A 57671-nucleotide genomic window follows, 5' to 3' on the forward strand; every position below is an offset into this window, starting at 1 on the left:
GGCTGTACTACCTGTTCCCCTCGATGACGAACGGCTTCCTGACCAGCCCCGATCTGGTCGAATGGACACGCCACCCGTTCCTGAGCACCATGCCGGCCTGCGACTACGCTCCCGACGTGCGCCGGATCGGCGACTGGATGTACTTCTGCGCCTCCAGAATGGGTGAGAACAGCGCGTTCTACCGTTCCAAGGACCCGCTGCGCGAGCCGTTCGAGAAAATCGAGGGCACCTTCCAATTCTGGGACCCGGACATGTTCCTGGACGACGACGGCCGCCTCTACTTCTACTGGGGCTGCTCGAACGTGACCCCCATCTACGGCGTGGAGCTCGACCCGGACACCATGGAGCGCAAAGGCGAGCCGGTGCCGCTGATCTTCGGCAACACCGCCGAGCACGGCTTTGAGCGCACCGGAGACGAGCACGTGCCGCCCAAGAGCCCCGAACAAGTGCAGGCCGAGGTCGAGGCGATGGTCTCGCGCATGATGCAGGCCCCGACCGAGCAGCGCGCCGCCATGGGATTCGACTCTGAGGAGAAGATCCGCGCCACCGCCCAGGCCTTCCTCGGCACCGACCCATACATCGAGGGCGCATGGATGACCAAGGTCGGCGACCGCTACCTGCTGCAATACGCCGAACCCGGCACCGAATTCAACATCTACGGCGACGGCGTCTACGAATCCTCCTCGCCGCTGGGCCCGTTCACCCTGGCCGCCAACAACCCGTATTCCTACAAGCCGGGCGGCTTCGCCACCGGTGCCGGCCACGGCTCCACGTTGCTCGACCGCGAGGGACGTTACTGGCATGCCTCCACGATGCGCATCAGCCGCACCAACAACATGGAACGCCGGTTGGGCCTGTGGAAGGCGGGCGTGGACGCGGACGGTGAGCTGTTCTGCGACCAGCGCTACGGCGACTGGCCCGTGAACCCCGAGACCCCCGCGTTCGCCAAACCCGACTGGATGCTGCTGTCCTACGGGGTGGCCGCCAAGGCGTCGTCCGAGGAAACGGGCAAAGAGGCGGCGCATGTCGCCGACGAGGACATCCGCTCCTGGTGGCGTGCCGCCTCGGCCGACCCCGGTGAATGGGTCGAGATCGATCTGGGTGACGTGCGCGACGTGCACGCCGTGCAGGTGAATTTCGCCGACGACGGCATCGCGGCAGAACCCCCGGCCGATGGCCCAACCAAGTCGGATATGAGCGGCCTGCGCGTGATTGACACCGCCGAACACTGCACCCGCTGGCTGCTGCAGGGCAGCGAGGACGGCACCCAGTGGTCGGCGTTGGCCGACCGCGGCGACGCCGACACCAACCTGCCGCACGACTTCATCGTCCTCGGGGAGGGCCGTGCGATCCGCTACCTACGGCTCACGGTCCTCGAAACGCCGTTCGATCAGCCGGCCGCGGTCAGTGGCCTGCGTGTGTTCGGTCTTGCCTCCGGACCGGCTCCGGCGGCGCCCGCCGACGTCACCGCCACGCGCGAGGGCGACCTTGACATGACCGTCTCCTGGGAGCCCGCCGACGACGCCACCGGTCACAACATCCTCTGGGGCCACGCGCCGGACAAGCTCTACCACAGCTACATGGTCTTCGGTCCCGAACGCGGCTCCCAGCGCATCGGTGCACTGATCGCCGGCCAGCCGGTGTACGTGCGCGTCGACGCATTCAACGCCGCAGGTATCACCGAAGGAAAGGTCGTCAAGGTATGTTGATTATTCCCATAATCCGTATGGGCTCATCAGGCTGGACCCATACGAAAGAGAAAGGCGATGGTTGATGGTGAACGATACTGTACATGGTGCAACACTCCGTCAGGTTTTTAATCCATATTTGCCCACAAACGTGTATATACCGGATGGTGAGCCTCATGTGTTCGGGGATCGGCTATATATTTTCGGATCCCATGATCAGGAAGACGGAAGCACCTACTGCATGCTGCCGTACGAGGCATGGAGTGCGCCGGTCGACGATTTGACGGATTGGCGATGCGACGGCGAAATCTATCGTGCCGAGCAGGATCCCACTTGTGCCGAGCATGACCGATATTTGTATGCACCCGATGTGGTGCAGGGCAACGATGGCCGCTACTACTTGTACTACGCCATGGCTGGTGGTGACCGTTTCACTGGTCCGATTCACGTTGCAGTATGCGATGAGCCGGCCGGCCGTTATGAATATTACGGTGAGGTACATAACCCGGATGGCACTACCTTCGAACGAGACATCACCTTCGATCCCGGCGTCATCAACGATGACGGGGTTATTCGTCTGTACTATGGCTGGTCGCTCGGCGTGGACCCGGGCACCCTGCCTCCGGACGTCGACGTATCCATGATGCTGTCTACGAAGCGGCTGAGACAATTGGAGATGCAGATGTTCGGTAAAACCGCCGATCAGCTCGATGCCTCACCGTACGACATCATGGGGGCGAATACGGTGAGACTGGCAGATGACATGCTCACCGTGGCCTCGGATCCCAAGCGCATTGTTCCCGGCATGTTGGCGGCCGCCAGTACCGGATTCGAGAACCATGCGTTTTTCGAGGCCAGCAGCATCCGCAAGATTGATGACATCTACTATTTCATATACTCCTCACAGGCGAACCACGAACTGTGCTACGCCACAAGCAGGTATCCAGACCATGGTTTCGTCTATCGCGGCGTCATCGTGTCCAATGGAGATGTTGGCTATCAAGGGCGTACCTCTGCCGATCGACTCGCCTGTACTGGCAACAACCACGGCAGCATCATCGAAGTGAACGGTCAATGGTATGTGTTCTATCATAGGCAGACCCACAAAAGCCTGTATTCACGACAAGGATGCGCCGAGCCGATTAGCATTGCGGAGGATGGTTCCATCGCTCAGGTTGAGATGTCTAGCTGTGGTCTGAACGGCGGCCCGTTATGCGCGGTAGGCGAATACCCGGCGACGATTTGCTGTAACCTGACCAACGGCCATATGCCTCATCTGACGGATAATCCGGTCGCCGAGCCTATGCCGCATGTCGGTAACGACGACACGGCCCGGTTTATTGGTGAGATATGTGATGGTACCGTCATCGCATACAAGTGGTTCAAGTTCGACGGACCAACCACGCTGACGCTCCGTCTGCGTGGTTCGGCTTCCGGAGCCCTAACCGTCTACGCCGAACCTCCTGATAGCGGCGCTTTCGTCGTGGCCGACGGTGATGTTGTTGACGACAATCCTAAGTTACTCGGGAAGCTGTCCGTCGAACCGTCGAATAACTGGACTCATTCACGTCTTTATTTTGAGCTGGCTGGCATTTGGACCCTGACTTTCCATTACTCGGGGAATGGGCTTCTCGACATTGCCGGCTTGGCTTTCTGACTATGCCGATAGACAATGATGTTCACCGATGAAGGACTGATATGAATATCGAACAATGCACAATCAATCATCTCACCAATCCGTTGGGCTATCAGCTGAGAGAGCCAACGTTCGCGTGGAAAGTGGTCGATTCACAAGGACAGCGGCAGATTTCTGCTCGAATCATTGTATCCCAGCACGACGATTTAAATGATCCGATAGTCGATACCGACTGGTCGAATGAGCTCGACAGCCTCGGGACTACATGCCTTTCCGAGGCGGTACTGAAGCCACGAACCCGATACTACTGGACTGTAGGCGTGCGTACGGATGCCGGCGAAGAGACAACCAGTGGACTCAACTGGTTCGAGACCGGGAAACTCGGCGAGCCTTGGTCCGCTCAATGGATTACCGCCGATTGCGGAGAACGGCTCCCTGTCCTCTCGACGACGATTGACCTCAAGGACAATAAACGCGTCGAATCGGCCAGACTGTACATCAGCGGACTTGGTATGTATGAGGCTTGCATTGATGACATGAAAATCGGTGATGAACTGTTTGCTCCGGGCTATACAGATTACGATCAGTGGGTGCAATACCAGACCTACGATGTAACTGACATGGTTGTCTCAGGCTCCATACTCGGCGTAATGCTCGCCGACGGTTGGTATGCCAGCCGTATGGGTTTCGAATCACGAGCCGGAGATCCCGGGATATACGGGCAGGAGCGCAAGCTCATAGCCGAACTGCACGTCGTATACGAAGATGGCAGCGAAACGGTGATTGGCACCGATGACAAACACTGGACGGCCAAGGCCAGCACCATCACTTTCTCCGGCATCTACGATGGTGAACATCGTGATGATACTTTAATCGATGGCGCGGTAGTTTCTTGTTCCGTCACCGATGCGCCGTCCGGGCGTCTGGAAGCACGCCTCAGCCCACCAGTGACCGTCCATGAACGGTTCTCGGCGAGAATCGTTCACCAAATCGACGATGTAACTGTCCTAGACCTTGGACAGAACTTCTCCGGCATATTCCGTTTATCAGTCAATGAGCCGAAAGGACGAGAAGTCCATCTGCAATTTGGCGAAGTATTGCAGAACGGCGATTTCTACCGTGACAACCTGCGCACCGCGCTTGCCGAATACCGGTATATTTCCGAAGGCAGGCCAGCGGTCATCGAACCGAAGTTCACGTTTTACGGGTATCGGTACGTGCGAATCACCGGTGTGGAAAATCTGCAGGAAGAGGATTTCATGGGATACGCTGTCTACAGCCGTCTCGGCATTAGAGGACGTCTGACGACAGGCAGTGACTTGGTGAACCGACTTATCGCCAATGTACGTTGGGGATTCAAATCCAACGCCGTGGATACGCCGACCGACTGTCCGCAGAGAGATGAACGACTTGGCTGGACCGGCGACGCCCAAGTGTTCTGTCCCACCGCCTGCTATCTAGAGGACGGTTATGCTTTCTACGGCAAATATCTGCATGACATGGCTGCCGAACAATCAAACAACAATGGCATGGTGCCCGAATACATACCAGCGCTCCGGCATACCACAACAGCCGCGGTATGGGGCGACGCCGCAACATTCATTCCATGGACACTGTATCGGTTCTTCGGTGATACCAGCATTCTTGCCACGCAATATGAGTCCATGAAAGCTTGGGTGGAATGGGTGCGACGGACCGATGAATCTGGCAACGGCCGTATGTGGGGCAAGCGATTCCAATACGGGGACTGGCTCGCGCTGGATAAGCGGCACCGTACCGAGGAGGAGACCATGGGAGGTACGGATGCTGGATACGTCGCTTACGTGTATTACATGGCCAGTGCCGACATCCTGGCACGTACCGCGGAATTGCTCAAGCACGAGAAAGACGCTGTGGAATACCGTAACCTGTCCGACCGGGTCCGGGAATGGATCGAGTATGAGTACTTTACCCCATCTGGAAGATGTTGTTGCGAAACACAGTGCGCGTTGCTGCTTGCTCTAAAATATCATCTCAGCGCAGATGAAACTTGGACACGTGAGCGGTTGCGTACGTTGTTCCGCGACAATGACGACAAGCTCGAAACCGGGTTCGTGGGCACTTCGATTTTGAACCCCACATTATCAGATAGCGGGCTGTCAGGATTGGCGTACACATTACTGCTAAACGAGGAATATCCCGGATGGCTGAGGGAAATCAAACTCGGGGCTACCACGATTTGGGAAAGATGGAACAGCATCCGTGACGACGGCAGTATCTCCGGTACGCAAATGAACAGTCTCAACCATTACTCCTATGGCGCAATCGCCGAATGGATATTCGCCTATGCGGCAGGCATCCGGCAAGTAGAGTCAGCCGATGGAGCGGGGTTCCGGCATGCGCTTATCGCCCCGGAGGTCAATTGGAAAATTCGGCACATCGAAGCTTCCTATGATTCCGCCGCCGGAGAATACCGCGTCGCATGGCGGTGTCTAGACACGAATCACATTGAGATAGAGATTACTGTACCGTTTGGCTGCCAGGCGGATATCAGATTACCGCTGGCTGCATCCGATGCATTCACAGATGACAGGAACCCTTTGTTCGGTAATGTCGTTGACGGAATCTGCCACGTTGGACCGGGCGCATATCATGCGCGGTATCGAACATCGCAAGCCTTGGTCGCGACGTACAGCAGCGCAATGCCCATTGGACAGCTTCTGTCCTATGAGCCCACGCGGCGAGCGATTCAATCAGTCCTGCCTATGTCCGAAAGCACCAAGGTGCCTTCCATTGTGCAAGGTGTGCCACTCGCTGATATGCTCCGTGCCCATGGTGAAATGATGGGCCTAGGCAATCCTGACTCCGTGAATGCGGTCATCGACTCGCTTGATCAGGCGTTGGCGGGCGTAGCTGAATGATGAGTCCGCATGTGGCTTTCCTTCTATGGGAACTTCGGGCAGTTGCTGAGGGGTGAGGTAATAGGTTCGCGGTCGATGACATACAATGCGCTGTGCCCGTATCTCGTTGAAGTAGTCGCGGTTATATGGATGCAGGCCGCAAGGCCGGATAACTGAACCTTCTTCTTCTCTCTTCTCTCTGTGGAGCCCGGAAGCTGTTCCGGGCTCTTTTTACGTAGATGGCGGTCCGCGGTGCTACCTGTCATCGCCTAGAATTTCTCGTTCGAACGCGTCGAAATCGGCGTCCGATCGCAGCACGGTATCGGTCGGCAGAACGGAGGGTGATTTGTCACGCTGGGAGATTGGGACAACCGGTCCGGGATGTGCTGGTCCGGGAATGCCTCCGAACTCGCCGTTGTCGGCGTCCTCCGGCCAGCGGTCCAGCATGTCATCGGTGACCACGCGGCCGTTCTTGGCAATAAACGTCATGATGCCTCCTCTGGTTGGCAGCGTCCCCTACATGCATCACTGTGATGCATGGCACGGCATGCTTCACCGGTAACGACATTATCCCTGAGATGAGCAGGTACATGCCAATCCCGGATGATGGACGGGGCGAGTCCTCATGCCGTATATCAAGCGGTAGATATCTACTGGATAGTCTGTGGGCTGTTTACGTTGGAATCACGGATGATTGCCAGGCGAAGGAGCGCATATGGACGATTTGGGTGCGATGAGCAGGACCGGCCTGATCGAGGTCATGACGGAGCTGGACCGACAATACGCGCGGCTGCAGCGGGTGGAGGGCCTGCAACGGCAGGTCATGACCGAATTGGATAAGACCGACACGTATGGCGCGTACTGTCTGATTCTCGGGGTGCTTGGCGGCATCGCATGCGCGTTCGGCATTCTCATCGTGTTGGCGTCGAGCGGTGATTCGGATGCCGTCCCGTTCGGATGGTTGCTCCTGACCGTCGCCACTCTGCTGCTGGTCGCCTCGTTGGCGCAGTACCGGAAACGTATGGACCGCCTGTCCGGGCCGGATGCCGAGGTCCGGGGCCGTCTGGCTCGTCTTCAGGCCGAGCATGACAGGATAGAGGCGGCGATGAGGCCGTTGGCGTGGCGTTTCCCCGTTTCATGCCGTGGAGCGGAGGCGAACGCCTACATGCTGCAGATGCTGATATGCGGAAGAGCACAATGCTTCGCCGACGCGGCTTCCCAATGGGAGTCCTACGCTCATCGGCGCAGCATGGAGGAATCCGAACGACTGAGGGTCCAGGAGGCGCGCAGACAGACCATGATGATGTGCCTGATCGCAGCCGTCGAAATCAGCCGAGCGATCGGCCAGCAACGCCTGATTCGTGAGCAGAGTGAAATGTCAACGCTGACCGGCGGTCAGGACGACCGCTAAGTAGGCGGAGGGTCGTCACATGCGGTGGGTTCTGCTGATGCGCCGGGTTAGAATGGGCGGTAGTTTTCTACCGGTCTTGGCTTGGCGGTTGGTTGCCGTGATGCCGGGGATGGAGGGTGTGCGTATGGCTGTGGTGGCTCGTCCGGCTCCTCCCACGTCGCAGATCGTGGTCGGCATCCTCGAGCTGCTGGATGGCCATACGGATCGCGAGCACGGGGTGAGCGCCGCCTGGATCGCCGAACAGTTGGGTGTGACCGAGAAGACCGTGCGCGGGCATCTGCATACGTTGGAAGGGATCCAGCCGTTCGGGCGCAGGGTCGGTCGAATCATGCGCCGTGACCTGGAGCATGCGGAGAGCGCCGATCCGAGGCCGGGCTGGTATATCGAGCCCGTGTTCGATACCGCGCAGATGCGTCTGCTTGCGGATGGTGCGGTCATCTCCCGTTCGGATGGCGATTATCTGCGTGATCTGATCGCCAAGGTGTATTCGTTCGCCGGCCGTTCCGGGCAGGTCGACGACATGGGGGGGGAGCCGCGTACGCCGCGCAACTACAACCGTGAGTTCCTCAACAACATCGAACTGCTGAACGACGCCATCGACCACGGGCGGGCCATCGGCTTCCATTACTGCACGTACGATGTGGATGGTTCGCTCGTACCGCGTCGCGACGCGGAGGGCAACATAAGGGAGTACCGTGCGGATCCGTACCGGCTGATGTACCGGAACGGGAAATACTACCTGATCTGCCACATGCATCCATTTGAGGGCCTGTCCTACCTGCACGTGGAGCGGATCCGCGACCTGAAGGTCGACGGGGCCGACCATTCGCTCGAGCGTACGCTCGAGAGCCTCAACCCGCATCCGGGCGTCCCGTTCGATTTGGACCGGCATATGGAGGAGCGGCCCTATCCGATGAACGAGGCGGCCGTGCCCGTTCATTTGAGGATCCGCAAGACGCTGGAGCCCGTCTACGACTGGTTCGACGATGCCAGGGTCACGCGGCTTGACGGGGACGTGTACGACGTGTGGGTCACGGCCAACGAGCATGCCGTCCTGTGCTGGGTCCTGCAATACGCTTCGACCCGGCTCATCGAGGTGCTCTCCCCGCAGTCTTTGCGCGATTCCCTGCGTGAGACGGGCGCCTATCTTGCAGGGCTTTACGGTGGGGTCGTGTAGGGGAATCATCGGTTCACGGCCGACCACGTACTTTCGACATATATCATGGACTATTCGTACGGGCGAAACGCGACCTTGCCGCCCGTCGATCCGTACTTCCGCATCGTGGTACACACCTTCGAATTCGAGGATCATCGTGCGTCCGGCCAGATCCTTCCCCGGTGCGAGCTGGTGCACGTACTCGTAGTCTCGATCCTTCCGATCGTTGATCACACCAGCTTAGTTTCGTGGTTCGCCGACCGTTACCGCCCGTTCCAGCCGAGGTCGCGGGAGATTGTGTCGGCGGTGTCACGCACGAACGGGCCGAGCTGGCGCATACGGTCAGTGGGCATGAACGTTTTGAAGCTGGAGACGGAGATGGCGCATACGATTGCGCCGCCGGCGTCGCGCACGGGCGCGGCGATGCAGCGTACGCCGGGCTCGTTCTCTTCCAAGTCAAACGCGAATCCCTGACGCGCATAGCGGCCCATCGCGTGAGCGAATGCGGCTGCGCCGGAATAGTCATGTTCGGGCTGACGTTCCATGCGCGCACGGTCATCGAGATACTGTCGCTCCCAGCGGTCGGGACAGTCGAGCAGCAGCGCCTTGCCGATGCCGGTGTAGGTCAGCGGCATGCGGCAGCCCGGCCACGATCGGATTTCGATGTTGCGATTGCCGCGAACCTTGTCAAGATAGAGGGTTTCGCCATTGTCCTCCGCGGCGAGATGGACCGTGTCACGTGTTTCATCGGACAAATCTAGCAGGTATGGGCGCGCGATGGCAGGGACAGAAATGTCCTCGCGCGCCTGGAAGCCGAGTTCGATGAGCGCCGGGCCGAGGGCGAGCGTGCCCTCGACCGTGTCGCGCAGCATGCGTTCGGCGCGTAGCGCCTGCACGAGACGGTGCGTGGTGCTACGCGACAGGCCGGTTGCCGCGGTCAGGTCGGCGAGCGTGTGAGCCCCGGCGGCGACGGCTCTGAGCACGGCAATGCCGTTGATTAGGGTCTGTGCGCCGGGGACGGCGGGTTCATCGGTTCGGATCATACCGTTCATTCTCTTGACTCCCCTCGTCAGCGCAAGGACACATGGCGTGGCACAGGGAGTCAACTTCCTGACTACCCCTCAGTCGGCTTCGCCGCCAGCTCCCCCGACAAGGGGAGCCGAGAAGAGAAGATTAGTACTGGGCGAGTTCGGCGGTGAGACCTCGCACGTAGACATCGGTGTCGCCGCCGACGGCGACGAACGACGCACCCCACTCGAAGTACTTGCGCGCGGCGGCCGGGTCGAACGCGAGCGAGCCGATTGCCTTGCCATGGGAGGCAATCACGTCGAACGCGCGATGGATCTCGTCCTGAATCGCACCGGCATCGTCTGGGTGGCCGAGCGACGCAGACAGGTCGGCCGGTCCGATGAAGACGCCGTCAATGCCGTCTACGGACGCGATGTCATCGATGTTGTCGAGCGCCTCGCGCGATTCGACCTGCACGATCAGGCAGATTTCGTCGCGCGCGACGGTCATGTAGTCCGGAATCAGCCCCCAGCGGCCGGAACGCGCGATCACGCCGCCTACGCCGCGGATGCCGCTCGGCGCGTATTCGACCGCGCGGACCATTAGCTCAGCCTCTTCGCGCGTGTTCACCATCGGCACGAGCAGCGTCTGCGCGCCGAGATCGAGCACCTGCTTGATAAGCACCGGGTCGGCCGCCGGCGGACGCACGATCGGCGTGGTCGGATAGCCGTGGCAAGCGCGCAGCTGCGCGAGAATCGTGGTCAGGTCGTTCGGGCCGTGCTCGCCGTCGATGAGCAACCAATCGTAGCCGATTTCGGCGGCGATTTCAATGGACGTGGGAGAGCCCATCGCAATCCACAGACCCTTGAGTTGTGGACGACTGGCAGGATCGTTCGCGGTCGTGGCGACTTTGAGTGCCGCCTTGAACGAATTGTGCGGCAGGGATATGGAAGTCATGCAACGCTCCTTTGCGGAAAACCTAAGCTCGCCTCGGGCGAGGTAGCTGGCATGGAGAAGCCGTAACTGAGAGAGACCGAAAGCTAGGCCCACACCTTTCGACTACCCCTCAGTCAGCTTCGCTGACAAATCGTCCTGCAATACGGTCGGGGCTTGCGCCCTGCGCCGTTGATGGCTCACCGGCAGGCAATGTTCTGGCAAGGGGAGCTTGCCATTTGGTAAAAATCAATGCTGGAACGGACGTTCGAGCGGACAGTTGCGGTTGAGTTCGACGCCGAAACCGGGCTTGTCGAGCTGTTCGGCAGTCATGATGCCGCCTTCCGGCACGGGTTCGCCGACGAGGATCGGGTCGAACTGCGGACGCAGGCTGTCAGCATGTGACGAGGTCATCAGGAACTCGCTGAACGGCGTGTTCGTGAACGTGATCACCGCGTGATGCGAGTAGACAGATGAGCCGTGCGGCACGACCAGCTGGCCGCGCGACTTAGCGATTGCCGCGATCTCACACAGCGAAGTCACACCGCCGCACCAACCGACGTCAGGTTGCAGGATGTCGACGCCCGCGTCGGACAGTTCCTTGAACCCTTCGATCGTGCCGGTGTGCTCGCCGGTGGTCATGAGCATGCCCGTGGGCATGCTCTTCCTGAGCTGTCGGTACGACTCGATCTGGTTCGGCGGGAAGCATTCCTCGATCCACTTGAGCCTGTACGGAGCGGCCGCGTGCGCGAGCTTGATCGCATAGTTGACGGTCTGGCTCATCCAACAGTCGAACATGAGCCAAAAGTCGTCGCCGACGCGTTCGCGCATGTCGGCGAGCATGGCGATGTCCTTGGCGATGCCGGCGTCGCCGTCAGCCGGACCCCAGTGGGTCGGCATTTTGCCGCCGATGAATCCCATCTGTTGCGCGAGATCGGGGCGTGCGCCGGTCGCGTAGAAGTGGATTGTGTCGCGCACAGCGCCGCCGAGCAGCTTATAGACCGGCAGGTGCAGCACCTTGCCATAGAGGTCCCACAGCGCAAGGTCGACACAGGAGATGGTGTTGATGACCACGCCGCCGCCACCGGAGTAGAACAGCGTGGAGTTGAGCATCTGGTCATGGATGAGCTTGATTTGGTCGACGCGTTTGCCTTCGACGAAACGGGAAAGATGATGCTCGACGATGAAGCAGCCCGGATTGCCCGCGGTGGAAACCGCGAAGCCGGTGGTGCCGTCGGACGCCTCGACCTCGACGACGAGCGTGCCGAGCACGTTGATGCCAAACGACTGGCGAGACTGCTTGTACTCGTCGTACTTGCTCATCGGGGTGGCAATGTGGTCGTCGATCCAGTGGTCGTGACCTTGGTCGTGGTAGTCGCCGCCGCCTTGACCGTGGACCTTGGCCGCGGCCCCGCCCATCGAGTAGGCGCGGATGGCGGTGATCGTGGGCAGCTTCAATGATGGCGCCAGCGTCATAGTGGTTCCTCTCCGTCGCGGAATTGGTTGATACGTGCAACGCTACAACGTATGGAATGGCGTCCCTATATATGGGACAGTGTTCCACGTGTGGTGAACTGGTACCTATAGTGAGGTCGGCGCGCGTCGGCGCGCAAGCACCGCCGACCACGCCCCTATAGTCGTCTGCCGTCTGTGCCGAAGGAGCTTCATATGACCAGAAACACATATCATTTCGAAGGCAAAGTCGTCATCGTCACGGGCGGTGGTACCGGCATCGGCCGCGCGATCACGCGCGCGTTCCTCGACAACGGTGCAATCGTCGTCGCCGTCGGCCGCAAGCAGGCCCCGCTCGATGAAACCATCGCCGGCTACGAGCACGGCTACACGCACATCACCGACGTGTTCAGCCATGAGCAAGTTGCTGAACTCGTGCAATCCGTCGTCGACGAATTCGGCCATCTCGACGTCGTCGTCTCCAACGCCGGCATCTTCGAGGGCGGCGAAATCGAAAACGTGTCCGACGAAGTCTGGCACAAACTGTTTTCCGTCAATCTCGACGGTCTGTTCTACCTGACCAAGGAAGCGCTGCCGCACCTGATCAAGTCGCACGGCAACATCGTCGTCGACACGTCCGTCTCCGGACTGCGCGGCGACTGGGGACAGACCGCGTACAACTCGACCAAGCACGCGATGAACGGCTTCGTGCGCTGCGTAGCGCTCGATTACGGTGCCAAGGGCGTACGCGTGAACGCATTCGCGCCCGGATTCATCCAGACCGACATCAACAAGGAGGTGTGGACCGACCCGGAGCGTGTCAAGCCGTACACCGACCGCGTGGCGCTCGGCCGCACAGGACGCGCCGAAGACTGCGCCGGCATCGCGCTGTTCCTCGCCTCCGACGACGCCTCATACCTGACCGGCCTCGTGGTGCCAGTCGACGGCGGCACCACGGCTGCGACCGGCCAGGGCCGCAACTCGTACGAGAACGACACCCGTTCCGTGCTCTGATTCGCCGCCACAGCGGCACATTGTGTCAGATTTTAACTGCCGCATTCCTTAGTCTCGGCTCCCTTTGCTAGGACGTTGCCTGCAAGAAGCGGAGCTTGTTTGCAGGCAACGTACGAGCCCGACAGGCGAGCAAGCAACGGCGTGGAGCACAAGCCCCGACCGTAATTGCAGGACGAGCTGTCACGCAGTGACTGAGGGGTAGTCAGAACCTGTCACATTAAATCCGGCAAAGTGCTAGTTGGCGAGACTACGCACATGGTTGGTGCAGTTTCGCCCGCTGTCCATCAGCCATCGTTATCTTCATCACACCGTCATCACACACCACTGTCAAAGGAGACAGCATGAGCGAAATCGTCATCGACCGACTGACCACTATCATCCCGGAAACCGACGCGCAACGTAGCGAGCCAAGGCCGTTCATCGACACGCACGTTCACCTGATGCGCACCACGCTGTACCCGTGGTTCAACCGTTCGAAGGCGCTCACGTTCGAAGGCCCGTGGGATCCGCTGTTCGACGCGGGCGACTATCTGGCCGATGATCTGCGCGCGGAAACCGACGGCACGCCGATTGAACTCGTTGGTGCGGTGCATGTGCAGGCGAATGCAGCCGATCCGGTTGCTGAAGTCGATGCCGTGCAGCGTATGAGCGACGAATCCGACTGTCCGATCATGATTGTCGCCGGCGGCGATCTGAGCTCGCCTGACATCGAAGCGACGCTCGAGCGCGAGGCCGCGTATGCGAACGTGCGCGGTTTCCGTCAGAATCTCAACATGCACACGCATCCGCTGTATCACTACGTCGACAAACCGTACATGGACGACCCACAGTGGCTTGCCGGACTGGCTCTGCTCGGCAAGTACGGCATGAGCTTCGACATGCAGCTCTACCCGACGCAGTTTAGCCGCGCGTGCGAAGTGATTGACGCGCATTCGGACACGCTGTTCATTCTCAATCACGCGGGCATGTGGGCCGACCGCGACTTCGCCGGCTGGAAGTTGTGGCGCGACGGGCTGCGCGAGCTCGGCAAGCGCGGCAACTGCGTGGTCAAAATATCCGGACTTGTGTCGATGGACCATCGCTGGACGCTGGAAAGCATCAAGCCGGCCGTGTACACAGTCCTCGACTCGTTCGGTGTGAACCGCACGATGTTCGCGTCGAACTTCCCCGTCGACAAGTTGCACGGCACATACGCGGACATCATCCACGGCTTCGCACGCTGCGTCGAGACGCTGAGTGCGGTCGAACGCAACGCGATGTTTGTTGCGAACGCGCGGCGGTACTACCGGTTCTGACGTTACGCAAGGAACTCGCCGGTGACCGGATCGCGTCATCTCGTTCGATTGCGGCGAGCGTGCGGCTGTCATCGTCCTCGGCGCGCACGCGTGCGACCGCGGGCGGCACGAGCACGCGCAGGGCGCGATCCCGCTCGGCGACATGGACCGGCAGGTGACCGATGTGTTCGCTGTCGGCCATATAAGCCTCGGTGGTTTCGAGCCTTCTGCGGCACGCGTGATTTCGACGGCGCGCACGCGTTTCCAGTCGAAGATGCGCGAGGTGAGCAGACGACCGTTGTGGGCCTTCATGATTGCGTCACCGAGAGCACGTTCGGTATATGGCCGATTCAGATCAGATTATATCTATTCTCAGCGGATAGTTGACGCATGTCTCGGAGGCATGGTTGACGGGTCGTCGGTTGTTGTCCTTGTATGGATACACCAGTTAACAGGCGCCGACATGTAAACCATGCCCCCCCCGAGGCACTCGTCAACCATGTCTCAGGAGATACCGTCAACCATGCCTCCGAGACATGCGTCAACTATCCGCTGAGAATAGACAACATTGGAAAATCAGCTGTTATTGCGTTTAGGTGTTTTTGGTGGCGCACTAGTCCTTCTTATTATCAGAGACGGCGATTCAATCTGACATACAGGATCCGTTCTACCGTTCATTCGGCTGAGTAGCATTTGCGCCGCCTTTGTCCCCATTCCACTATCCGCCTCATTGATTGTGGTCAAATCGATGCCGTGCAGACCAGAAGCAAAAACGTTGTCATACCCCGTAACTGTAAGATCATACGGAATATCCAGATGACGATCATATGCGGCTCGCATTACGCCAAAAGCGGCTATATCGGAGCCGGCGAAAATCGCAGTGGGCGGATTGTCGGAATCAAGCAGCTGTGCTGCGGCGTCATAACCGCCTTGTTCGCTATACGTCGTAACAACTACTCTCGGTGTCAGGCCGTGCATGAGCATGGCGCTCTCATATCCCGACTGTCGGGTGGTGTGGGACAAGGTGAACGGAGGGGAAAACCCGCCGTCAGGCATGGATGTATAGGCGATATTGCGATGGCCGAGGGTAACAAGGTAGTCGACCATTGCCATGGCACCTTCGAACGAGTTGTCGGTAACCGTGTCGAAATGCTGGCCCACCCCATTCCTGGCCATAAGCACCATTGGGATTTGCTGGCCTAATTGTTCCAGCCAATCGGCGTCCAGCCACGGGGAGATGAGGATGATGCCATCGATTTGCCTGTCAATCAACGACTCGATTGAGCGGACCCCTTCGTCATTGTCGGTGCCACATATGGTTACGATGACTCTGTAAGGTGTCTGCTTAAAAAAGCGATCTATCTCGTCCGCAATCTGTGGAGGGAACGGGGAAGACAATTCCGGCATGGCTACGCCGACCGTATAGGATTTCCCTCTCATGGAGCGGGCTGCTGTCCTTGGTCGATAGTTGAGGCGTTCGACGGACGAATTCACTTTTTGGCGCATTTCTTCGCTGACTCCGTATGCATTCCTGAGGACTTTGGAGACTGCGGCTACGGAGACGCCGGCGTCTTTGGCGACATCTTTGATGGTTGCTTTTGTGTATATTGTTCTACATTCATCTTTGACTGTCATAATTTTATTATACACAATTCCAGTTATCTCATTACCTCTCCGAGATAAATGACCGAGAGTGACTTTGCATAAGACCTATATGCGAAAAGCTGGAAATCCAATGTTTCTCGAGTAAGAGACTTTTAATACCGGCAACATGCCGAAAAGGAATTGACAATACAGTCCCAAGGTCTTATCGTGTAGAACAATACACATAATCCAACAATGATTGTTGGTGGTACCGATTCGAAGTAAAACGACGAATCACATATTCAACGAAGAATAGGGAAACCGGCAGAAACGCCGGAAACAAGGAGCAAGTCATGGACGGTCCGACCATCCGCAGGATTTCAGCAGGCCTGGTCTGCGCATCACTGGTAATCTCATTGGGAGCATGCTCAAGTTCCACTGCTGGATCATCTGCAGCGGCAGGGGACAAAAACACGTTGGTGCTCGGAATGAACTCCGACATCCAAGGATGGGATCCCAGCATCCAGCCGGGCTTCCAAGGATGGGCCGGTGAAGCCATCTGGGACAAGCTTGTGTTCTGCAATGCGCAAGGGGAACCTGTAGAAGGCCTTGCGAAGACTTGGGAAATCAGCGAAGACAGGAAGAGCTTCACCGCTCATCTCCGTTCTGGAGTGAAATTCTCCGATGGATCCGAATTCACTTCCGAAGACGTCAAGTCGTCCTTTAAGTATTACGCCACGCACAGCAGTTCCACTGGCGATTATGAAGGTATGACCATTGATACCCCTGATGATCTGACAGTAAGAATCAATTGGCCGGATTCGCAGCCGGTCATCGAATCAAAAATCTGCAACGTCGCAATCAGCTCCACTGAGCTTCTTGATTCGGGACAGGTCAACGACACCCCGATTGGCACGGGGCCTTATGTGCTGGATTCCGGAAAGACCACTCGAGGTTCCGTATACACATTCACCAAGAATAAGGACTATTGGAACTCCGACCTTTATCCCTACGAGAATCTCGAAATCAAAGTCATCGAAGACTCGACCGCGGCGATTTCCGCACTGCAGGCGGGACAGATTGACGGCACCCTTATCAATATGAGCGATATCAAGCAGGTCGAGGGGTTTGGCGCGAAGGTAGAGCAATTCGAAGGAATCACCACCAGACTGTTGCTCACTGATCATTTGGGAGAGAAGATTCCCGCTCTAGGCGATGTACGAGTCCGTCAGGCCATCAACATGGTTTTCGATAAGGAAGCTATGGTCAAATCCTTGTTCGGCGGATATGGCGAGCCGACGGCACAGGTGTTCCGTAAAGGTACCGCCGCCTATATCGAGAATCTTAAGGACCCGTATCCGTTCAACGTGGAGAAGGCTCAGAAGCTCATGAAGGAAGCCGGATACGAGGACGGGTTCGAGATTGAACTTCCCACTATGACGGGCCAGGGTCTCGAGGAATTGATTCCATATGTCGTGCAGCAGTTGGCGAAGATTAACATTACCGTCAAGCAGGTTCCGTTGAGCGGAGCGAACGCTATTTCAGATCTGCTCAGTGGAACGTACCCCGTGGTCTTTTGGCGTCTTGGCAATCTTGGAAACGCGAAGCAGCAGGTCCAGGTTGAAATGGATTCCTCCGGCTATTGGAATCTCGAACATCAGAAGGATGATTACGTGGATTCTCGTTGGAAAGAACTTGCCACGGCCGATGATGCGACCGCCAAGAAGCTTCTCCAGGAAATCAACCAGTATGTCATCGACCAGGCGTGGTTCGCGCCCATGGCGTACACCGGTAACTTCTATGCCCATTCGAAGTCAGTTTCCATTCCCACACAATCCGATGTTGAGGCGCTGGCGCCGAAGCTGAGGGACTTCCAGAAGAACTAACCCATAGTGGAGGGGATGAACATGGTAGGTACACTAATACGAAAATTCGTCCGTTACTGCGCCGTGTCGCTGTGCGTCACATTCATCGTGTTCGCACTCATGTATGGCAATGGAGAAGCTATCGCGCATAGTGTCCTGGGTGTCAAGGCAACTCCCGAGGCTATCGCTACCAAGGTTTCCGAACTCGGCTTGGATCGGCCTCTGTTCGTCCAATACGGTGAATGGCTGACGAATGCGCTTCACGGTGATCTGGGAAGATCGTTCTATACGGGGCAGAAGGTAAATGAAGCCCTGATGCAGCGTGTCCCAGTAACCTTTTCCATCGTCATCCCCTCCTTGCTGTTGGCCGCTGTGATCAGCGTCCTGCTCGGCGTTCTTGCTTCGGTCAGAGGTGGCGTTGCTGATCGTGTTGTGCAGACGCTGTCGGTTCTGGGCAACGCTATCCCGTCCTTCATTGTGGCCATTGCGCTTGTATTCTTCTTCGCGATTTGGATGAAGATCCTGCCGCCAACCGGGTATGTTTCCCCGGCAGTGAGCATAAGCCAATGGGCTGCCACGATTACGCTGCCAGTGCTCACCCTGCTGGTCGGCGGTGTCGCATCTGCGGCACAGCAGTTCCGAACGGCCATGCTGGATACCCTCGGTCAGGATTACGTTCGTACCTTACGGGCGCGCGGATTGAGTGAGGCCAATGTGATATTTCGCCACGTGCTTCGTAATGCCGCAGCACCCGGCATGACGGTGGTGAGCCTGACCGTATTCAATCTGCTGGGAGGCGCGGTGTTCATCGAACAGGTGTTTGCCTTGCCTGGTTACGGTCAATTGGGCAATGTGTCAGCTCAAACAAGTGACGTGCCGATGGTCATGGGAACGGTGGCTGTGACCGTGGTCGTCGTCGTGGTGGTAAATTTCGTTGCGGATCTTCTAATCGCCGCATTGAACCCGAAAGCAAGGAAGAACCAATGAGCAAGGTCAATACCCGGCAGTATTCATCCTCCGCTGAGGATCCGCTTCCTATGCGACGATTCAGGGACACCACTTTCGGTAAACTTCTGAGGAACCCGCAATCAGTCTTGTGTCTCGCCTGGTTGGCTGTAGTGCTGGCAGTTGCGCTTCTTGCGCCTGTCATTTCCCCCTTGGATCCCAACGCCAGTGACCTGATGGCGACGAATGCGAAGCCGTTCTCTCCAGGACACTTTCTGGGAGCTGATCGTGGTGGCCGTGATATCCTCTCGCGTCTGATCTGGGGTTCGCGCCAAACGTTGATTGCGGTACTGGTCGTCAGCATCGTGTCGATTACACTTGGCGTGGTATCCGGTTTGATTGCCGGTTTTTATCGAGGCTGGTTCGAAACCGTCGCAGATTTTATTTCTGACAATCTCATGTCGATGCCCAGTATCGTTCTGCTGATTGCTCTCTATGCGCTCACTGGTCCGAACATCATAGCCATGATGGCGGTCTTTGGTGTCCTGACAGCCCCATCGTTCTACAGGCTTGTCAGATCGGTCGTCATCGGAGTCAGAAACGAGCTCTACGTGGATGCGGCACGAGTGGTTGGCCTATCCGACTGGCGTATCATCGGACGTCATGTCCTTTGGTCCGTCCGAGCCCCTGTGATTATCCAATGCTCGTTCGTCATGGCTTCAGGTATCGGAACCGAAGCTGGACTGTCGTTCCTTGGTCTTGGTGATCCTGCAAGCTCTTCCTGGGGTATTGTCCTTCAGGATTCGTTCAACTCCATCTACAACAATCCCGGCGTGATTTTCGCTCCGGCGATTCTTGTCAGTGTGACGATTCTGTGTTTCGTGCTGTTGGGCAATTCGCTCAGCGACATCTTGCAGTCAAGCGCGCGATCGAAGGTGCTTTCCCGCAGGGGTATACGCAAAGCGTTGCACAAAGTATGGAATACCGGCACCGCATCCAGCAAGCCAGTGGACATGTCGCAGCTTGAAGCGACTCCCGCTCTGCCGGTTGACGATGACGTGGTGATGTCCATCCAGGATCTGCATATGGGTTACCCGACCGCGAACGGTGATCTGAATGAGATTCTTCACGGTGTTTCCTTGAATATTCGCCGTGGTGAAATCCATGGTCTGGTCGGTGAATCCGGGTCCGGAAAATCCCAGGTCGTGTTCTCGGCCTTAGGAATCCTTCCTAAGGAAGCGATTCAACTCGGTGGCCATGTTATGGTGAACGGCAAGGATCTGCTGCATGATCAGAAGGCCTTGAGACGGATTCGTGGCAAACGCATCGGTTATGTTCCGCAGGAACCTATGAGCAATCTCGACCCGTCCTACACCATCGGTCATCAACTCATCGAAGGCATTCGTGCGGTCACAGACTTGACACACGAACAGGCGGACCGTAGGGCACGACAACTGCTCACAGACGTCGGCATCGACCGGGTGGATGATGTCATGAACTTGTATCCGTTCGAGATTTCAGGTGGCATGGCTCAACGAGTGCTGATCTGCGGCGCATTGGCTGGAGATCCTGACATTATCATCGCCGACGAGCCGACAACCGCCCTTGATGTGACCGTGCAGGCAGAGGTCTTGGACATCCTGCGGGCTCTCAGCCGTGAGCGTGGTCTTGCCATGATTCTGGTGACGCACAATCTCGGCGTGGTGGCGGACCTGTGCGATTACGTGAGTGTGATGAAAGACGGACGAATCGTCGAGCAGGGGCCGATAGATGATTTGTTTGACTCTCCCAAGAACGAATATACGAAGACATTGCTTTCGTCCGCGATGAGTGTGGAGCTGAAGGAGGCCGGAGATGAGTGAACCGATTCTGACGGTTGACGGTTTAGTGGTTCGTTTCCCTGGTAAACGAGGCAGACAGACCGAGATTATCCACGGAGTATCTTTTGATTTGTTCGCAGGGAAGACGCTGAGCCTGGTGGGCGAATCCGGATCCGGGAAAACCACGATCGCCCGAGCTATTCTAGGTCTGGCTCCAGTAAGCGAAGGGGAAGTCTGCTATCAAGGCAAACCGATCAGCAACCTTTCCCGCCGTGAACGTAGAGGCATAGCCCAGGACATACAAGTCGTATTCCAAAATCCCTATGGCTCGTTGAATCCGGCCATGAAAGTCGGAGACATCCTTTCGGAACCGTTATCCGTCGCAGGGGTTACGGAGAGTCGGGACCGGATTGCGGAATTGTTGACTTCGGTCGGGTTGCCCACCGATGCGATGGACAGGTATCCACGAGAGTTTTCCGGAGGACAACGACAACGTATAGCCATAGCTCGAGCATTGGCTTTGAACCCGTCGGTGATTATCTGCGATGAGCCGACCAGCGCATTGGATGTGACAACGCAGGCGAAAGTGCTGGGGTTGCTCAAGGAGATTCAACAGCGCACGAACGTCTCTTACCTATTCATCAGCCATGATCTGGGAGTTGTCAACGCCATCAGCGACAGGACGGCTGTCCTCTACAAAGGACGAATAGTGGAACTCGGCGCCGCGAAGCAGATAGCAGAACACCCGCGAGACCCCTATACGAAGAAACTGCAGATGGCCGCGCCTATAGCCAACCCGAAACTTCAGCGTCAACGACGCGAGGAACGGCTGCGCTACCTGGCCGAGTTAAAGCATGACATGAAAGAAGTCAACGATGACTATCAATAGTGTGCCGCCGATGGTTCGGGATGTTTCCCTCGAACATTGGGATCCCTCTCCCTGCGTGTTGGGTATCGGAGAGGAATGCCCTCGCCTGTCGTGGCGAATCGAATCCAATGATGGATTCAAACAGTCCTCCTACGAGGTGAAGACGAGCCGTGACGGGGTGACGTCGACGAAACGATATGATACTTCGAATCAGGTTCTGACTGAATGGCCATCTACTCCCCTGCAAAGCCGAGACAAGGTTACAGTGCAAGTCAGAGCGTTCGATGCCGCAGACAAGCAGTGGACGCTCTGGAGTGACCCAGTCACAGTGGAAGCAGGGCTTCTGAACCCTGAAGATTGGACATCCCGATTCATCGCCCCGGAGAAAGCCACAAACGTCGGTGCAATGGACTGCCCTGCGCCATTGTTCAGCAAAGAGTTCGAGTTGCCGGGCGAACCGGTTGCCGCTCGACTCTATATGACAGCTCATGGCGTTTTTGATGCCGCCGTAAATGGGAAAACCGTAGTCGAATCCGTGCTGGATCCAGGTTGGACCTCGTATCGGCATCGTCTACGTTACCGCACGTTCGATGTGACTGACGCCCTTTATGAGGGCTCGAACGATTTAACGGTTCTTCTTGGTGACGGATGGTGGAGAGGACATCTGAAATGGGAGAAACGACGCGCGTTCTACGGGGATCGACTGGCCTTGTGCGCGCAGTTGGAAGTTGAGTTCTCCGATGGATCCGGATTGGTCATCAACTCCGATGAATCCTGGTCGGTCCGGAATAGCGCCCTGAAAACCAATTCGCTGTACCACGGGTCGACGATTGACCTGCGGGACTGCCCGCCATCGGCATCGGGTCTGACCATTCGCGAAAAGCTGCTGCGGGTGAACGAGAATCCCGCATGCGGTGTGGAAATCGTAGACAAAGCAACAGGGGAACTGGTTGCCCCGGATGGTCCTCCGATTATCCCAACCGGCAGTCTGTCCGCTCAGAAAATCTGGCGATCCCCATCGGGGAAACTGCTGGTTGATTTCGGACAGAATGCGGTGGGATGGGTGCGATTGGCCGTTCGAGAGATTCCCGAAGGATCAAGGGTCACGGTCCATCATGCGGAAGTCTTGGAACATGGCGAACTAGGCGTACGACCGTTACGCTCGGCCAAAGCCGTGGATGAGTACGTGATTGACGGGAAGAACGAACAGACATTGGAGCCGGAATTCACCTTGCACGGGTTCAGGTACGCCCAAGTCGACGGCGTGAAAGATCTTCATCCGAAAGACATCTGCATGGTCTTGGCCGGGACAGGAATGCGTCGCATCGGTGGTTTTTCCTGTTCTGATGAACGGTTGAACAGGCTGTTCGAAAACGTGGTCTGGGGCACCCGATCCAATTTCGTGGACATTCCGACGGACTGCCCACAGCGTGATGAACGTCTGGGATGGACAGGTGACATCCAGGTGTTCAGTCCTACCGCCCTCTACCTGTTCAATGTGTCCGGGCTCTTGGAATCATGGCTTAAGGATTTGGCCGCGGAACAATATCCCGATGGGGGAGTCCCGCATGTGATTCCCGAACCGGATGCGGGTGAGATAGACCCGCCGGCCTGCGCGTGGGGTGACGCCGCGGTCATCGTCCCGTGGAATGTGTACCAGGCCACAGGTGACACGGAGATGCTCCGACGTCAGATTAACAGCATGATCGCATGGGTTGACTGCATGGATAATCTGGCTGGAGACTCCCACCTTTGGCGTGGAGGATTCCAATTCGGTGACTGGCTTGATCCGACTGCTCCCCCTGACCAGCCTGATGCGGCCAAAGCCAATCCGGACGTGGTGGCAACCGGTTGTTTTGCCAGGTGTACTGAAATCGTTTCCCAAGCCTTATATGTCATCGGAGACAATCATCGGGCATCGCATTACAGCCGTCTGGCAGCAAGCATCAGGCAAGCGTTCAGGAACGCTTTCGTCTCCCCGGACGGAACCATCGTATCCGACGCTCAAACCGTGTACGCCCTCGCCATCAAATGGGGGCTGCTGGAAAACGATTATCTGATCAAGCTGGCCGGAAAACGGTTGAGCGATCTCGTTCGAGAAGACGGATGGCATATCGCCACAGGATTCGTGGGAACCCCGATTATCTGCGACGCTCTGACCATGACCGGGCATATGCAGGATGCGTGGAAGCTGCTGACTCAGGAGGAATGCCCGTCTTGGCTGTATCCGGTCACGATGGGAGCCACGACGATATGGGAACGTTGGGATTCCATGCTCCCCGACGGGTCCATTAATCCGGGGGAGATGACCAGCTTCAACCATTACGCGCTGGGTGCAGTGGCGGAATGGATGATTCACCACCTGGCCGGTTTGCGCTCAACGGCACCGGGATGGCAGCAGGTTGAAGTACGGCCGACGTACTTCGCAGACCTGCAGTATGCGAAAACCTATCACGACAGTGCCTATGGTCGCATCATGGTGTCATGGCATAGGGAAGGAGAACTCGTTGACATGGATGTCTCCATCCCGGAAGGTGTCCAGGCACAAGTCCATCTTGCGGACGGCACATGCCGGAAGGTTGAACAAGGCATCCATCATTGGCAGACCAGAATCGACGGCATTATCGAGACAGGCAAATAATCCACGATCAATAAGGCAATCAAATGATACGAACAACTTTCACCCCAGGACGGCATTGGCTGGACACCAGTGGGAATGGAATCCAAGCCCATGGAGGTTCCGTCATCTACGACGGAGGATTCTACTACTGGTATGGCGAGAACAAGGAACGCACGCATGGGAACAACGGCGTCTGGCATTGGGGCGTGCGATGCTATCGTTCTTCCGATTTGTACAACTGGGAGGATCTCGGACTGATCATTCCTCCGGTCGTTGACGATACGGGATCCCCTCTGCACCCTTCTTCCATGATGGATCGGCCTCATATCATCTTCAACAGCAAGACGGGGAAATACGTGTGCTGGCTGAAAATCATGGAACATGACGGACGTCAGACGGAAACCATCCTGGTTTCCGACCATCTGACAGGACCGTATGAGATCGTACGAACCGGGTTGCAGCCTCTCGGTATGAACGCCGGAGACTTCGATTTGGTGGTAGGCGATGATGGAAAAGCCTATTACTATTTCGAACACGTCCACACCGAGACAATATGCGCCGAACTGACGGATGACTATACCGATGTCAACGGCCGATATAGTACGCATTTCCAACATTCCGGTCCACCATTCACCAGGGAAGCGACTGCGCATTTCATCCGGCATGGCAAGCATTATCTGATTACCTCTGGGACTACCGGTTACCTGCCGAACCCATCCCAATCAGCAATCGCGGATACCTGGCATGGGCCGTTCACTATCCTGGGTGACACGCACCCGGATGATAAGACACGTACCTCCTATCATTCGCAGATATCCAGTGTGTTCCGGGTACAGGGGAAGCGTGACCTATATATCGCCATGGCAGATCGATGGGCTCCCGCTTGGATGGGCCTGCGGTACAGCGAATACGCGGAAAGATTCCAAACCATGTTCGAACGGACACCGTTACCCGGAGAAGTGATTGAACAGGACATCGGAGTACCGGGTGGAGCGTCGCTGGATGAGTATTCAGACGTCACATTGGACACTTCCCAAGCGGAATACGTGTGGCTGCCGATTCAGTTCGAAGACGATGTTCCAATCATTAAATGGCATGACGAATGGAGAGTAGAGGATTATGAGTGACCAGACCAGCAACCCGAAATACCTGAACGCGGCATTGTCGGCGAAGGAGCGAGCTGACGATCTGCTTCCTCGTATGAGCCTGGAAGAGAAAATGGGGCAGGTCAATTGCTTCATGCCGGTAACCTTCAACACCGAAGGATGGGAATCACTCTCCCAGGAGCATCCTTATGGAGTCGGGCAGATTTCAGCACTGCAAGCGAGGCTGCTTGACACTCTCGACCAGGTATCCGACGCGCAGCGAACTCTGCAACAGGTGGTCATGAACCTGTCGCCTCACCATATTCCGGCAATCTTCCACATGGAAGGCGTGTACGGCGCGTATATTCCCGGTTCCACCAGTTTCCCCTCCGGTATAGCCCGTGGCGCATCATTTAACCCACAATTGGAAAGAAGTATCGGACGTACGGTCGGCCAGGAGGAGCGCATGGTCGGCGTAAGCGAAACTCTGGCACCGGTGTTGGACGTGTCACATGACCCGCGTATGGGCAGGGAAGCCGAATCATATGGCGAAGATCCGACCTTGGTCGCATCCATGGGTACAGGTTTCCTGGAGGGACTGCAGGAAACCGATGATAGTGGGATCAAAACGGAAGGAGTCGCCAAGCACTTCACAGGTTTCCATGCGTCCGTCGGCGGCATACACGGTGCCGAAGCCGATGTGGATGACCATAAACTAAGGGAAATCTACGCCAAACCATTCCAAGCTGCTTTCAATCAGGGACTCCATGGCGTCATGCCCTGCTATAACGTCATCCAAGGAGAACCAGCTTCCGTATCCGAACGGCTTCTGAACGATCTGCTCCGCGACGAGATGGGTTTTGACGGTATCGCCGTCTCAGACTATTGCGCCATCTCAAACGCTCATAAAGTCCAGCACATCGGTGAAACGATGACCGATACAGGATACCTGGCCATGAAAGCCGGCATGGACCAGGAACTCCAGTTCGAATGCGGATACAACCAGGAACTCATGGAGCGTTTTAGGAACGGCCAAGCCGACCAAGCGATTCTCGACAAGGCAGTAAGACGCATCCTTGAAGCGAAATTCCGCATGGGACTGTTCGAACACCCCTTCGCACTTGATGAGCCTGAACTACATGAACGGTTCACCTCACAGGAACGAATCGAACAAGCCGAATCCGTTTCCCGCCAGGCGGCAATTGAATCCATGACCTTACTGAAAAACGATGGCATCCTACCAATGAAACCAAGCATTGACAGCATCGCAGTCATCGGCCCGCATGCCGCCAATGCCCGATACCTGTACGGAGGCTATTCACATCTCAGTATGGAGGAAGGAGAGCAGGCTGCAATCCGCACCATGGCAGGCTTGGACGCCAACGGAACCTTAAATAAGGACAGGGTCGTACCCAAAATCCCCGGCACCCAAATCCAGGAATGCGATGCGGACGTCTTCGACCGCGTGCTGCACAAGCATTGGCCCGCAGCCAACACGCTCATGGACGAACTTGCCAAGATTCTACCAGCCACCCACATAATCTATGCTCGTGGCTACGATCACATGGGCACCGATGAAACCCGCTTTGAGGAAGCGCTCACGGCAGCCCGTAGCGCCGATATCGCCATCATCACCGTTGGCGGGAAATACGGCACATCGTCAATCGCCGCCACAGGTGAAGGCGCCGACAGCACCGACATCAACCTATCGCCAGCGCAGGAACACTTCATCCAGAAACTAGCCGATGAACACATCCGGTTCGTCGTCGTACATATCGGAGGACGGCCGATATCCAGCGACGCCGCAGACCAGAATGCGTCAGCGATACTCGAAGCATGGGCTCCAGCCAAGCACGGATTCGAAGCCATCGCCAGCGTACTATGCGGGAAAAGCAATCCGGCCGGAAGACTCCCCGTCACCGTTGCCCGCACCGCAGGACAAGTACCGCTCAATTACAACCATTTAAACGGTTCAGCCTGGCATCAAGGCGAAAGCGTAGCCTTCCCCGGCTACGTCGACATGCCCCACACGCCCCGATACCATTTCGGCCATGGCCTGTCATACACCACCTTCAGCTACACCAATCTCAAAATCAGCAACACTAACCCGCAACCGGAGGACACCATCGCCATCTCCGTTGACGTTACCAACACTGGCACCGTTACTGGAGACGAAGTAGTCCAACTCTATACAGCAGACCAATACGCCAGCATCACCCGTCCTGTCAAGGAACTCCAAGGCTTCTACCGTATTCACGGCCTAGAACCCAACCATATGACCACCGTCACATTCCATCTGCCAATCAGCGCACTCGCATTCACTGATCAGCGATTGCGCTGGAAAGTGGAACAAGGTACATATGACGTGATGATCGCCGGAACAGCAGATCCAAACGCTCCAATGGTCACTAGCTGTGTCAACGTCGTAAACGATCAATTCATCAACGGCAGAGAACGCGGTTTCTTCGCGAAGACCGAGGAAACTCGGACTGTCTGAAAACGAACGATGGGGGTGGTTCCTTATTTGATACATAATCAGGAACCACCCCCATCAAAGAATAGGATTACTATGCAATGCAACGAAACTTTCATCCTCAAATTCCAAGGGAAACCATCCGACAAGGAATCTGATTTCGAGTTGAATGCCGAATTCACTCATGAAAGCGGGGAGACCGTTAGTGCCAAAGGTTTTTATGCAGGAAACGGATGCTATCAAATTAGATTCCTGCCTCAGGAACCGGGACATTACCAGTGGAAAACCACCGGACTATTCACCACAAATGGAGAAACAAACTGTGCCCCATCAAAGGCGGGGCACGGAATCGTCCGAGCGAACGGTATCCGGTTCCAACATGCAGACGGAACACCATACCGTCCCATGGGAACCACCGTTTATGCGCTTCCAAGCCAACCGGAAGAACGAATCAAAACGACAATCAATACGTTGAAAAACAGCCCATTTAACAAGGTTCGATTCTGTATCTTCCCCAAATGGTACGACTACAATCACGACGAACCATCCCTATTCCCCTTTGAATTCACAAAACAAGGCATCCCCAATATTGACAAACCATGCCTTGAATACTGGGACAGACTCGACAGTATAATTAGAAAACTCAACAGTCTCAGCATACAAGCCGACATCATACTGTTCCACCCATATGACAAGTCAGAATGGGGATACTCCACCTTAAACCACGACCAATGCCTAACATACCTCGAATACGCAGTCAAACGGCTTGCAGCATACCCCAACGTATGGTGGTCACTCGCAAACGAGTACGATCTTATTCCTTCATTCAAACCCGAATGGTGGCATGACTTCGCAAGGGTAATCACCGAGCATGACCCTTATTCGCATCTGCTTAGCAATCACCACTGCGCCATAGAGCAGGATGCCTCCTGGCCTGAAATCACACATTGTAGTATCCAAGACAAGCAGCCTGCGAAGGTGAAAAGCCTGATTGAGCGATATGGTAAACCTGTCATCATCGACGAATGCGGCTACGAGGGAGACCTTCCTTTTAACTGGGGAAACCTGTCCGCGTTCGAAATGGTCAACAGGTTCTGGACGGCTTTTGTCTTGGGCGGATATTGTTCCCATGGGGAAACATTCGAATCGGATGATGAAATCATCTGGTGGGCAAAAGGAGGAATCCTCCATGGCGACAGCCCCCGACGGATTGCTTTTCTCCGGAAGATCATGGAGTCCGTCCCTAACACAATCAAACCTGGCCCAATCCCTACCTCCAAGAAATCTTCCAACAAACTTGTTGAACAACTTGTATCAAGGTTTGATAGCACAGGTAGAATTCAATGGGCAATCGACAACATGCCATGCCAAGGTCATTGCGAATCCGAAATGTTGCTTGTCTATTACGGTCATCAGTACTGTCGGCATGCGGTCATCGACCTTCCGGAGGACCACTGGTATGACATTGAGGTAATCGACGTGTGGAACATGACCCGATTCACCGTACTTACGCATGTAAAAGGCGAAGTCGCTGTTCCCATGCCGGCAGAACGGGGAATAGCCATTATGGCCAGACAGTCGAAATCGTAGGATAGTGTCGTCCTGCTTTTTCGACAAGACGACACTATCTTAGATTCTTATATCTGCTCAGAGGGAATCAACAGTAATAGTTGTTTCTCTAATGGTAAAAAGAATAAATCCGAGGAGTAAAAAATAATTGCTGTAATTCTTGATATTGTCAATCTTTCAAATGTGCCTGAAATAGGTATTTGAGCCATGTAAGGTGATGTTTGCTGTCGGAGTTTCTCTAGGAAAAACGAGTTGTTACCAATCGCAGAGGAGACCATGTATGAGGCGTACATGATACAACAGGCATCCATTATTTTCACTGTTTTGAGTAATGATTGGCGCTTCGTCTGTATTTGGCTTATATCAGGCGTATTTGCTGATTCGATGAAATATGCCCCTTAAATGCTGCGGTTGTCACCGCCGGATTCAAAATGCTACCTTCCCGAGCGCGATGATTAACGATTGTCTTATCGCAGTCGGATTTGGCGGTACATTCTAGAGTAATTGAGGTTTTGCCGAGCTGGTTGGCTTGACGGGGGGCACGATTCACGTCGCGCCATCGGTAAATATTGCACAAAGTATCGTGCGTACTAACATTGAAATTAAAATTGTCTTAAATAATTTGGTATTGCCGCCCTGTGGCTTTAGCTGATTATCCTCTTACACGTATGCGAGTATGCTTCATCTACAGCAGAGGATGAGGTATAGATGACGAACTGCAGCGACGGGAACGATGAGGCTTGCCAACAGGATTATCGGGGTCTTCCTCTGTGACGAACTTCCAAACAGAGCCGTCGACTAACTGCCATTTGGTACTAGGGAGGCCTTTAATCGCTTTAATCGCTAAGGTCTTCCCAGTTTTCGTTTTTTCGGACCAATTGGTGTGCCGCCTTGCTACGTGATCCCGCCGTCAGAGGTGCAGGATGAGCTGTTTACGCACGCTCGCCGCAAGCTGAAAGCGACAAAGTTGAGGCACAGCCGTTAGCAGCTGCAGTGTGTTTCCTCATCTTTTCGCCTTTGCCGAGATGTTCTTATGTTCTTGCGGGCGACATGATACTTGTGTGTTTTCCTCGCGCGGAGTTAGTTAGAACCCGGTATGCATGGGTAAACCAAGACGCACAATGCGGATGTATGGATTTGCAATCATCTGCAATTGAAACACCGGTAAACCTATTGGAAAACGAGATTGCAGAAATCGGCAAAAGATATTTTTGGTATAAGAAACTCTTGATTCATGCCTCGTCATCCTACTCGATGATTTGCTTGGACTGAGTCTTCCTTGTGAAAGACAAATTCAAACATCGAGTTGAAGTGATCAGTCGTACATAGCCTGCTGCACGTCGGCGTCGTCGATGTTATTGGCGTCGTACCAGAAGCAGCCGGAGTCGACGAACTTCTAGACCTTTACACCTTTGAGGCTTTGGCTGCCGCTTCGACGGTCTTGCATCCAATCTGATAGGGGTTCTGGGAGACGGAACCGGCGGTCACGCCGTCGCGGATGTACTGCTGTTGGGCATTCCCGGTGTCGCACGACGTGGAACCGGCTAAAGTGGTCACCATGCGTAGGACGACGGTGTATGACGTGGCAAAAGAGGCGGGGGTATCCACCGCCACGGTTTCGTTTACCTTCCGTCGGCCGGACAAGGTCAAGCCCGAGACACGTGAACGGGTGCTCGCGGCCGCAAAAATGCTCGACTATGTGCCCAGCGCCAATGCCCGCGGTCTGGCGCGCGGACAAACCGGCGTGCTTGGCCTGTACTCGTTCGACATGCTCATTGAACGTCCGATCGGCGATGACGACGAAGACGACGAGAGCGCCATTGCTGATATGGCCGACGAGGAATTCGACTGTCCGAGCGTGCTGTCGTATCCGCTCTACGTTGACGAGGTACAGCGTGGTTTCGAGTTGGAATGTCGTCGCCGTAACCGTGCCGTGCTGCTGGGGACCGCGGTCCGACGGGATGACGGCGCGGGAATCACCGACGTGGCCGGGAGGGTGGATGGGTTGGCGGTCTTCCCGAACAAGTTCACCGACACGCTGCCGCTCACGTCGTTGTGCCGCAGCATCCCGATTGTGCGGCTCAGCGAGGGGGCGGGCACCGATCCCGCAGCGTACATCACCTGCGACAACGTGCGCGGCGTCAACCTGCTGATTGACCATCTTGTGGATGTGCATGGGGTGCATGACATCCAGTTCGTCGGCAGCATGGGCAATTACGATGGCCGGCAAAGATTCGCGGCGATGCGTTCGCGGCTGAAGACCCGAGGATTGAGAGTTCCGGAGCGGCCGTTGGATGACAGCACGGCGGGCACGCATGAGCATTTCGTGACATTGTGCGAGACGATTGATATGGGTCGTCTGCCGCAGGCCTTGGTATGCGCGACCGACCAGACCGCGTTCGAGGTGCTGGCCGTCCTGCGGGACGCCGGCGTACGCGTGCCGCAGGACGTGCTGGTGACCGGCTTCGACGGGATTCTCGCGGGGCGGATGCTGGATCCGGCGCTCACCACGGTGCGTCAGCCGATGGGTGCGATGGGGCAGCTCGCAGCTCGTTTATTGGACGAGCGGGCGGGAGAGCCATGGAAGGAGTCGGAGCAGTACCACTTACCGGTACGGCTGGTAGTACGCAACAGCTGCGGCTGTTGAGCATGCTCGGGATTGAGACAATATGACCTGGAATGGGCATCGTCGACCAATGGGCTGTTGATGATGCCCATTCCCGTTTTCCGCGATGCCGAGGACAGATGTCGTAGGATCTTCTACCCAGACGGCGTGTCGAACCCGTTCGTGATTTGACAGACCAAAATCTAAGCGCTTAAATAATAATCACAATCTAAGCGGTTAAACCCTTGGATTGCAAAGGAAAAGGTTCAAGGAGGAGCAAAAAAATGAAGCGTAGTATGTTCAAGGCCGCCACCGCCGTCGTCGCCAGCGTCGCGATGCTTGCGGGCATGGCCGGCTGTGGCCGCACCAACACCGCCAACGCCGGCGGCGATGATGTGACCACCATCGATTCCAACAAGGCCTCCGGTGAACTGACCATCTGGGCCATGGGCAATGAGGGCGACCTGCTCGGCGACTTCGTCAAGGACTTCGAGTCCGAGAACCCGGACGTCAAGGTCAAGGTCACCGCCATCCCGTGGGCCTCCGCGCACGACAAGCTGCAGACCGCGATCGCGACCGGCGAGGTGCCGGACGTCGCGCAGATGGGCAACACTTTCATGGCCGATTTCTCTAATGCGTTCTCCGAGGTGCCAAGCAATCTTGATTTAAGCGTCTTCTTTGAAGGGCCGGTAGAGAACTACAAGGTCGGCGGCAAGCAGCTCGGCGTGCCGTGGTACGTCGATACCCGCGTGCTCTACTACCGCACTGACATCGCCGAGAAGGCCGGTATCACCGAGGCCCCGAAGACCTGGGACGAGCTCAAGACCATGGCCGAGGCCATGCAGAAGGTCTCCGGCGTCGACTACGGCATGCGCATCAATGCTTCCGGCACCGACTGCTTCGGAGGAATTCTTCCCTTTGCGTACTCTGCCGGAGCCTCGCTGACCGACAGCAATGAAAGCAAGTGGACGATTGACTCCGACGCGATGAACAGGGCGCTCGACTACGTCACCGGCTACTACAAGGACGGCATCGCCGATGTGAATGCCGATGTCAATCCCGGCGCCAACATCGCCGACTTCGTGGCCGGCACCACCCCGATGATGCTCGAAGGCCCGACCGCCGTGAGCCAGATCGAGGAGCTGGGCGGCAACGACATCAAGGACAAGTACGCCACCGTCACCCTGCCTGCCATGGATTCCTCCTCCGACATGGGCACCTCCTACCTCGGCGGCTCCGGTCTCGTCACCTTCAGTGAGGCCAAGAACAAGGACGCCGCATGGAAGTTCATCCGGTGGGCCAGCCAGCCTGACGTGCAGGCCAAGTGGTACACCGTTTCCTCCGATCTTCCGGCCGCCCAGAAGACCTGGAGCAATGACGCGCTGACCGCCAGCAAGACCCTCACCGCTTTCGGCGACCAGCTCAAGCACGCCCAGGGCGTCCCGGCATTCACCACTTGGGCACAATTCTCCTCAGCGGCTGATCGTGCTTTCGAGCAGATTGCCAAGGGCCAGACCAGCGTTGCCGATGGCCTCAAGAGCCTCCAGTCCGAGGCCGACTCCATCGGCATCGGCGAGTGAGCGCCCTGTCCGCACACGGTAAATAACAAATGACGAACCGATTGGCCGGCCAACAGGCCGGCCAATCGCATCAAACGGAAATCTGGTATAAGCACATGGCCAAGCGCACATCAGGCAAGACGAAGGGTTCGGGCAGCGCCCTCCGCCGCCGTCGGACAATACTGGCATGGGGATTCGCACTGCCGTTCGCGATCATCTTCTGCGTCTTCATGCTGATTCCCCTTATCTCCTCCGCGGCGATGTCCTTCACCGACATCACCTCCCGCGACCTCCGCACCCCGTTCAACGTCAACTTCGTGGGACTCGACCAGTACGTCGCGCTGTTCTCCGACTCCCGGTTCCTGCACGCGCTGCTCGTCACTGCCATCTTCGTGGTCATCGGCCTGCCGATCACCATGATCATCGCCCTCGCGTTCGCGGTCGCGCTCAACCGCGGATCCCAGCACCTCAACGCGTTCTTCCGCGCGCTGTTCTACGCCCCGGTCGTGGCCAGCGTCGTCGCGGTCTCCGTGGTCTGGCGCTACATCCTGCAATCGGACGGCCTGCTCAACTCGCTGCTCGCCCTCGTCGGCATCCAGGGACCCGACTGGCTGCACGACACGCACTACGCCCTGCCCGCACTGATGGTCATGACGATCTGGCGCAACATGGGCACCCTGATGATCATCTTCCTCGCCGGCCTGCAAGGCGTCCCCGAGGAACTCAAGGAAGCCGCCGCGATCGACGGCGCAAGCAAGTGGCGCACATTCCGCTCCATCATCCTGCCCCTGCTCAAGCCGACCCTGCTGCTCGGCGCGGTCCTGCTGTCCGTCGCATACCTGCAGTTCTTCGAGGAGGCCTTCGTCATGACCCAGGGCGGCCCGCTCGACTCGACCCTGTCCGCCGCATACTACGTCTACCAGAAGTTCGGATTCGGCCAGTACGGCATCGCCTCCGCCGCCAGCTGGGTGCTGTTCGTCATCATCGCGCTGGTGAGCGTGCTGCAGTTCCGCATCCTGCGCTCCGACGACTGACCCGAAACGACACGACTGAAAAGAGACATGACATGAGCGCAACGACGCAGTCCGCGATCATCCCGGACAACAAGCTCTCCCTCGGCCAAAGGTTCATCAAGGGCCGCGGCATCTCCTACATCATCCTCGCGCTGATCGGCGTGGTCTGGATCTTCCCGTTCCTGTGGATGGCTCTCGGCTCGCTCAAGACCCAGCGCGAGATCCTCGCCAAAACGCCGAAGCTGCTGCCCGAGCACGCCACCCTCGCGAACTTCACGCAATGGTTCACCCAGCTGAACTTCGGCTCGTTCTTCACCAACAGCCTCGTGGTCGCCGTGATCACCGTGCTCGGCAACATCGTGTTCTGCTCGATGGTCGGCTACGCGCTGGCCAAGATGGACTTCGCCGGCAAGAACATCCTGTTCGGCGCGGTCATGGTCACCCTGATGGTGCCGAGCGTGGCGACGTTCGTGCCGCTGTTCGTGATCATCTCGAACCTGCACCTGTCCAACACCTACGCGGCCCTGATCCTGCCGTTCCTGTGCCAGCCCATCGGCGTGTTCCTCATGCGCCAGTTCATCGGAGGCATCCCGGACGCGCTCATGGAGGCCGCCCGCATGGACGGCGCCGGCGAACTGCGCATCTTCTTCCAGATCATCCTGCCGCAGTGCGGCCCGGCCCTGGCCACCCTGTCCATCCTCACGTTCCTGTCCAGCTGGAACAACTTCCTGTGGCCGTTGGTCTCCGCGCAATCCGAGGAGATGTACACCCTGCCCGTGGCCCTGTCCCTGTACTCCACCGGACAGAACGCGACGAACTACAGCGTCCTGCTCGCCGGCGCCGTGCTGGTCATCACCCCGATCCTGCTCCTGTTCGTCTTCCTGCAGCGCTACTTCATCCAGGGCGTCGCCATGACCGGCATCAAGTAGGTCCCAGCCTCACCGACAATCACCGCATTTACTCAACCGACAAAGGAGTCCGACACCATGACCTCCCCGACATACGCATTCCCCGACGGCTTCTACTGGGGCGCCGCCACCGCCGGCCACCAGGTCGAGGGCAACAACACCGCCAGCGACTGGTGGGCGCGCGAACACTCGCCGCGCACCGACGTGAAGGAGCCGTCCGGAGACGCCGCCGACAGCTACAACCGTTTCCGCGAGGACATCCGCCTGCTCGCCGACTCCGGCCTGAACACATACCGTTTCGGCATCGAATGGGCGCGCATCGAACCGGCCGAGCGATGCTTCTCCCGCGCCGAACTGCTCCACTACCGACAGATGATCGACACATGCCACGAGTACGGCGTCGAACCGATGGTGACCGTCTACCACTTCACCATGCCGCTGTGGTTCGCGGCCAAGGGCGGATGGAAGAGGCCGGACGCGCTCGAGAAGTTCGAACGATACGTGCGCTACGTGCTGCCGATCCTGCACGACGTGAAGTGGATCTTCACCATCAACGAGCCGAACATGGTCGCGCTCACCCAAGGCGGCACCGAAGGCACCGACTTCATCGCCGCGTCGCTGCCCGCCCCCGACCCGGTCATCTCCAAGGCGCTCGTCGACGCGCACCACATGGCCCGCGACGTCATCAAATCCGCACTGCCGGACGCGAAGGTCGGCTGGACTATCGCCTGCCAGGCGTTCCACGCGGTGCCCGGCTGCGAAAAGGAGATGGAGGAATACCAGTACCCGCGCGAGGACTACTTCACCGAAGCGGCCGTCGGCGACGACTTCATCGGCGTGCAGGCATACCTGCGCACCTTCATCGGCAAGGACGGCCCCGTGCCGATGACAGACGACGTGGAACGCACCCTCACCGGATGGGAATACTTCCCGGCCGCCCTCGGCATCGCCGTCCGCCACACCTGGGACGTCGCCAAGCACACCCCGATCCTCGTCACCGAGAACGGACTGGCCACCTCGGACGACAAACGCCGCATCGACTACACGTTCGACGCCCTCGCCGGTCTCCACTCCGCGATGGACGACGGCATCGACGTACGCGGATACATCCACTGGTCACTGCTCGACAACTACGAATGGGGATCCTTCGGCCCCACCTTCGGCCTGATCGGATGGAACAAGGAAACCTTCGAACGCCAGCCCAGACCCTCCCTGAACTGGCTCGGCGCCATCGCAAGGACCAACACCGCGTTCCACCCCCTACGATAGGTAGAAGTTGGGTTGGAGCCCGATACAAGTGGCTCCAACCCAACTTCTCAAAACTCCCATGATTGCGATTCGTGTTTTGTCGGATGCGAATCGCAATCATGACTTTATCTGGGAATCTCGTCTAGCTTGGCAATGTCCAATGTTGTGTCCAAAGACCATTGCATTCATATATTTGCAGTTGGGTACCGTCATCCGTTTTCCCGGCTGGTATGTCCAAGCATTTACCGGATTGGGGATTGACTAAAGCTCCGGTTTCGGTTTGATATAGCCATTGCTGGGCTCCGCTTCCATTGCACTCCCAAAGTTGCACTTTGGTAAAGTTCTCGGTTCCCTGTGCGTCTACGTCAAGGCACTTGCCGAATGATCGTATTGACCCATCGGCGTGGATTGACCATCTTTGCCCGCTGGCGATGTTACAGGTCCATAGCTGAGCGGCATTGCCATTCCTGGCGGTATTGGTGTCCACGTCGAGGCATTGTCCTGTAGTGCTGATGATGGTTCCAACGTTTTCCGGCAATTCGCCTTGTGCAAAGTTCACTTGGCATTGGTTACCTACGTTCAGCCATGTGGCTGCCAGATAAAGAAAACGCTGGCCGTCGGCCAGAGGAATCATCGGCGTGGAATAACCGGCGCAGGATTGTTCTCCATTCGCATATCCACCGGTCGGTGATACACGAATGGGGGTGGATATCTCAAACCATTCGCCTACTCCGAGATGGGTATTTGCGAACATCACGGTTCCGGATTCTTCGAGAATGGTCTTATTGCCGGTTGGTCCGGCGACGATACGCTGTCCGGACAGCATCAATGTGCCATTCTTACCGCCTGTCGGAGTCCAGGCGATATATGGGGTATGCAGTAACTCGCGAGAGTCGGATGTCTGTACAAGTATCCCGGCATCTGACGGATCTCCCCAATCCAAACCGTTATTGCTGTATTTGATATAGACTTCACATGCATGATTGGCATCGGTGGCGTCACGGCACATTTCATAGCTCATGACAACTCGGCCATCCGGCAGATCAGCGAAAGTCTGCATTCCCGGCCTTTTGAGATTGTCATTAGCAAAGGCAACATCTTGAATGATGTCGTCGCTCCAAGTCAGGCCGCCATCCGACGATGTGTAATGACCGATGATCTGGTTATTGGTCGGTGAACCTGCGGGTCGTTCGTCGGAAATGAAGCATGCCAGCGTTCCGTCGGCGGATTGTCTGAATGCCGGTTCCCAGATGCCATGTCCCCATGTATTGGGCATTCCAGATGTTTGAGTACAATTCGAAAGGTAGTCCCAAGTGTATCCTCCGTCACGGCTCTTGAACACCTCGACCGCCTGGCTGGTGTAATCTCCGATTTTCCATGCTGTTCCGGCGGCGAGGATATCACCTGTTTTAAGAACACCGGAGTCTGTTGTCACCTCGTAGAGCGTTGGGGCTTCAATATCCCACCCTTCCGTATGAGATGTCACCGTGGATATCTTGTTCCATGTTCTGCCTTCATCCTCACTGCGGTAGACGGGCATGGATCCGGGTTTTCCATGCCCGGCTTGGGCGAAGGTAGCGAGTATGGCATTGCCGTCACCGTTTATAAGACGTATGGCTCTTGGATATCCCGCGGTTCCCTTAGGGAATGCGGTCAGGTCCGGCGCATAAAGCACAGTGCCGGTCATTGAGGCCTCTAACGAGACGCCGGCAGGCTCCTGGCCAGAGACAATGGCGGCCGGATATGACAGTACTGCCGCGCATAGTAGTGCGACGCATAATTTCGGTTTTGTTGGTTGACCCATCCGAGTTCCTTGGTTAGCTGCCGTGTGGCGGCATTGCCACAACGGCGTATTCGTTGTGAATGAGGAACAGATTGACGTCTGTTGTTTCGGTCCGATGCGCGTGGCTGGACGGAATCGAGAGTGGCGATGATAGCTATGGGCGCGATGATGAGAGAGTCAGCGTGATGGTTTCTGTCTGGTTCCCGCATTTACCGTAATGGGGACGAGGATGTTGTGTGATTCCGTTCGTTCTCCCGTCATGGATTTTCGGAGAAGATGTATGGCCATGTCCGCTATGCCTTCAGGATTTTGCCGCACATAGTAGTCACTGCCATTTGAGGCATCAAAGGAAAGATGGAGCACGTCGTGTTCGTGAACGTAATGGTTGGCAAGTCCCGCTAGGTGAGCATTCACCGTCATGATGCAGTCAGGTTTTACCTGGTTAAGGAAATCCTCGATTTCGGCGGCGTCTTGGACATCGGAAGGCACGAACAGCCAATCGTTCTTGTTAGTTGGTATTCCCTGTTCAATGAAGGCTTCTTCGATTCCCATCTGCCGATCCAGCGTAGCTGAGTTCTCCTCTTTCGTGCTGATAAAACAAAGTTTGCTTGCCCCGTGTGCGAACATCAGTTTTGCGAGTTGGTAGCCTCCATCGAAGTTATTGGAGACGACACTTGGTATGTCCATCTTCTTGAAATATCGATCAATAAGCACCAAGGGAAAACGTTCGAGGAAAAGCTTGATGATGGCGTTATTGTATGTTTCCGAAACAGTGGGGAAGATGATTACGCCATCCGTGCCGGAATTGCGGAATTCCTCGATAATTCGGTTTTCCTCTTCGACGGATTCGCGTGATAGTCCGAATAGGAAACGCATACCAGATTTCCGTGCGTATCGTTCCAGATGATCGAGAAGCTCCTTGTCGATATCCGTAGCGAGGGTGGTAAACAGTATTCCGATGAGGAATGAGCTTCGTTGGGTCTGTGGGACATGGACAAAGGTTCCCTTCCCCTGGATTCTCAATGCATAGCCATTATCGGCTAGACTATTCAGCGCACGCTTGGCCGTTATCATGCTAACGTGGTACATTTCCACGATTTCGGACTCGGAAGGTATTCTGTCGCCATCTTTCAGCGAACCACTTTTAATTTGTTCAATGAAGGTGTCTTCGATTTGCTGGTACAAAGGCGTGTTCCGCATCTTCGCCCTCCATCGCGCTCCAATGCAACTGCAAACTGCTTATATATCTAGAATACTTCCTAGATTCAATATGAAACATACTGAATTTAGTATGTTCAGATATAAATTCTAGCTTTATGATGGTTCCATCAACGAAGGAGTTGACATGAACCTCATCAGAACAAAACTGGAGAAAGTGGCGCACCTGATTTTCATAGCGCCATCGATGGTTTTCATCTTGATGCTCGCTATTGTGCCGCTGTTCTACGCCGTCTACCTGAGTTTCCGAAGCTACTCATTGGTCATGCCCGCGGATATGGCCAAGTTCAACGGTCTGGAAAACTATATTGCGATTCTAGGCAATCGTGAATTTACTAATTCGATATGGTGGACGCTGCTTTTCTGCTTCTTCGCGGTACTGATTTCGGTAGGTTTGGGACTCCTTGTCGCGGTACTGCTGTCAGACCAGCAGGAGAGTCGGGGCATACGCATCCTTAAAAGCCTACTCATCCTCCCCATGATGGTGGCGCCGGTGGTTTCAAGCACCATGTGGAAGATCATGTTTGGAGCCGTATATGGCCCTATCAACTACCTGATCCAGTTGTTCGGAGGGGTTCCCGTATCTTGGACTGGCAACACCTGGGCAGCTCGCATGGCCATCGTCGTCATTGATGCATGGGGGTCCATACCATTCTGCATGCTGATATTCCTTGGAGCGCTCACCACCATCCCCAATGAGATGTATGAAAGTGCACGCGTCGACGGCGCCAATAAATTCGTTATCTTCTGGAAAATTACATTACCCATGATCCGCAACTTCTTTGCATTGGTCATGTCGATTCGTGTTATGGACTCTCTTAAGGTGTTTGACCCGATCATGATTATGACCGATGGCGGCCCTCATGGCAGCACCGAATCAATAGGCACAATGATGTATAAAACGGCATTCCGTTACATGGATATTGGCCAAGGCTCGGCGGCGGCAGTAATTTTCTTCGCACTCATTGCTGTTATTTCCGTGGCGACACTGCTCCTTACCCGAGACAAGGAGGATCGAAATGCGTAAACCACACAGGGTTTCCGTCTCATTCATCATTCTTATGGCTTACACCCTGCTGTCGTTGTTTCCTGTCTACTGGACGGTGACCACAGCGTTCAAAAAGCCGAGTCAGATTATGGTGACACCGCCGCAGTTCATTCCGACATCAGGCACCTTGGATAATTTCAGACAGGCAATTGAGGAAAAATCCATAGGCGTCTTCTTCGTCAACAGTCTGACGATAGCCGTCGTCACCACACTTTGCACGCTGCTTCTGGCGTCATTGGCAGGATACGGGTACTCCAGGTTCCGTTTCCGCGGTCGAGGATTCTCCATGATGCTTATCATCATCGTGCGCATGATTCCCGCCCTGATTTATATGGTCCCTTATTACATTATCTTCAACCATATGGGGCTACTCGATTCCAAGATTGCTCTGACGGTCGTGTACATCACCGCCAATCTTCCGCTGGCCATCTGGCTGGCAACCGGCTTTTTCGACGAAATCCCGGTTGAGGTATTCGAGTCGGCAAAAATCGACGGCTGTTCGGAATTCCAAATCTATCGGAAGATCGCTCTTCCTTTGGTCATACCTGGACTTGTAGTCATTGCCATACTCGTATTTCTCGCGGCGTACAACGAATTCGGAACCGCGCTGGTACTGCTGTTCAATGACTCCAACAAGACTTTGCCAGTCGGAATCAGCGGAATGCTCCAACTGCAGAAGGATACGCCCTATGGGCTCCTCGCCGCGGCCGGAACCATAGCCCTCATCCCTGCATTCATACTGGCCCTCACCACACAGAAATATGTCCAAAAAGGAATCACCGCTGGAGCAGTGAAAGGATAGAACAATGAAGAATCTAAGAAAGGTTGTCGCCTCAATGGTTGCGGCTGGCACCCTACTTGCAATGGCTGCATGCGGATCGACGCAATCCAAAACGGTGGAGGTCAAACCTTTACCAACACCGGAAGCCTATGGAGTGAAATTGGAGAATCTCGATTCCTCCGGCACACTGAAAGGCCAGTACGGCGGCGTTAAGATCACCGTCGCCACCCGTACTGGCGATTTCGAGGAGGCTCTGAAAGAAGCAGCCAAATATTTCGAGGCTGTCTCCGGGGCTGAAGTCACCGTGCAGAGTTTTCCTCCAGGCAATGACGTCGAAAAGATTCAGCTGGACCTGAGCACCAGCAAGACATTCGACGCGGTGCTTATGCCTGTAGCCAACATGCATTCCTACGCGGCGTCAGGATTCCTTAAGAAAATCGATGATTTCAAAGATGTCGCCGATCCGGATCTTGATCTCGATGATTTCATCCCTTCGGTACTTGATCTTTATGGCAAGTATCAAGGCGATTTGTATGCATTCCCGTACAAGCCGGATTCACAAATATTCTTCTACCGCAAGGATGTCTTCGAGGATAAGGCCATTCAGGAGAAGTACAAGGAGGATACCGGCAGTGAGCTTAAGGTTCCTACGACGAACGAAGAAATGATTGCGATTGCGGATTACTTCACGAAGTCGAAGAATCCCGATTCGCCGGTTGAGTACGGCTATCTGAGTCAAGCATATGATCAGGCCGGCCGATTGACTTGGATGAATCGCGCAGGCCAGTATGGGCAAACCGTCACCGATGCTCAGAACAATGTGACGGTGGATAATGAAAACACGAAGAAAGCCATGCAGGATGTGCTCAAACTGCAGAAGGACACAGCCCCTCAATGGCTGCAACTCGGTTGGGATGAGGCAAACAAATTATTCGCGGATGGAAAAGCGCTCATGATGGAGCAATGGCCGGGATTGTATGCCACCGTCAATGCCGACGGTTCGCAGGTTAAAGACAAGATTGGGTTCGCAGTCACACCGGGTGGAGCACCTGTTCTGGGAGGATGGTCCATCGCGGTTACATCAAGTTCCAAGAATGCTGAAGCGGCATATAAGTTCATTGAATTTGCGACATCCAAGGACGCGGAGTTGTTGAAGATCGATAACACCATGGACCCATGCCGTCAGTCGAACTTCACACGTGGAACAGTAGGCGACAACCCTCAGTATCCGGTATTGCTGGAGTCCCTGTCAAAGGGCAGGCAGCTCGCCGATGTCGACGTGCCCTATGTGTCCTCGAAGGCGAATGACATCCTGGAAAATCAGACTCAAGCGCTACTGAGCGGCAAGCAGGATATCGATACCACTGTCGAGAACATGCAAACCCAGATTGAGGCCGAAGTGGCCAAAATCAAGAAATAACCGGAACCGGAGAGGGGTGGGAGTGCACCCGCTCCCGCCCCTCTTATCTTGTCTGGAGAGACGATGGATTACTATCCGAGACCGCAATTGGAGCGGAATGAATGGACCTGTCTCGACGGGCGTTGGTCGTTCGCCTTCGATGACAATCACCGTGGTCTAGCTGAATCATGGTATCTGGAACATGTTTTCGATCGAAGTATAGAAGTGCCTTTCGCCTACCAATGCGCGGCTAGCGGCATTGGAGATCAGGACGTGCACGATTGGGTATGGTATGAGCGGTCCGTACAGGTGAAAGGACCCTTTTCGGGACGTATCGTGAGATTGCATATCGGTGCCTGCGATTACGAGACAACCGTTTGGGTGAACGGGCAGCATGTCGGAGATCATACTGGCGGACAGACGCCATTCTGTTTCGACATAGAACGATTGCTCGGTCAAGATGGCGATGCGCGTATCACGATGCTGGTGCGCGACCGTTCTCTTGACACTACGATTCCCCGAGGCAAGCAGTCTTTCACCGGACGGTCCGAGGGCATTTTCTATACGAATACGACCGGCATATGGCAGAGTGTATGGCTGGAAATACTAAACACCTCCCATATTGAAGAAATCCAATTCACTCCAGATACGCTGTCGAATACGGTCCGTATGGAGCTCACTTTGCAATCCACAGCAAGTTCACGAATCCACACGAGAATTCTACGGGGGAACGAAATTGTAGTCGAAGACAACGCAGAAGTCACCGAAGAGGACTCCTTCGTCGCTACATATTCAATCGCTGACTTCAACGATCACCACTATGGTTATTGGTGGAGTCCCGACTCACCTCACCTATATGATGTGCAGATTGAGCTATGGGCCAACGGCGAGGTGGCCGATTCCGTACATTCGTATTTTGGCATTCGCTCATTCTCCGTCGAGAACGGGAAATTCTGCCTTAATCATATGCCGTTTTATACCCGATCGATACTGTATCAGGGTTATTATCCGGAATCCTTATTGACTGCTAAATCGGATGCCGAGCTTGAGTCCGATGTACGTCTCATCAAGGAAATGGGGTTCAATAGTGTGCGACTACACCAGAAATTCGAGAACCCTCGTCTTCTATACTGGTGTGACAAGCTTGGTCTGGTCGTCTGGGGAGAAGCGCCGAACGCTTTCTCGTACAGTCGGCATGGTAGCGAACGACTCGTTCGAGAATGGATGGACATAATCCGACGGGACTACAGTCATCCCTGCATTGGCGCATGGGTCCCGATTAATGAGAGTTGGGGTATCCCTAGCATGAAAAACATCCCGGAACAACGATGGTTTTCCAAGGCCATGCATGCGCTGACGAAGTCTCTTGACCCGACTCGTCCGGTAATGTCCAACGACGGCTGGGAACACACGGATTCCGACTTGTGCACTGTGCATGATTATGACTCTGATTGTGACATGTTGCGGGCCCGCTACTCTGACATGAGGAACGTATTACCAGGCCCACAAGGACGTCCGATTTACGTGGGTGATGGCGAATACCATGGAGAGCCGGTCCTGCTCACGGAATTCGGGGGTATCGCGTTCGATTCCAACTACTATGGAGCCAAGGCCTGGGGATACTCAGGAGCAGATGATGCAGAAGCGTTCGCCAAACAGGTGACCGATATCATCAGTACAGTCAGATCAATCCCGTTGCTTCAAGGTTACTGTTATACGCAGTTTAACGATACGGAGCAAGAGGTTAACGGTCTGGTCACGATAGGCCGGAAGCCGAAGATTGACGTTACACAAGTAGCCGCCGCCAATGGCTGTGTATGACTGATTACAAGGAGACAGTATGACGGGAACTCTGAATCTCATCGACCATCCTTTCCCTCAGCTGCGCAGGGATCGATGGCGGGACCTTAACGGCCCGTGGCAATTTGCTACCGATGATGGGGACGAGGGATTGTCAGCAGGATGGCAGTCAGGATTCCCCTCGCACATGGAAATCATCGTGCCGTTTGTCCATCAAAGTGAAGCAAGCGGCATTGCGGACAAGGCATTCCACCCAATTGTGTGGTACAGCCGAACCTTCATGCTGTCTTCCAAGCCCAATAACACCGAAAACATACTGCTGCATTTCGAAGGAGTGGATTATCATTGCACCGTCTGGATCAATGGATCTTACGCCGGCGAGCACACGGGTGGTAATAGCCGATTTGCCATTGATGTCACTCCGTTTGCGATCTCGGGGGAGAATCTAATCGTTCTGCGTGTAACGGATGACCTGACCGACATGACCATCCTCCGGGGTAAGCAGTATTGGAAGGAACGCGCCGAAGTCATGTGGTTCACACCAATGACCGGCATCTGGCGTGATGTATGGCTTGAGATTAAACCATGCCTGGCAATAGACGAGCTTCGAATGACTCCGCATATTGATTCCGAGGAAATCGAATTAGAGCTCACGCTGACTTCCCGCGCGAAAACGATTAGTGGAATAAGGTTACAGGCGACAATATCCTTCGAAGGACAAGTAGTAACCACTGCGGACGTCGCGGTGCACGATGGTCGGCTTCGTCTGAGAATCGGTATCAACGATTTCAATGATCACGGACTCGGACGGTGGTGGTCACCAGAACATCCGAATCTGTACGATCTGGATTTGACTTTGACGTTGAACGGAAAGATATGCGATGTCGTGCACAGCTATTTTGGCATGCGCGAAGTTGCAATTGTCAATGGAAAATTCTGTCTCAACCATCGCCCGTACTTCCTGCGGATGGTTCTCGATCAGGGATACTTTAAGGAGTCGATCCTCACGCCTCCCTCATTCGAAGCGCTTGAACGAGACGTACATATGGCTAAGGAACTCGGTTTCAACACCGTACGCAAACACATGATGGGATGCCAGGCCCGTTATGCTTACTTGTGTGACGTCTATGGGCTGCTTGTCTGGAGCGAAATGGCTGGGGCCTACGATTATTCAACCGATTACGCACTCTCCATGATTTCTGAATGGTCAGCAACCGTTCAAGCGGGATACAATCATCCATCCATCGTGACATGGGTTCCTCTGAACGAAAGCTGGGGCGTACCCAACATCTACTATTCGAAACAGCAGCAGGCACATGCCAATTCACTGTACTATCTGACGAAATCGCTTGATTCGACCCGTCCGGTCATTTCCAATGACGGCTGGGAACATTGCATATCCGATTTATTCACCATTCATGACTACTCCTCCGACATTGATGTTCTGCAACATCGTTATTCATCCGTGGATCACATCATCGAGGATATGCCGGGGCTTGAAGGACGTAAATTCCTTTTCTGTCCCGGATACCATTACAACGGCCAACCTGTGATGTGCACAGAGATGGGAGGGGTGAATTATCGACTCAACCATCTTGGTGCTCCCGTAGAACCAAGATGCAGCAGCAAAACCGAATTCCTTGAGCGGGTACGAACTCTCATGGAGGCCTATTACAACAGTCCTCTCATTCAGGGTGTCTGCTATACGCAATTAACTGACACAGAGACAGAGATATGTGGGCTTCTCACATGGAATCGGGAGCCAAAAGCTCCTATTGAGGAATTACGCTCCATTTTCATGGCAAAACGATGATGCATTCACAATATGGATACCACTTTCTCGCACGTTATTGTCCGGTCAACATTCCCAGCCTTGATTCGCAATGCGGCTGGGTAGTGGGTTGGCGGCGATGCCTTGGTAGAGCATGTTGACGGCGTCGGTGTAGGCCTGCACGTAGTCGATGGTCGGGTCGAGCGACCATTGGTTGCGTATGCCCTCGTTGATGGCCATGTGGGCGAGGAGGGCGTGTTTGGGGTCGACGTCGGGGCGGATCTCGCCGGAGGCGATGCCACGCTGGAACAGGTCGATTCCCGGTGGAAGCAGTCGTTCGAGGTTGTGTTCGAGCCTGCCGTGGATGGGGTTGTCCTCGAGTGTGTCGAGGCTGGTGAGCATCACGCGCAGTCGCATGGCGTAGGGGTGTTCCGCGGCGTGGCGGACGCTTTCGATGCTTCGGTCGAACATCTCGCGTACGGTGTCGGAGTCCATCATGTCCCACCGGTAGTCGTGTTCCCTCCGATCCACGATGGCGGTGAAGAGCGCGGCCTTGGTGGAGAAGTGGTAGAGCACGCCGGCGTCGGTCATGCCGACCTCTCGGGCGATGTCGGCGATGCGCACGCGTTCGTAGCCTCGTTGCGCGAACAGTCTGGTCGCAGCTTCGATGATGGCCTCGCGTTTGCGTTCGCCTTTGGGACTGCGGCGGGTGGATTTCGTGGATTCCATGGTCTGTGGTGGCGGTTCGGCTTTGAAAATACGGGACGGGGACTATGTCGTTCCATGATAGTCCCCATCCCCGTCCTCGGCCGGTCCGTCCGGCGTTCCGGTGGCTCCGGTCAGTCGATGAACAGGGCGCGCAGCTGGTCGATGTCGTCCTCGCTCAGCCCGTTGGCCAGGCAGTAGCGCGGAATCGTGCCGTATTCGGTGCGGATGTCGTCGATGAGCCGCTGCATGACCGGCGCGGGGGAGGCGAGCAGTGCGGCCGCGGCGCCCTGCGGGTTCCCGTCCTTGCCGATCGATCCGGCGAGTTTGGCCGCGTCTGCCGGCAGCCCGTTCATGATCGTGCGTTTGAACATCTCGGTGAGGTTGGCCGCGGATCGGGCGTAGTTGGCCGTGACGAGCCCGTCCTCGACGTCGAGCAGGCCCAGGAGGATGGCGGTGACCACTCCAGTGCGGTCCTTGCCGGCGGTGCAGTGGATGAGCATGGGCCGGTGCTCGTCGCGGGCGAGCATGTGCAGGATCGTCGTGATGCGGTCGGCATGGCCGAACGCGATCTCGTGGTACAGGTCGGGCAGGTTCACCGATGACGGGTCGGCCACGGCCCGCCTGCTGGCCGGCTGGCGTGCGTCGCCGTTGTCCTGTCCGAGCAGGGGGTAGCGGACGACCTCGATCGTGCCGTCCAGTTCGTAGGGCCATGCCTTCGTCTCCCATTCGTCGCGCAGGTCGACGACGGTGCGGATACCGAGGCGGTGCAGGTCGTCGGGGCCCTTGCCCGGGGTCATGAAGTTCAGTCCGGCCGAGCGCAGGAACATGCCGCCTCGCAGGTGGCGTCCGTCGATGGTGCGCAGGCCTCCGATGCCGCGCGCGTTCGGCACGCCCGCGATGTCCACGCCGTTGACGTCGCCGTCGAAGCGTTCCTCGGGCACCGGCTTGTCGAGGTTGTCGAGGTCGCCGTTGTGGCGGACCACGTCCTGGAACCACGCGAACGAGTCCTTGCGGGTGCGGCGCATGGTGGCCGTGTCGACGTGCACGAGGCCGAACCGTTCGGAGAAGCCGTTCGTCCATTGGATGTTGTCGATGCTGGACCAGATGTAGTAGCCGCGCACGGGGATGCCTTCGGCCGCGAGGGTATTGAGGTCGCGGATGTTGGCGGACAGGGCGCGGATGCGTACGTCGTCGTGCACGCATGCGGCGAGTTGGGCGTCGTCTTCCGTGTGGCCGTCGACGCTCGGGTGGGCCATGCCGCGCCCGTTCTCGGTGATGATGATGGGCGGGTGGTTCGGGTATGTGGCGTGGACCCATTCGACTGTTTTCCTCAGGCCGCCGGGGGTTTCCTGGCGGAATCCCTTGGCGCTCCACCAGCGGCGTCCGGGTGCGGGCACGATGGCCACGCCATGCCCGGCGCCGAACAGGGATGACAGGCCGCGCAGGGCGGCGGTGTTCGAGGCGCGGCCCTCGAGGAACATGGGGGCGCGTTCCTCGGTGGTGGCGTGGGTGCTGGAGTACCAGTTGACGCCGAGCACGTCCATGGGTTCGGCGATGGCGGCCATGTCGCCGTCGTGGCAGGTCCCGTCGGATTCGATCTGTTCGCGGACGGCGGGCGTGTACCCGTGGCCCATGAGGGGGTCGAGCATGAGCCGGTCGAACGATTCGCGGGCCGTCGCGGCGGCCTTGACGTCCTGCGGGTTGCCGGTGGCTGGTTGCACGCCGGTGACGGCGAGTATGGTGCCGATCCGTCCGGTGACGTGGGCCTCGCGCAGCGCGCGGACCGACAGTCCGTGGGCGAGCAGGATGTTGTGGACGGCATCGAGGCCGCGCGCGCCTTCACGGCGCAGCGGCGGGAAGAATCCGGCGATGTAGCCGGCCAATGCCGGGTGGGATGGTTCGTTCATGGTGTACCACTGGTCGACGCGGTCGCCGAGGCGTTCGGCCATGATGCGGGTGAACCGGGCGAACTGGGCGGCGGATTCACGTCCCATCCATCCGCCGCACCGGTCCTCGAGCCATTGGGGCGTGTCCCAGTGGTAGAGGCACGCGGCTGGTTTGATGCCGCGTTCGAGCAGGCCGTCGACCAGGCGGTCGTAGTAGTCGAGGCCGGCCTGGTTGACGGTGCCGGCGGCGTCCGTGATGACGCGGGGCCAGGAGATCGAGAAGCGGTGGGCCTGGGCGCCGAGTTCGCCGAGCAGGTCGAGGTCCTCGTCCAGGTGGTGGTATTCGTCGGCGGCGACGCCGAGGTCGGAGCCGTCCGGCACGCGGAGCCGGCCGGCGTTGAAGGCCGTGTCCCATACGGACGGGACCTTGCCGTCCACGTTCCATGCGCCTTCGATCTGGTAGGCGGCGTTGCTGGTGCCCCATAGGAAATCGTGGGGGAGTGATGAGGTCATTGCTGTTCCTTCTGGTGGATGTGCTGGTGTTCCGTTTCGATGATGGGGCCCGTCGCGCGGCGGGGGTCCCGTGCGCTTATTCCCGGCCGCGGTATCGGGGCACGGATGCGATGAGCTGTTGCGTGTAGGGGTCGCTGGGGTGGTGGATGACCTGTTCGGTGTCGCCGTGTTCCACGATGACGCCCTTGTCGAGCACGTACACCGTGTCGGAGATCATGCGTACGACGGACAGGTCGTGGGAGATGAACAGCATGCTCATGTGTTCGCTGTCGCGCAGGTCGGCGAACAGGTTGAGCACGGTGGCCTGGACCGACACGTCGAGCGAGGAGACGGGTTCGTCGCAGATGAGCAGTTCGGGGTCGGCCGCGATGGCGCGGGCGATGGCGACGCGTTGGGCCTGCCCGCCGGACAGTTCCCCGGCCCTCGCGTCGCCGAACGCGTCCGGGTCGATGTCGACGCGGGCGAGCAGTTCGCGTGCCCGTTGGCGGCGTTCGTTCGGGGTCAGGTGGTCGGCGATGGCGTAGGGTTCGGCCACGACGTCGAGGATGGGGCGGCGCGGGTTGAGTGAGGAGATCGGGTCCTGGAAGACCATGTGCACGCGGGGACGGTCCTGCCAGCGGTCGTGTCCGCGTGCGTGCCCGCGTTCCCGTTCCCCTGCAGGGTGCCCGTCGATGCGGATCGTGCCGCGGCTGGGTTTTTTCATGCCCATGATGGTCTTCGCGATGGTGGATTTGCCGGATCCGGATTCGCCCACCAACGCGGCGCAGGCGCCTTTGGGGACGGTCAGGCTGATGTCGTGCAGCACCTCGCGCCTGCCGTACGAGCATGCGACGTGCTCCACGGACAGCGCGGGGATGCCCGCGCCCATGGTTTCGGTCATTCGTTGTCTCCTTCGGCCAGTACGGATTCCACGGTGGGCAGGCGTCTGAGCCTGGGGCCGTCCAATGAGGGGATGCAGGCGAGCAGCGCCCTGGTGTACGGGTGGCGCGGGTGCTCGACGATCTGTTCGGTCGGCCCTGTCTCCACGATCCGGCCCTCGCGCATGACGGCAATCGTATCGCAGCGTTCGGCGGCGACGTCCAGGTCGTGGGTGACCAGCAGGAACGCCGAGCCTGTGGTCTCCCGTATCCGGTCGAGCACGTCGAGGACCTGGTGCTGGACGGTCACGTCGAGCGCGGTGGTCGGCTCGTCGCCGATGAGCAGGCGGGGGCGTCCTATGGCCGCGGCGCCGATGCCGATGCGCTGGCGCTGGCCGCCGGATAGCTGGAACGGGTAGCGCCCCCATATGGATTCCGGGTCGTCGAACCCGGTGGCCCGGAGCATGTCCAGTCCGCGTTCATGCCGTTCGCCGCGCGCTACGTGCAGGCTGGAGAGCGATTCGGTCAGTTGGGTGCCGATGCGGTAGGCGGGGTTGAGCGAGCGGAGGGGGTCCTGGAAGATCAGGCCGACCTTCTCGCACATGAACCGTCGCCGTTCGCCCTCCGGCATGGAGGAAGGGTCCCGTCCGTCGATGAGGATGGAGCCTTCGACCTCGCAGCGGGTGCCGAACGGCTGGATGCCGGCGATGGTGCGCATCAGGGCGCTCTTGCCCGCCCCGGATTCGCCGACGACGCCGAACGTCTCGCCCGCGTGGACGGTCAGGCTCACGTCGCGCACGGCGTGCACGAGTCCCCGTCCGGTGCGGAACGTGACCGACAGGCCGCGTACCTCGAGCACCGGTGTTGCGTCGTTCGTGTTCATGCCTGCGCCTCCGGGTCGAAGAGTTCCTTGATGGTGTTGATCGCGAAGATCGTCAGGCACAACGCGGCGACCGGGCACAGGGTGACCCATGGGGCGGCGGCGAGCTGCGTGCGTCCCTCGGCGATCAGGCCACCCCAGGACGGGGTCGGAGGCCTCATGCCGAAACCGAGGAAGCTCAGCGAGCCTTCGGTGACGATCGCGCGCGCCAATGCGGTGAACGCGTATGCGCTGATCTGCGGCAGCACGCCGGGCAGGATCTCGCGCATGATGATGCGTGCCAGCCCGGCTCCCTGTACGCGGGCGGCGGTCACGTAGTTCTCCGAGGCGATGGCGATGGTCGCGGCGCGGCACATGCGGGTGAACATCGGGATGCTGAAGATGCCGATCGAGCAGGCGATGACCGTGATGCTCGGGCCGCGCAGTGCGACGATGGTGGAGATGATGAGCATGGGCGGCACGGCGAACGCCACGTCGCACACGAATTCGACGAACGTGTCGGCGAACCCGCGCAGATAACCGGAGACCATGCCCAGGACCAGGCCGCATGAGAAGCCGATGAGCACGGCGGTCAGTCCGACGACCGCGCTGATGGTCGCTCCGCGCATGGTGCGTGCGAACACGTCGCGCCCGAGGTTGTCGGTGCCGAACAGGTGGGCCGCGCTCGGGACCTGGCTCAGGGCCGTGTAGTCGTTGCCGTACGCGTCGAGACGTGCGGCGTACGAGTAGACGACGAGCGCGACGAGGATCACGATCCAGGCGAGGGCGGCGCCCCGCACGACGGTGATGCGGGAACGGAGCTCGCCCAGGGCCGTCGCGCGCGCACGGCGTTCCACGCGGGCGATCTTGGGCCGGTTCATGTCATTCGTCATGGGATGCGCCCCTTGGGTTGATGAGGTATGCGGCGACGTCGACGAGGATGCTCATCGTCAGCACGGCGCAGGCGGCGAACACGACGATGCCCTGCAGCAGCGGTATGTCGCGCCCCTGCAATGCGGTGATCGCGAGCCGGCCGACGCCGGGGATGCCGAAGATGTTCTCGATGATCAGGGAGCCGCCCATCGCGATGCCGATGTTCATGCCCACCAGGGTGACGAACGAGACGCTCGAGGGGCGCAGGGCCCGCGTCCACAGCGCCTTGAACGGGCCGATGCCGCGCGCGTGGGCGGCGTCCATGTACGGCTGTGACATGGTGGCGATCAGCGAGCCGCGCAGGGTGCGCGCGTAGACCGCCGCCTCTCCCAGGCCCATGGTCAGCGCGGGCATGATCATGTCCGTCAGGTTCCCGACCGGGTCCTTGTCGAAGGACGTGAACCCGGAGGCCGGCAGCACGTTGAGCGTGACGGCGAACACGTAGATGAGCAGCAGGCCGATGACGAACGATGGGACGGACAGCATGAGGAACGACAGGGCGGACAGCACGCGGTCCGCCGTCTCGTTGACGTGGCGGACGCTGACCGTGGCGATGAGGATCGCGAGGACGACCGCGACGGTCTGGCCGAGCAGCACCACCTCGAGGGTGACGGGCAGCCGGCTGCCGATCTCCTGCAGGACGGGACGCCCGCTGGCGAAGGAGGTGCCCCAGTCGCCGTGGGCGACGCCCGCGAACCAGTCACCCAGCCGCTGCAGTTCGGACTTGTCCAGTCCGAGGGTCTGCCGCAGCTGGGCGCGCTGCTGCTCGGTCGCGTCGGAGCCGAGCAGCAGCATCGTGGCGTCGCCGGGAAGCAGCGATACCAGATGGTTGACCGCCACAATCACGACGAGCAGCACCAGGAGCGCGCGCAGCGCGTGGGTGCCGATGGTCTTGAGCATGATGGGTCCGGGCCCGTCACTGGTTCTCGCCGAAGGCGACCTTGCCCACCTGCACCTCGATGAGGGTGTTGTGGGAGATATCGGGGAAGGCGGCGATTTTGCTGCTCATGATGAAGCCGGAGTTCATGGCCGTGGTCCACAGGACCGGCACGTCCTCGCTGATCGCCTTGGACACGGTCGCGGACGCGGCGGCGCGCTTGGCGCTGTCGGTGGTCGCGGACGCGGCGGCGATGGCCTTGTCGGCCTCGGCGTTGGAGAAGCCGGTGAAGTTGTAGGGGCCCTTCGAAGCGAACAGGTAGGTCGCGCCCGACGGGTCGGACAGCACGGAGGTCATGAAGTCGGCGAGCTGGAAGTCGCCCTTCATGATGGTCGCGGTGTAGTTCGCGCTTTCGACCGGGTTGACGGTCACCTCGACGCCGGCCTTGGAGAGCATGTCCTTGAGGGCGGTGGCGCGCTGCACGGTGTCGGAACGGTTCTCGCAGCTCAGAGTGAGCTTGAGGTGCTTGCCCTCGAGGACCTTCTTGGCCTCGTCGAGGTTATACGCGGGGTAGCCGGAATCCTTCGGAGCGAGCCCGGTGAGCAGCGCATACGGGTTGTCCACGGTCTTGCCCTCGCCGAGGTTGACCACGGCGTTGAGCGCGTTGCGGTCGATTGCCTGTGCCAGCGCCTTGCGCACGGTGGCGTCGGAGAGCGCAGGGTCCTTGGTGTTAAGCATGACCATGCTCATCGAGGCGGGGGAGTTGACGACCTTGAGGGAGGAATCCTTGGAGGCTTCCTGGAACTGCGGGGCCGATTCGGTCCACATCAGGTCGATGTCGCCGGCCTTGAGGCTCTGGAACCGGGAGTCGGCGTCCGGGATCATCTTGTAGGTCACGGTGTCGAGGTAGGGCTTGTCGCCCCAGTAGTTGGCGTTCCGGGTGAGCTTCACGGAACTGCCGGCGGTGAACTCGGACACCTGGTAGGGGCCGGCGCCCAGCGGGAACCCGAAGGAGTCCTTGGCCGTGGTGGATTCGACCATGCCCAGCGTGCGAGTGAACTGGGAGGCGAAGTCGGCGTTCGGGCGGGCGAGCGTGAACTTGACGGTCACGTCGTCCGGGGTGTCCATCTGCTTGATGAGCGCGACCTGGGCCATGGCGGAGGACTTGGTGGCGGGATCGCCGAGACGCTTGATGTGGGCGACGACCTCCTTGGAGGTCAGCGGCGAGCCATCGGAGAACTTCAGGCCGTCGCGCAGGGTGAGCGTCCATTCGGTCGCGTCGTCGTTCGCGGTGAGCGACTTGGCCATGTCGGGCTCGACCGTGCCGTTCTTGCCGGCCTTCATGAGCGGCTCGTACACGGCGGTCGACAGGATCAGCAGCGGCTGCTGCGTGGTGATGGAACTGGCCACGTCCAGGGTCTGGACCTCGCGGTCGAGGCCGATGGTCAGGTCGCCGCCCTGCCTGGGCGCGGCGGTGGAGGCGGAGGAAGCGTTGGAATCGTTGGTGGAGGAGGTGTTCGAGGTGCCGCAGCCGGCGAGGAGGGAGAGAGCGCATCCGAGAGCGATGACGGATGCCGGAATGTGTGATTTGTTCTTGAACACGGCTCCAGCATGACACCCAAGTCTTAACCTTAGTGGTGACTAAGGTTAAGCGGGGAGGGGCCTTGTCTGAAGTCTTGATGAACCGGCGGATTGAAAACGCGATATACGACCGTGGCAGGGAATGCGGTATTGGCGTTATGCCGTCCGCAGCTTTGGCGGGCATCGTCCTTCGAAGTCCATCGGGCGCTGGTGCGGCATATGGGTTGCTTCCTGATGGCTGCTTGGTCGGGTGTAGGTTATTTATGTTATATAATAGTCATGTATTTCAATTAAAAATTGATTATTGTGAGTTTTAGAGAATGGCAATGCGATGATTCGTTTGAAAAGACTTGTTCTGGACGACATGAGGAACATATCGCATGGCGTCCTGGATTTCGATGATCTGCCCACCGGCGGCAGCGTCACGGGCATTTACGGGCAGAACGGGTCGGGCAAGACCACCGTCATCGACGCCATCGGGATACTGCGCGCGCTGTTGTCCGGGAATATGCTGCCGGATACCGCCGGTGACGTCGTCAGCGCCAGCGCCGGTTCGGCGACCGTGACGGCGACATTCCTCGTCGGCGATAAGCAGAAGCCGAACTATCTTGAGTACAGGGTGTCCATGCGCAAGGCGAACCCGGATTCGACGCGGGCGCGCGTCGTCGCCGAATCGGTGCGCATCGGCGACGATCCCTCACGCTTGGGCCGTGAGGTGCTGGGACATCGTATGGAGGATTCCGAGGCGGACGGGTTCGTGTCGACCCCGGTCTACGTGTGGCGTTCCATCGAGGCGGTCGCTTCGGTGAAGACCGTGATCTCGCGCACCGCGGACCGCGCGTACATGGAGGGGCGTTCGTTCCTGTTCTCCCGGTGCGCCACGCTCGACGACCGGCCGGACGCCGAGTTCCTGATCGACTGGGCGGTGGCCCGCGTGCGGGAGGCGAACGGCGTGTCCTCCAGATCGTTGACGTACATCAACGAACGCTTCGGCGAGTTCGTTCGCCTGCGCGAGGCCCTGTGCGGCTATGCGACCAACGACATCTTCGTGTCCACCACCCGTCGCGGCTCCTACGCCGCGTTCGCGATCATCCCGATCATGGAGGAGAACCCGGAAGGTCGCAACACGGAGTTCGCGTTCGACCTGCTGCAGCCCAATCCATTGACCCCCGGCCAGGCGAAGCGACTCGGGCAGACCGTGGAGTCCTTCGACCGCATCCTGCCCACCATCGTGCCCGGCCTGCACGTCCTGCTGAAGACCGGCACCGCGCCTTCCGGCAAGGACGGCGAGGACCGGGTCACCGCGGAGCTGTTCTCCCGCCGCGGCGACGTCACGGTGCCCTTCCGCTGCGAGAGCGAGGGCATCATACGCATCACCGCGCTGCTCGGCTACCTCAAGCACGCGTACAACGACGAGAACGCACTGGTCGCCGTGGACGAGTTCGACTCCGGCGTGTTCGAGCTGCTGCTCGGCGACATGCTGGGCCAGCTGGCGGACGGGTGCGCGGGGCAACTGGTGTTCACAGCCCATAACCTGCGGGCATTGGAGGTGCTGCCGAACAGCTGCATCCGCACGACGGTGACCGATCCCAAGAATCGGTTCGCGACCATCCCACGCAAGTCCTCCACGAACAACCAGCGCAAACGGTACCTGACGGCCAGCGAACTCGGATGGAGCGGCCCCGACATCTACGATTCGCCCATCCCGCGCATGTTCGGCAACAGCCTCTACGCCGCCGGCCACCCCGACGAGGACGACGATATCGACGACGATCTGGCCGCGCTCAACGCCGCCGGAACGGAGGCGGACCGCGGCTAAACGCAAGATCGTCCTGCTGGTCGTGGAGGGCGCGAGCGACGCCAGCCTGCTCGTGCCGGCGTTCTCGGCGTTGATCGAGAACCGTCTGTTCCAAGGTCAGGAATTCCATTGCGACGTGCTGACCGCGCCGAACCACCGCGAGGAATTCCACCGGCGCAACGGGTTCTACCCCGCGGACAAACCCTCGCAAACGGTGCGCGAACTCGTCGAGTACTACCTCAAAGATCATGATCGCACATGGGGCCAGCTCGGCCATGTCATCCAGATCTGCGATCTGGACGGCGCGTTCACGCCTGACGACAGCGTGCGGGAGGACCCGTCAGCGGAAGAAACCCTATATTCGACGACCGACATCGTCACCACGAACCGCGACGCTCTGATCGCGGACCGGACGGTCAAGCGAAACGGCGTGGACTCCCTGCTCAAACTCGACGGATTCAGGAAGAAGCAGGGCGGCCGCACCGTCTTGATTCCATACCGTCTGTTCTATGTCAGCCGCAACCTCGAACACGCGTTCCGCGGCAGGACCGACAATCTGGACGCGCAGCACAAGCAGAGCGGCGCCATCAAACTGGCCGACCGCTTCACACGGGACCCGAACCTGTTCTCGACGACCCTCCAGTCCCTGCGACGCATACATGGCAACCCGGCCACCTGGGAGGAATCCTGGCAATACGCCATGCAGGACCTCCACTCACTCGAACGTGGCAGCAACCTCGCATTCGTGGAACCATACCTAGCAGGCGAACCACGGTAGGCTCGGCCGGATTTGACGGACCGAGAGTTCTGACGGTTACAGTGGCCGCCTGTAGTCCTCCTGGACCGGGATGACCTCCTGGATGGTCCCGTCCTCGTTGAAGGTGAGTGGGGCGAATCGGGTTTCCCTGCAGTAGCCATTGCCGTATCCGGGGTCGTAGCAGTGGTAGGCGAGGATCCATTCATCGGTGCCGGGGATGTGGAGGATGCCGTGGTGTCCGGTGCCGACGATGTCGAGCGCGGGGTTCTGCCGGACTAGGGCGCCGTGTTCGGTCCATGGTCCGTGGAGCGCAGGTGCCGTGGCGTAGTGGACCTGGTATTCGGGTTCTCTAGCGTCATTCTCGCTCCACGACGCATAGAACATGTAGTTTCTTTTGAATATCCACATGGCTTCACGGAATCGTGTGGGTGTCCATTGCCATACTCGGGACAGGTCTACGGTCAGATGGTCCTCGTTGAGCGGGGCCAT

At 57.7% G+C, this 57671-nt stretch carries 43 protein-coding genes (1 of these 43 running past the window's edge); 27 read left to right on the forward strand and 16 right to left on the reverse strand.

From position 1 onward, the window contains the following. The 3 genes from JS536_RS05495 to JS536_RS05505 form a co-directional block, all read left to right on the forward strand. Positions 1-1709 (forward strand): family 43 glycosylhydrolase (locus JS536_RS05495; RefSeq protein ID WP_214356110.1); only part of this gene is annotated, 1709 nt, incomplete at its 5' end. 64 nt (positions 1710-1773) lie between these two features. Continuing rightward, positions 1774-3345, forward strand: a complete 1572-nt coding sequence (locus JS536_RS05500) for a family 43 glycosylhydrolase (protein ID WP_214356111.1) — start codon at positions 1774-1776, stop codon at positions 3343-3345. Between the two features lie 41 nt (positions 3346-3386). After that, the gene (locus JS536_RS05505; RefSeq protein WP_214356112.1) at positions 3387-6224 is read left to right on the forward strand and encodes an alpha-L-rhamnosidase; all 2838 of its coding nucleotides are present in this window, start codon (positions 3387-3389) and stop codon (positions 6222-6224) included. 234 nt (positions 6225-6458) lie between these two features. Here JS536_RS05505 and JS536_RS05510 read toward each other — a convergent pair whose 3' ends face one another. Then, the gene (locus JS536_RS05510; protein WP_214356113.1) at positions 6459-6692 is read right to left on the reverse strand and encodes a hypothetical protein; all 234 of its coding nucleotides are present in this window, start codon (positions 6690-6692) and stop codon (positions 6459-6461) included. 226 nt (positions 6693-6918) lie between these two features. On the opposite strand from JS536_RS05510, the gene JS536_RS05515 reads away from it, so the two are divergent. Next, on the forward strand, positions 6919-7614 hold the full coding sequence (locus tag JS536_RS05515) for a hypothetical protein (protein ID WP_214356114.1): 696 nt from the start codon (positions 6919-6921) through the stop codon (positions 7612-7614). A 124-nt stretch (positions 7615-7738) separates the two neighbouring features. Then, the gene (locus JS536_RS05520; protein ID WP_214356115.1) at positions 7739-8791 is read left to right on the forward strand and encodes a WYL domain-containing transcriptional regulator; all 1053 of its coding nucleotides are present in this window, start codon (positions 7739-7741) and stop codon (positions 8789-8791) included. 242 nt (positions 8792-9033) lie between these two features. Here JS536_RS05520 and JS536_RS05525 read toward each other — a convergent pair whose 3' ends face one another. From JS536_RS05525 to rhmD, 3 genes are all read right to left on the reverse strand, one after another. Beyond that, positions 9034-9813: an IclR family transcriptional regulator gene (locus JS536_RS05525; RefSeq protein ID WP_214356116.1), complete on the reverse strand. Its 780-nt coding sequence runs from the start codon at positions 9811-9813 to the stop codon at positions 9034-9036. A 130-nt stretch (positions 9814-9943) separates the two neighbouring features. Further along, positions 9944-10735, reverse strand: coding sequence for an HpcH/HpaI aldolase/citrate lyase family protein (locus tag JS536_RS05530; protein WP_214356117.1), 792 nt, complete (start codon positions 10733-10735; stop codon positions 9944-9946). Between the two features lie 225 nt (positions 10736-10960). Beyond that, entirely contained in the window at positions 10961-12187 is a 1227-nt protein-coding gene (gene rhmD, locus JS536_RS05535; protein ID WP_214356118.1) for an L-rhamnonate dehydratase, read from the reverse strand. A 192-nt stretch (positions 12188-12379) separates the two neighbouring features. Between rhmD and JS536_RS05540 the strand changes: the two genes are divergently transcribed. After that, positions 12380-13177: an SDR family oxidoreductase gene (locus JS536_RS05540; RefSeq protein WP_214356119.1), complete on the forward strand. Its 798-nt coding sequence runs from the start codon at positions 12380-12382 to the stop codon at positions 13175-13177. Between the two features lie 341 nt (positions 13178-13518). Next, positions 13519-14472 carry an amidohydrolase family protein gene (locus JS536_RS05545; RefSeq protein WP_214356120.1) on the forward strand — a complete coding sequence of 318 codons (954 nt, stop codon included), beginning with the start codon at positions 13519-13521 and terminating at the stop codon, positions 14470-14472. Between the two features lie 555 nt (positions 14473-15027). On the opposite strand, the gene JS536_RS05550 is transcribed toward JS536_RS05545, so the two are convergent. Continuing rightward, entirely contained in the window at positions 15028-16086 is a 1059-nt protein-coding gene (locus tag JS536_RS05550) for a LacI family DNA-binding transcriptional regulator (RefSeq protein ID WP_214356121.1), read from the reverse strand. A 302-nt stretch (positions 16087-16388) separates the two neighbouring features. Between JS536_RS05550 and JS536_RS05555 the strand changes: the two genes are divergently transcribed. The 8 genes from JS536_RS05555 to JS536_RS05590 all read left to right on the forward strand — a co-directional run bounded on the left by JS536_RS05555 (position 16389) and on the right by JS536_RS05590 (position 29301). Continuing rightward, positions 16389-17921 (forward strand): ABC transporter substrate-binding protein, encoded by a 1533-nt coding sequence (locus tag JS536_RS05555; RefSeq protein ID WP_214356122.1) that lies wholly within the window; start codon positions 16389-16391, stop codon positions 17919-17921. Positions 17922-17942: 21 nt separating this feature from the next. Then, positions 17943-18887 carry an ABC transporter permease gene (locus JS536_RS05560; protein WP_214356123.1) on the forward strand — a complete coding sequence of 315 codons (945 nt, stop codon included), beginning with the start codon at positions 17943-17945 and terminating at the stop codon, positions 18885-18887. Further along, on the forward strand, positions 18884-20707 hold the full coding sequence (locus JS536_RS05565) for a dipeptide/oligopeptide/nickel ABC transporter permease/ATP-binding protein (RefSeq protein ID WP_214356124.1): 1824 nt from the start codon (positions 18884-18886) through the stop codon (positions 20705-20707). Before JS536_RS05560 ends, JS536_RS05565 begins: the two co-directional genes overlap by 4 nt. Next, positions 20700-21554 (forward strand): ATP-binding cassette domain-containing protein, encoded by an 855-nt coding sequence (locus tag JS536_RS05570; RefSeq protein ID WP_214356125.1) that lies wholly within the window; start codon positions 20700-20702, stop codon positions 21552-21554. The genes JS536_RS05565 and JS536_RS05570 overlap by 8 nt, the downstream gene beginning before the upstream one ends. Further along, positions 21541-24174, forward strand: coding sequence for an alpha-L-rhamnosidase (locus tag JS536_RS05575; RefSeq protein ID WP_214356126.1), 2634 nt, complete (start codon positions 21541-21543; stop codon positions 24172-24174). Before JS536_RS05570 ends, JS536_RS05575 begins: the two co-directional genes overlap by 14 nt. Before the next feature lie 23 nt (positions 24175-24197). Next, positions 24198-25280: a family 43 glycosylhydrolase gene (locus JS536_RS05580; RefSeq protein WP_214356127.1), complete on the forward strand. Its 1083-nt coding sequence runs from the start codon at positions 24198-24200 to the stop codon at positions 25278-25280. After that, the gene (locus JS536_RS05585) at positions 25273-27735 is read left to right on the forward strand and encodes a glycoside hydrolase family 3 N-terminal domain-containing protein (RefSeq protein WP_214356128.1); all 2463 of its coding nucleotides are present in this window, start codon (positions 25273-25275) and stop codon (positions 27733-27735) included. Before JS536_RS05580 ends, JS536_RS05585 begins: the two co-directional genes overlap by 8 nt. A gap of 72 nt (positions 27736-27807) precedes the next feature. Further along, positions 27808-29301 (forward strand): DUF4038 domain-containing protein, encoded by a 1494-nt coding sequence (locus JS536_RS05590; RefSeq protein ID WP_214356129.1) that lies wholly within the window; start codon positions 27808-27810, stop codon positions 29299-29301. A gap of 1383 nt (positions 29302-30684) precedes the next feature. On the opposite strand, the gene JS536_RS11815 is transcribed toward JS536_RS05590, so the two are convergent. Then, entirely contained in the window at positions 30685-30840 is a 156-nt protein-coding gene (locus JS536_RS11815; RefSeq protein WP_240544273.1) for a hypothetical protein, read from the reverse strand. Between JS536_RS11815 and JS536_RS05600 the strand changes: the two genes are divergently transcribed. The 5 genes from JS536_RS05600 (at position 30839) to JS536_RS05620 (ending at position 36634) form a co-directional block, all read left to right on the forward strand. Then, the gene (locus JS536_RS05600; protein WP_214356130.1) at positions 30839-31927 is read left to right on the forward strand and encodes a LacI family DNA-binding transcriptional regulator; all 1089 of its coding nucleotides are present in this window, start codon (positions 30839-30841) and stop codon (positions 31925-31927) included. The genes JS536_RS11815 and JS536_RS05600 overlap by 2 nt on opposite strands. A gap of 242 nt (positions 31928-32169) precedes the next feature. Next, a complete protein-coding gene (locus tag JS536_RS05605; RefSeq protein WP_214356131.1) occupies positions 32170-33465 on the forward strand; it encodes an extracellular solute-binding protein in 1296 nt (431 codons plus the stop codon). A gap of 95 nt (positions 33466-33560) precedes the next feature. After that, on the forward strand, positions 33561-34478 hold the full coding sequence (locus tag JS536_RS05610; protein ID WP_214356214.1) for a sugar ABC transporter permease: 918 nt from the start codon (positions 33561-33563) through the stop codon (positions 34476-34478). A 32-nt stretch (positions 34479-34510) separates the two neighbouring features. Continuing rightward, entirely contained in the window at positions 34511-35386 is an 876-nt protein-coding gene (locus JS536_RS05615) for a carbohydrate ABC transporter permease (protein WP_214356132.1), read from the forward strand. Positions 35387-35443: 57 nt separating this feature from the next. Then, a complete protein-coding gene (locus tag JS536_RS05620) occupies positions 35444-36634 on the forward strand; it encodes a family 1 glycosylhydrolase (RefSeq protein ID WP_214356133.1) in 1191 nt (396 codons plus the stop codon). A 121-nt stretch (positions 36635-36755) separates the two neighbouring features. Here JS536_RS05620 and JS536_RS05625 read toward each other — a convergent pair whose 3' ends face one another. Both JS536_RS05625 and JS536_RS05630 read right to left on the reverse strand, forming a co-directional pair. Beyond that, entirely contained in the window at positions 36756-38417 is a 1662-nt protein-coding gene (locus JS536_RS05625) for a sialidase family protein (RefSeq protein WP_214356134.1), read from the reverse strand. Between the two features lie 156 nt (positions 38418-38573). Beyond that, positions 38574-39596, reverse strand: a complete 1023-nt coding sequence (locus tag JS536_RS05630; RefSeq protein ID WP_214356135.1) for a GntR family transcriptional regulator — start codon at positions 39594-39596, stop codon at positions 38574-38576. Positions 39597-39741: 145 nt separating this feature from the next. Here JS536_RS05630 and JS536_RS05635 point away from each other — a divergent pair, with 145 nt between their 5' ends. The 5 genes from JS536_RS05635 to JS536_RS05655 all read left to right on the forward strand — a co-directional run bounded on the left by JS536_RS05635 (position 39742) and on the right by JS536_RS05655 (position 46455). Then, positions 39742-40641, forward strand: coding sequence for a sugar ABC transporter permease (locus JS536_RS05635; protein WP_214356136.1), 900 nt, complete (start codon positions 39742-39744; stop codon positions 40639-40641). After that, positions 40634-41464: a carbohydrate ABC transporter permease gene (locus JS536_RS05640; RefSeq protein WP_214356137.1), complete on the forward strand. Its 831-nt coding sequence runs from the start codon at positions 40634-40636 to the stop codon at positions 41462-41464. Before JS536_RS05635 ends, JS536_RS05640 begins: the two co-directional genes overlap by 8 nt. Before the next feature lie 4 nt (positions 41465-41468). After that, on the forward strand, positions 41469-42863 hold the full coding sequence (locus JS536_RS05645) for a sugar ABC transporter substrate-binding protein (RefSeq protein ID WP_214356138.1): 1395 nt from the start codon (positions 41469-41471) through the stop codon (positions 42861-42863). Between the two features lie 63 nt (positions 42864-42926). Next, a complete protein-coding gene (locus tag JS536_RS05650; RefSeq protein WP_214356139.1) occupies positions 42927-44663 on the forward strand; it encodes a sugar-binding domain-containing protein in 1737 nt (578 codons plus the stop codon). Between the two features lie 19 nt (positions 44664-44682). Further along, positions 44683-46455, forward strand: a complete 1773-nt coding sequence (locus JS536_RS05655; RefSeq protein ID WP_214356140.1) for a sugar-binding domain-containing protein — start codon at positions 44683-44685, stop codon at positions 46453-46455. Positions 46456-46500: 45 nt separating this feature from the next. Here the strand turns inward: JS536_RS05655 and JS536_RS05660 are convergent, their stop codons facing one another. From JS536_RS05660 to JS536_RS05690, 7 genes are all read right to left on the reverse strand, one after another. Further along, on the reverse strand, positions 46501-47142 hold the full coding sequence (locus tag JS536_RS05660) for a TetR/AcrR family transcriptional regulator (protein ID WP_214356141.1): 642 nt from the start codon (positions 47140-47142) through the stop codon (positions 46501-46503). A gap of 110 nt (positions 47143-47252) precedes the next feature. Beyond that, a complete protein-coding gene (locus JS536_RS05665; protein WP_214356142.1) occupies positions 47253-49520 on the reverse strand; it encodes a family 1 glycosylhydrolase in 2268 nt (755 codons plus the stop codon). Between the two features lie 76 nt (positions 49521-49596). After that, positions 49597-50400, reverse strand: coding sequence for an ATP-binding cassette domain-containing protein (locus JS536_RS05670; RefSeq protein WP_214356143.1), 804 nt, complete (start codon positions 50398-50400; stop codon positions 49597-49599). Continuing rightward, a complete protein-coding gene (locus tag JS536_RS05675; protein WP_214356144.1) occupies positions 50397-51260 on the reverse strand; it encodes an ABC transporter ATP-binding protein in 864 nt (287 codons plus the stop codon). Before JS536_RS05675 ends, JS536_RS05670 begins: the two co-directional genes overlap by 4 nt. Beyond that, complete coding sequence (locus JS536_RS05680) at positions 51257-52129, reverse strand: ABC transporter permease (RefSeq protein ID WP_214356145.1); 873 nt, start codon at positions 52127-52129, stop codon at positions 51257-51259. The genes JS536_RS05675 and JS536_RS05680 overlap by 4 nt, the downstream gene beginning before the upstream one ends. After that, positions 52119-53069 carry an ABC transporter permease gene (locus JS536_RS05685; RefSeq protein ID WP_214356146.1) on the reverse strand — a complete coding sequence of 317 codons (951 nt, stop codon included), beginning with the start codon at positions 53067-53069 and terminating at the stop codon, positions 52119-52121. The genes JS536_RS05680 and JS536_RS05685 overlap by 11 nt, the downstream gene beginning before the upstream one ends. A gap of 16 nt (positions 53070-53085) precedes the next feature. After that, the gene (locus tag JS536_RS05690) at positions 53086-54648 is read right to left on the reverse strand and encodes an ABC transporter substrate-binding protein (protein ID WP_214356147.1); all 1563 of its coding nucleotides are present in this window, start codon (positions 54646-54648) and stop codon (positions 53086-53088) included. Positions 54649-54958: 310 nt separating this feature from the next. Between JS536_RS05690 and JS536_RS05695 the strand changes: the two genes are divergently transcribed. Further along, on the forward strand, positions 54959-56446 hold the full coding sequence (locus JS536_RS05695) for an AAA family ATPase (protein WP_214356148.1): 1488 nt from the start codon (positions 54959-54961) through the stop codon (positions 56444-56446). Positions 56447-56468: 22 nt separating this feature from the next. Further along, positions 56469-57203, forward strand: a complete 735-nt coding sequence (locus JS536_RS05700) for a hypothetical protein (protein ID WP_346427460.1) — start codon at positions 56469-56471, stop codon at positions 57201-57203. A 36-nt stretch (positions 57204-57239) separates the two neighbouring features. On the opposite strand, the gene JS536_RS05705 is transcribed toward JS536_RS05700, so the two are convergent. Continuing rightward, on the reverse strand, positions 57240-57671 hold the 3' portion of the coding sequence (locus JS536_RS05705; protein WP_214356149.1) for a family 43 glycosylhydrolase. It continues 477 nt past the right edge of the window; only the last 432 of its 909 coding nucleotides appear in the window; its start codon lies beyond the right edge, outside the window; the stop codon is at positions 57240-57242.

It is taken from the genome of Bifidobacterium sp. SO4 (genome assembly GCF_018555355.1).
In the GTDB taxonomy this organism is placed as follows: domain Bacteria; phylum Actinomycetota; class Actinomycetes; order Actinomycetales; family Bifidobacteriaceae; genus Bifidobacterium; species Bifidobacterium miconisargentati.

What these genes read in the sequence shown, in the direction of transcription:
- JS536_RS05575 (WP_214356126.1), top strand. Translation starts at nt 21,541, where the DNA reads ATGACTATCAATAGTGTGCCGCCGATGGTTCGGGATGTTTCCCTCGAA.
- JS536_RS05525 (WP_214356116.1), bottom strand. Translation starts at nt 9,813, where the DNA reads ATGATCCGAACCGATGAACCCGCCGTCCCCGGCGCACAGACCCTAATC.
- JS536_RS05660 (WP_214356141.1), bottom strand. Translation starts at nt 47,142, where the DNA reads ATGGAATCCACGAAATCCACCCGCCGCAGTCCCAAAGGCGAACGCAAA.
- JS536_RS05680 (WP_214356145.1), bottom strand. Translation starts at nt 52,129, where the DNA reads ATGACGAATGACATGAACCGGCCCAAGATCGCCCGCGTGGAACGCCGT.
- JS536_RS05540 (WP_214356119.1), top strand. Translation starts at nt 12,380, where the DNA reads ATGACCAGAAACACATATCATTTCGAAGGCAAAGTCGTCATCGTCACG.
- JS536_RS05555 (WP_214356122.1), top strand. Translation starts at nt 16,389, where the DNA reads ATGGACGGTCCGACCATCCGCAGGATTTCAGCAGGCCTGGTCTGCGCA.
- JS536_RS05670 (WP_214356143.1), bottom strand. Translation starts at nt 50,400, where the DNA reads ATGACCGAAACCATGGGCGCGGGCATCCCCGCGCTGTCCGTGGAGCAC.
- JS536_RS05520 (WP_214356115.1), top strand. Translation starts at nt 7,739, where the DNA reads ATGGCTGTGGTGGCTCGTCCGGCTCCTCCCACGTCGCAGATCGTGGTC.
- JS536_RS05640 (WP_214356137.1), top strand. Translation starts at nt 40,634, where the DNA reads ATGCGTAAACCACACAGGGTTTCCGTCTCATTCATCATTCTTATGGCT.
- JS536_RS05675 (WP_214356144.1), bottom strand. Translation starts at nt 51,260, where the DNA reads ATGAACACGAACGACGCAACACCGGTGCTCGAGGTACGCGGCCTGTCG.
- JS536_RS05605 (WP_214356131.1), top strand. Translation starts at nt 32,170, where the DNA reads ATGAAGCGTAGTATGTTCAAGGCCGCCACCGCCGTCGTCGCCAGCGTC.
- JS536_RS05615 (WP_214356132.1), top strand. Translation starts at nt 34,511, where the DNA reads ATGAGCGCAACGACGCAGTCCGCGATCATCCCGGACAACAAGCTCTCC.
- JS536_RS05610 (WP_214356214.1), top strand. Translation starts at nt 33,561, where the DNA reads ATGGCCAAGCGCACATCAGGCAAGACGAAGGGTTCGGGCAGCGCCCTC.
- JS536_RS05695 (WP_214356148.1), top strand. Translation starts at nt 54,959, where the DNA reads ATGATTCGTTTGAAAAGACTTGTTCTGGACGACATGAGGAACATATCG.
- JS536_RS05620 (WP_214356133.1), top strand. Translation starts at nt 35,444, where the DNA reads ATGACCTCCCCGACATACGCATTCCCCGACGGCTTCTACTGGGGCGCC.
- JS536_RS05665 (WP_214356142.1), bottom strand. Translation starts at nt 49,520, where the DNA reads ATGACCTCATCACTCCCCCACGATTTCCTATGGGGCACCAGCAACGCC.
- JS536_RS05500 (WP_214356111.1), top strand. Translation starts at nt 1,774, where the DNA reads ATGGTGAACGATACTGTACATGGTGCAACACTCCGTCAGGTTTTTAAT.
- JS536_RS05655 (WP_214356140.1), top strand. Translation starts at nt 44,683, where the DNA reads ATGACGGGAACTCTGAATCTCATCGACCATCCTTTCCCTCAGCTGCGC.
- JS536_RS05515 (WP_214356114.1), top strand. Translation starts at nt 6,919, where the DNA reads ATGGACGATTTGGGTGCGATGAGCAGGACCGGCCTGATCGAGGTCATG.
- JS536_RS05560 (WP_214356123.1), top strand. Translation starts at nt 17,943, where the DNA reads ATGGTAGGTACACTAATACGAAAATTCGTCCGTTACTGCGCCGTGTCG.
- JS536_RS11815 (WP_240544273.1), bottom strand. Translation starts at nt 30,840, where the DNA reads ATGGTGACCACTTTAGCCGGTTCCACGTCGTGCGACACCGGGAATGCC.
- JS536_RS05570 (WP_214356125.1), top strand. Translation starts at nt 20,700, where the DNA reads ATGAGTGAACCGATTCTGACGGTTGACGGTTTAGTGGTTCGTTTCCCT.
- JS536_RS05505 (WP_214356112.1), top strand. Translation starts at nt 3,387, where the DNA reads ATGAATATCGAACAATGCACAATCAATCATCTCACCAATCCGTTGGGC.
- JS536_RS05585 (WP_214356128.1), top strand. Translation starts at nt 25,273, where the DNA reads ATGAGTGACCAGACCAGCAACCCGAAATACCTGAACGCGGCATTGTCG.
- JS536_RS05630 (WP_214356135.1), bottom strand. Translation starts at nt 39,596, where the DNA reads ATGCGGAACACGCCTTTGTACCAGCAAATCGAAGACACCTTCATTGAA.
- JS536_RS05530 (WP_214356117.1), bottom strand. Translation starts at nt 10,735, where the DNA reads ATGACTTCCATATCCCTGCCGCACAATTCGTTCAAGGCGGCACTCAAA.
- rhmD (WP_214356118.1), bottom strand. Translation starts at nt 12,187, where the DNA reads ATGACGCTGGCGCCATCATTGAAGCTGCCCACGATCACCGCCATCCGC.
- JS536_RS05545 (WP_214356120.1), top strand. Translation starts at nt 13,519, where the DNA reads ATGAGCGAAATCGTCATCGACCGACTGACCACTATCATCCCGGAAACC.
- JS536_RS05550 (WP_214356121.1), bottom strand. Translation starts at nt 16,086, where the DNA reads ATGACAGTCAAAGATGAATGTAGAACAATATACACAAAAGCAACCATC.
- JS536_RS05645 (WP_214356138.1), top strand. Translation starts at nt 41,469, where the DNA reads ATGAAGAATCTAAGAAAGGTTGTCGCCTCAATGGTTGCGGCTGGCACC.
- JS536_RS05590 (WP_214356129.1), top strand. Translation starts at nt 27,808, where the DNA reads ATGCAATGCAACGAAACTTTCATCCTCAAATTCCAAGGGAAACCATCC.
- JS536_RS05635 (WP_214356136.1), top strand. Translation starts at nt 39,742, where the DNA reads ATGAACCTCATCAGAACAAAACTGGAGAAAGTGGCGCACCTGATTTTC.
- JS536_RS05600 (WP_214356130.1), top strand. Translation starts at nt 30,839, where the DNA reads ATGCGTAGGACGACGGTGTATGACGTGGCAAAAGAGGCGGGGGTATCC.
- JS536_RS05510 (WP_214356113.1), bottom strand. Translation starts at nt 6,692, where the DNA reads ATGACGTTTATTGCCAAGAACGGCCGCGTGGTCACCGATGACATGCTG.
- JS536_RS05685 (WP_214356146.1), bottom strand. Translation starts at nt 53,069, where the DNA reads ATGCTCAAGACCATCGGCACCCACGCGCTGCGCGCGCTCCTGGTGCTG.
- JS536_RS05650 (WP_214356139.1), top strand. Translation starts at nt 42,927, where the DNA reads ATGGATTACTATCCGAGACCGCAATTGGAGCGGAATGAATGGACCTGT.
- JS536_RS05580 (WP_214356127.1), top strand. Translation starts at nt 24,198, where the DNA reads ATGATACGAACAACTTTCACCCCAGGACGGCATTGGCTGGACACCAGT.
- JS536_RS05565 (WP_214356124.1), top strand. Translation starts at nt 18,884, where the DNA reads ATGAGCAAGGTCAATACCCGGCAGTATTCATCCTCCGCTGAGGATCCG.
- JS536_RS05625 (WP_214356134.1), bottom strand. Translation starts at nt 38,417, where the DNA reads ATGGGTCAACCAACAAAACCGAAATTATGCGTCGCACTACTATGCGCG.